The organism is Lactobacillus kimbladii (assembly GCF_000970755.1).
In the GTDB taxonomy this organism is placed as follows: Bacteria; Bacillota; Bacilli; order Lactobacillales; family Lactobacillaceae; genus Lactobacillus; species Lactobacillus kimbladii.
This window is the reverse complement of the sequence record NZ_KQ034006.1, coordinates 39,174-96,844: the sequence shown is the minus strand read 5'-3', so window position 1 is coordinate 96,844 and position 57,671 is coordinate 39,174. Positions and strand designations below refer to the sequence as shown.

Sequence of the window (57,671 nt, the reverse complement as noted above, 5' to 3'; positions counted from 1 at the left end):
ATTCGTAAAGATGAAGAACCTTATGTTCATGAATGGAAAGAGGCTCACAAGGATGTTGATGTTGATTTCACTGATCAACTTCTCACCCCTGAAACGGCTGAATTAGCTAAAGGTGCTGATGGTGTTGTAACTTACCAGCAACTGGATTACAAGGCTGATACTATTGAAGCCTTAGACAAATTAGGCATTCACAACTGGTCCATTCGTAACGTCGGTATTGACAATATTGACTTAAAAAAGGCTAAGGAATTAGGCTTTAAGATCACTAATGTTCCGGTATATTCACCAGATGCCATTGCCGAGCACGCTGCTATCCAAGCTGCTAGAGTTTTGCGTCAAGACAAGGTTATGGACGAAAAAGTTGCTAAGCATGATCTGCGCTGGGCACCTACAATTGGCCGTGAAGTGCGTGACCAAACTGTTGGTGTTGTAGGTACTGGCCATATTGGTCAAGTATTCATGAGAATCATGGAAGGCTTTGGCGCTAAGGTTATTGCCTATGATATCTTCAAGAACCCAGAATTAGAAAAGAAGGGTTACTACGTTGATGACTTAGATGAACTTTACGCTAAGTCTGACGTTATTTCACTTCATGTTCCTGATACTCCAGAAAATGTTCATATGATTAACGATGATTCGATCAAGAAGATGAAGGATGGCGTCGTTATTGTCAACGTTTCCCGTGGACCACTAGTTGACACGGATGCAGTTGTTCGTGGTCTTGACTCAGGTAAAGTCTTTGGCTTCGTAATGGACACATATGAAAATGAAGTTGGTATTTTCAACAGTGACTTCAGTAATAAGGACTTTCCTGACAAGCGTTTAGCTGACTTGATTGCACGGCCAAATGTTTTGGTAACCCCACACACAGCCTTTTATACTACCCATGCTGTGCGTAACATGGTTATCAAGGCTTTTGACAACAACTTGAAGCTAATTAAGGGTGAAAAAGCTGATACTCCAGTTGATTTGGACAAAGAGTTTTAATCTCTAAACTTATTTTTCCCTTCTTAAATACACTTTATTGTCAAAAAAGACATCAGATAAAATTATCTGGTGTCTTTTTAATTGATTATTTTAATTAGCAGAAGCGTTTACTGCCTGAATCAGCGCGTTCCTAAACCCTTCTTCTTCAAGTTTTGTTACGCCTCTAATTGTCGAACCGCCCGGTGTTGTAACTTCATCTTTTAGCTCCTCGGGCAATTTTTTACTAGCGAGTGCCAACTTACTGGTGCCTAAAAGCATCTGGTTAATTATCTGGTATGATTCAGCCCGGTTAACTCCATTCTGTACTGCGGCATCACTGAGAGCTTCAACCATTAAATCAACGTAAGCAGGCGTGCAACCAGCTACAGTACCATAAATGCCTAGTAGTTTTTCAGGCACAACGTAAACTGCCCCCATTTGGGTAAAAATGTTTTTCACAGTAGTAATTACTGCCGGCTTTTCATCAGGTATAAAGCTGGCAACTGTAATACCCGCACCAATTTGCACCGGTGTATTGGGCACTATTTTGGCAAAAGAAGTTTCTGCTGGCAGCTTTTGATTAATTTGAGTCAGATCACCGCCGCCAGTTGACAGGATAATGCCGTGATATTTTTGCCCTAAATTTTTGATGATTGTTTCAGTGGCAGATCCGCCTACCGCTACTATAACTGCTTGACAAGCATTAAAGTCCTCATAATTATTAATCAAGCTTAAGTGACGTTCAGCTGCCATTTTTTGCGCAGTGTGATGGCGTCCACCGTCAAAAACATAAATGTCTTCACTAGGATTTTGGGCATTCAACAAACCCTCAATAATTGCAGAGCCAATTTTACCAGCTCCAATAAAGCCAATTTTCATCAACAAGCACCTTTTAAAAATCTGTTTGGTCTGGATCATTTGCTACTTGGGCTGCTCCATGCAAACCATCAAGTTTTGCCATATCAGCCGCAGTAATAGTAAAGTCAAAGACCTGCAAATTAGCTTCAAGGCGCTCGCGATGAACTGATTTTGGTAGTGGAACAAAACCATGTTGCAATGACCAGCGTAATAAAACTTGTGCCGGACTTTTATCATAATGTTGCGCAATAGAAACTACCGTATCATTGGCAAACAAACCACCTCTACCTAGTGGCGAATATGCCTCGCTTAGAATACCAAGTTCTTTATTATAAGCCGTTACGTCTTCTTCCATATCACTAGGGTTGAGATAAATTTGATTAACAGCAGGACGGATCTTAGCGGTTTTTAGAAGCTCATCCAGGTGTTTACGTCTAAAGTTGGAAACGCCAATTGCGCGAATTTTTCCTGCTTGAACTGCCTCTTCCATTGCCTGCCAGCTTTCCGCATTCAATTCAGCCCAGTGATCACGCACCGGAGCCGGATTAGGCCAATGGATTAAGTACAAATCAAGATAATCTAAATCCAGTTTAGTTAAACTTTCATCAATTGCTGCTTTAGTTTTCTGGTAACCGTGATGATCATTCCACAACTTAGTCGTCACAAATAAGTCACGCCTGTTAACTCCACTTCGTTTAATGCCCCGGCCAATGCTTTCCTCATTGCCGTAGGCAGCAGCAGTATCAATTAAGCGATAACCGAGACTCAGCGCATCCTCAACGGTTTTTTGAGCAACTTCACCATCAGGAGTTTGCCAAGTTCCCAGTCCGATAACTGGGATTTTGACGCCATTATTTAATTCATAAGTGTCATTTAAAGATTGAATTTTGCTAGTCATAATTTTTCACCTCTCACCACTATTATACCGAACTGAGCTATACTTCTACAGCAAAAAATAGCAATTATTGCGGCTGTTTTTGAAAGTCACTTTTTAGTAAAGTTACAAATTGCGGATAAGTAGTTACTTCATACAGCGGATGCAGATTCATCTTATTCTTGCGCCTGCGATGGTTATACCAAATACTGTCAAAACCATAGTTTTCTGCTCCTAATATGTCTGACTGCAGTCCGTCACCAAAAAAGACAGTATCTGCTGGACCAATATTAGTATGAGCAAAAAAGTAATCAAAAATCCGGGTATCAGGCTTAGAAAAACCAGCTTCTTCAGATGTCACAATTAAGGAAAAATAATCCTTAATCCCCGCTAATTCCAAGCGATGCCTTTGCATGAAGGTCTCACCGTTGCTTAAAACCGTTAAGCAATAATTTTGTTTACGGGCATACCGCAAAGTATCCATAACTCCCGGCAGCAACTTGTACGACTCACCAAAATAAGAACGATATTCATTCATTATTGCTAAGCCATCAACTGCAATACCCAAATTTTCTTTAATAAAATTGGTAAAAGCCATTCTACTCAGCTGATCATAATTGATCTTGCCTTGTTCCAGCTTACGCCACAGTCCTTGATTATATGCATGGTAATCACGTTGCATCTCATCAGTTAACTGCCAATGATGTGCTTTAAAGAGACTATGCAAAGCAAAGCTTTCCGTGGTAGCAAAGTCAATCAAAGTATCATCAACATCAAAAATTATTTGTTTATAACGCAAGCAATTTCTTCCTCTCCAAATATTCCTAAGAATATAATGCGTATTCACTAAAAATAGTGTGGAGATTCATTATAACAATATTTCACTGATAAAGGACATAATTAACTATTTTTAAATTTTGCTTACATTGCTACTGCTATTTCACAAAATAAGATATAATATCCTTTAATTTAAGCAAAAGGGGTGATTGGGCATGTTTACATTATTAGTGATTTTGTTTCTCATTTGGCTTTTGGTCAAAATGGGAATTGGGATTGTCAAAATCCTATTTTTCCTTTTAGCTTGTGCTCTTGCTTTCTTTTTCTTAATTCACTTATTCATTCCTGCAATTATTTTTCTAGGGTTAATCTTACTTTTCTTCGTAGCAGTCAGGCATTAGTTTTACTTTAAAAAAATAAAGATATATTCAAGCATAATAAGTATTAGATTCAACTTATTGTGCTTTTTTCTTGCTTTGAATTCTATATATTTTTTTATTAGTCCCAATAACCTACTCGGACATCAAGTTAAGACTTTTGTTCGTGTTTGGATGCAATCTTTGCTCTAGAAAATACAAGATATTGTGGTATAGTTCTAATTGTAGCCATAGATGATGTGTCTGTGGAACAATTTATCAATTTTAAGGAGTAACTTTGAACATGAAAAATACGAGCATAACCTTAGATCAGGGTTACATTGATCAAGTGAAACAAAATGTCACTCCCCATTGGGGAGAGCTTGGCTGGGTTACTTATAAAAGGACCTATGCCAGATGGCTTCCTGAAAAAAATCGTTCCGAAAATTGGGACGAAACGGTTAAACGCGTAATCGAGGGCAACATTAATTTGGATCCCCGTCTCAAAGATTCTCCTGCAACAGAAGTAGTTGATGAACTAACAAATGAGGCTAAGGATTTATTTAAACTGGTTTACGGTTTAGGTGCAACACCTTCTGGAAGAAACCTGTGGGTTTCTGGTACAGACTACCAAAAGCGCAACGGTGACTCTTTGAACAATTGCTGGTTTATAGCTATTCGGCCACAGAAATATGGTGACAGCCATATCGTTCCCGATTATTTAGGCCAAAAGCAAAAAGCAGTTTCAATGCCCTTTTCATTTCTTTTTGACCAATTAATGAAAGGCGGCGGCGTTGGCTTTTCTGTTGTGCAAGACAATATTAAAAAGATTCCTGCAGTCGATAACAAAATTGACTTAACGATTGTAATTGACAAAAAGAGTGCTTCATACGCAGATTCAGTTAAGTTGGGCGCGACTGACAAAGCTGAATGGGCTAAGCAAAACGAAGGTAAGTCAGATTATATTTATTACAACTTGCCTGATACCCGCGAGGGCTGGGTTTTAGCAAACGCTCGTCTAATTGATATGCACTTTAATCAAACCAATTCTGAAAATAAGACTAAATTGGTACTCGATATCAGCAGAATTCGTCCTTACGGAGCTAAAATTCACGGTTTTGGCGGCACGGCTTCTGGACCAATGCCATTGGTGGAAATGCTTTTTGATATTAACAACATCATTAATAACCGTGTTAACAGCAACTTAACCTCTGTTGATTGTACTGATATCTGCAATTTGATTGGTAAAACTGTTGTTGCCGGCAATGTCAGAAGGTCAGCAGAGCTCGCTTTAGGTACGAATACTGACCAAGACTTTATCACGATGAAACAAGATAAAGATAAACTCTACCACCACCGCTGGGCCTCAAATAACAGTGTAGCTATTGACTCTAACTTTAATGAATACGAACCAATCGCAAACGGTATCAGGGAAAACGGTGAACCCGGAATAGTTAACCTTGACTTATCTCGTAATTATGGCCGGATTATTGACGGCTATCAAAAAGATATTGATGGTGACGTTGAAGGTACTAACCCTTGCGGAGAAATTTCCTTGGGTAATGGTGAACCATGCAACCTGTTTGAAGTATTTCCATATATTGCAGAACAAGAAAATTGGGATCTGAAAGACGTTTTCAGATTAGCAACTCGTTTCGCTAAGCGGGTAACCTTCAGTGACTATGACTGGGAAATTTCCCGTAACATCATTTATAAGAACCGGAGAATTGGTGTTTCCATGTCAGGTATCCAAGACTGGCTGTTAAACGATTTGGGTCACCGCGTTGTTACCGGCTTTGAAGACAGTATTGATGAAGAAACTGGTGCAAAAATCAAGAAACCAATTTACGATCCTCAAGGAATTAAAATGGTTACTGAAGCTTACCAAGCCGTCATCGATGCTGATAAAGAATACAGTAAGACTTTGAATTGTAATGAATCAATCAAGCACACAACTGTTAAGCCTTCAGGTACTGTTGCCAAACTGGCTGGAGCTTCTGAGGGAATGCACTTCCACTATGCCGGTTACCTCATTCAAAGAATCAGATTCCAAGCTTCTGATCCGCTGCTCAAAGCACTTGACGCTTGCGGTTACTATTCAGAACCAGATATATACTCACCAAACACGACTTGTGTTGAATTTCCATTACGTGCTGCTCACGCTGATAGTAAAAACTTCGCTTCAGCTGGCACAGTTTCAATTGAAGAACAGTTTGCAACGCAAGCATTCCTGCAAACTTACTGGTCAGATAATGCAGTTAGTTGTACTGTTACTTTCCAAAGCGATGAAGGTGACAAGATTACTTCACTCTTTAAGCAATACCGTCATGTAATTAAGTCAACTTCACTGTTGCCATACTATGGCGGCTCACTCAAGCAAGCGCCAAAAGAGCCGATCGATAAAGAAAAATACGAAGAAAGAAAAGCCCAGATTACCGGTGATGTCGCTCAAGTCTTTGCTGAGCAAAATGATGATCAAAAAGACTTGGAGTTAGTTGACCAAACTGACTGTGAATCCGGTGCATGTCCTGTTAAATAATTTAAGTAGGCGAAATTATAATTATGAAAAAAAACAAGCTACCAATAATTGCTAGTGTTGCAACCATTTTTGCCTTTACTTTATCCGGTTGCCAGAACAATCAGACCCAGCAAAAGCCTAAAGCAAATAATAATATTTCTGTTAGCTATGTTTTAGCTACGAAAAAAGATACAGAAAAAAAGACAGTTAAAGTACCTAAAAAGTCTACTGTTATGACTGGTCTAAAAAAGGCCTGGAAAGTAGACAGCAATAAAGGGTTCATTACTGCAATTGATGGTAAAAAGCAAAACGCCAAAAAGAAAATATACTGGACTTACACCGTTAACGGAAAATACGCTACCAAAGGTGCTAACCAGCAAAAAGTCGCAAGTAACGATAAAGTAAAATTCACTTTAGCAAAAATGAAATAAAAAAGTCCGTGCAAGCGACTAAGTACGAAATATTTTAGTGCTTGCACAAAAAATTTATAGATTGGGAGTTTTTATATGAAAAAAAGCAAATTATCTGTTTTAACCGGAATTGCCACTATTTTTACCTTTACGTTTGCAGGTCTTGAAACAACCCAAAACGTCCAACAGGTTGATGCCAGCAGCAAGATCAAGGTCACTTATACTCTGAAAGTACACAACAAGACTTATAAAAAGAAGACAGTTAAATTGCCTAAGCACTCAACAGTAATGCGCGGTTTAAGAAAGTGCTGGAAAGTAAAGAGTACGAATGGTTTTATTACTTCTATTGCTGGTAAGAGCCAAAAACCAAGTAAAAAAATCTATTGGACCTACAGAATTAATGGTAAGTTCGCCCAAAAAGGCGCAGCAATCCAAAAATTGGCAAACAAAGACAGGGTTAAATTTACTTTAGCAAAAACTGGCTTCTAAAGTTTGCTATGGTACGTAATTCAACCAAGAAGTTAGCATTACTAGCGATTTTAACCGCCATGTGCGTGGCACTAAGAATTTTTAAGATTATACCTGTACCTAATGTCCAACCAGTGACTGATATCTTAATGATTGTAACTTTAAATATTGGTTTTGGTTTTGGCTTTGCCTTAGCTCTTTTAACCATGGTCGTCTCCAACATTTACTTAGGCTTTGGCATCTGGACTGTATCACAGGTTTTAGCTTACGGCGGTTGCGTTTTAACCGTTGCTTTGCTAGGTAAATTTACACCGCTTAAGAAACACTTTACTTTACAATTAATTCTCGCCGTTTTTCTTGGCTGGGAATATGGCTGCTTTGTCGACTTCGGTATGTCTATTTTTGGTGGTTTTAACGCTTTTTTAGCATATTGGGCCGGCAGTCTAGTCTTTGACACTTATCATGCAGTCGGTGATTTAGTATTTTATCCCATTTTATACAAGCCACTGAACATTGCACTTGATCATTATAAACGGAGGCTTTTATGACAATTAAAATCTATACTAAGGTGGGCGATCAAGGTTTCACTAAACAGGTTACCGGTAAAATGGTTCCTAAATATGATTTGCAAATTGTCGCCGTTGGTGATATTGATGAGCTTGATTCATATCTCGGAGTTGTAATTGCCAACTTGTCTGCCAAATGTCAAAAATTGCATGATCCTTTACAGAATCTGCAACGTGACCTATATGAGCTTGAAAGTGATATTGTTGTCAAAAGGCATGAAGAAATTACGACAGAAAAAGTGGAGAATTTAGAAAAAGAAATCGACAACCTCAATGAACAAATTCCTAAAACAACCCATTTCATTCTACCTGGCGGTTCGGTTACTGCCACACATCTGCATTATGCACGTACAGTGGCCAGACGAGCAGAACGTTCAATGGCTAAGTTGAACGCTGAGGAGCAAAAACTTGCTCCTGCTTGTTTAAAATATATCAATCGCCTGTCAGATTATCTTTTTATCTTAGCGCGCTACGCCAACGTCTTAGATGGTGTGCCAGAGGTCAAAAGTAAAATCAAATAATCTTACTCATATTAAAAAAGCGGAGTAGTTTCAATTAAGAAACTACTCCGTTTTTAGTTTATTCAAAATTAATACTTTACTGCCACCATAGTTTGATCAATCCCTGTGTACCCAGGTCGCCTAAATGCTTTTCATCAACCAAAGTCTCATATAACTTTTTAGCTTCTTCAGTGGCAGGCAATTCAATTTTCATTTCTTTAGCTGTCTCCAAAGCAATACGTAAGTCTTTCAAAAAATGTTTACTGAAAAATCCTGGGGTATAGTCACCCTTTAAAACTCTCGGACCGTAATTACTTAGACTCCAGTTAGCAGCGCTACCCGCACCGACGGTTTTGAGAACTGCTGTGAGATCAAGGCCGGCCTTTTTAGCATAAACCAGCATTTCTGTCATGCCAGTCATCGTACCTGCAATCATAATCTGGTTTGCCATTTTGGTATTCTGACCCGCACCAGCTGGTCCAAAAAAGTGAACTTGCTTGCCGAAATCCTTAAAAACAGGTTCCAAGTTTTGATAAGCAGATTCATCTCCACCAACCATGATGGTCAAGGTACCATTTTTAGCGCCCAGGTCACCACCAGAAACAGGAGCATCCAGTACTTTAGCACCCTGCTTTTCACCTGCAACAAATATTTTTTGGGCTAAAGCCGGTTTTGAAGTTGTCATATCAACCAGGTTTTTGCCTTTGACATCCGCCTGCAAAATGCCATTATCGCCAAAATAAACTTGTTCAACATCTTTCGGAAAGCCCACAATTGTAAAAATCGTGTCTGCATGTTCAACAACTGCTTTAGGATTCTCACACCAAGTGGCACCCTGAGCAACTAAATTATCCGTCTTGCTTTTTGTCCGGTTATAAACCCATAACTGATGATCAGCCTTTAACAAATTAAGACAAATTGCATTGCCCATTACGCCAGTGCCAATAAAACCTATTTTCATCATCAACATCTCCCTTATAAAAGCGTTCTCTCGACAACTTAATCATACCACTAACTTATCTTTAATAAGCAAGTTTTTTATTTATTTAGGTTTTGGTTAACAAAAAGTTCTGCCTGCTCACCATATTCCGGCATCCCCAGCAATGTAAAATTTTTAACTGCCCATTTGCACTTAGATAAATATTCTGACTTATGCTCAACTAGTACATTTTTAAATAAAAAATTTTAGTTTGCTATTTGACTTAACCTTAACATTAAGTACTACAATTTTGATAATTATAAAATTTTATGTTACAGGTGAGAGCAATTCACACAATTGCTAGCTCACTCTTACAGGAAAGTATTTTATAATTATTAATAAAGATTGAATAAATTAGTGCAGGAGGCACTTGATAATGAACAAACATGAAGATTTTTTACTAAACCAGATTGCCGGACCCAAAGATCTTAAAAAATTAAGTATCTCTGAAATGGAAAAATTAGCCCAGGAAATCAGAACTTTAATCTTAGAAAAAGATGCAGTTGAAGGAGGGCATCTAGGTCCCGACTTAGGAATTGTGGAGGCCACAATTGCCTACCATTATGTCTTTAATGCACCCGAAGACAAAATTATTTGGGACGTTTCGCACCAAACATATCCCCATAAAATGTTAACAGGACGGGCACAGGCCTGGCTTGATCCCGATCACTATGAAGACGTTACTCCATATTCTAATCCGGACGAAAGTCCTTATGATTATTACTCAATCGGTCACACTTCAACTTCTATTGCGCTAGCAACAGGTATGGCTAAGGCCCGCGATTTAATGGACAAGCATGAAAATATCATGGCTTTAATTGGTGATGGTTCGATGACTGGCGGACTGGCCTTTGAAGGCTTAAACAATGCCGCAATTGAAAAACATAACTTGGTAGTTGTAGTTAATGATAATCAATGGTCAATTGATGAAAATGTTGGCGGCTTAGTGACAGCTCTAAAGAAATTACGTGATTCAAACGGCCAGACTGTCGAAAATCCGTTTACAGCTATGGGCTTTGATTACCGCTATGTCGCAGACGGCAATAACCTGACTGATATGATTGCTGCTTTTAAAGCAGTCAAAGATGTTGATCATCCCATTTTATTACACATTAATACACTGAAGGGCAAGGGCTATGAGCCCGCAGTTTCTGATGAAGAGGCTCACCACTGGGTATCACCCTTTAATTTACAAAATGATCAACCACTTGCTCCAGAAAGTCAGGAACCTACCCCTAATTCAGTGGCGCTTGACGTGATTAAAGATGAGATTAAAGCAGGAAAGAATGTCATGGCGATAGATGCAGCCATTCCGGGTGTCTTTGACCTAGAAGAGTTCAAAAAAGAATTTCCTGATCATTACACGGACGTGGGCATTGCTGAACAAGAGTCTGTTGCTTTTGCCACGGGGTTTGCCAAAGAAGGTGGGATTCCAGTTCTAATGGAAAATTCTACTTTCTTACAGCGTGCTTTTGACCAACTTTCTCACGATACGGCTGCCAACGACCTGCCTGTTGTAATGCTAGTAGCTGGCGGACAAATTTCTAACCAATCAAAAACGCACTTGGGAATCTTTGACCAAGTAATGATTTCTAACTTACCTAACTGGATTTATCTTGCTCCTACTACACTAGAAGAAGAAAAAGCAATGATTAAGTGGGCCATTAAACAAAGAAAACACCCAGTTGCTATTAAAATGCCGGCCAATGTGCCAGATGCTGACAAACAAATTGTAGCAACTGATTACTCAGAAATTAAATATCGGGTTAAACCAGGCAAAGATGTGGCTGTCTTAGCATTAGGTGACTTTTATCAATTAGGTAAAGATGTAGCACATAAGTTAGGAGCTACCCTAGTCAATCCACTCTCTGCCAATATTTTAGATAAACGAGCCCTAGACGAATTAGCAGCCAATCATCAAGTAATTGTTACGCTTGAGGATAACTCTCTAGATGGCGGCTTCGGGCAAAAAGTGGCTTCTTATCTGGGCAAAGAAAAAGTTAAGGTACTCAATTACGGCCAAAAGCGCGTTTATACCGATCAAACTCCAGTTAAAGAAATTTACCAGCAAAATCATTTAACTACTGCTCAAATTGTGGCGGATGTACAGCAGCTTTTATAATTGCAAACTATGGCTGCAAGGAGTTGATTAATAATGACTAAAAAACATAAAACTATCATAGCAGGCACATTGCTATTAGTGTTATTGCTACTTGCGGTTTACATCTTCAAAAACAACTACCAGAAAGAAAATGGTGCCAGCATTCGCATCGCTACGCCGACACTTTTTGTACACGGCTGGGGCAGCAGTTACCACGCCGAAGAAAGTATGGTGGCTTATGCTCAAAAAAGTCATGCTACTAATTCTGTCATACGCGCTGATGTTAATCCTGCCGGTAAAGTCACTTTACTAGGGACAATTAAAAAACGGGCCAAGAACCCGATAGTTGAAGTTAACCTCCAAAATAATAAAAGCATTTTTGCCGGAATAAATAATCAAACTTCTGCCATGAACAAAAGCAGCAATTATATCAAAGATGTAATCACTGTACTGCAAAAAAGATACCGTTTTAACCGCATTAATTTAGTAGGTCACTCTATGGGTAATTTACAGATTGCCTATTACTTACGTAACAACGCCACTAATGCGCACATGCCCCAACTAAATAAACAGGTTTCGATTGCTGGTCATTATAATGGCTATGTTGGAGAACAAGGGGCACCAAATAAAACTGTCTTAAATCGCGCTGGCAAACCGCAAAAAATGAGTGCAGGCTACCGCGGACTTCTAAGTTTGAGAAAAAAATTTCCTCAAAAAGCTGCAGTTTTAAATATTTACGGTGACACGGGGTCTGGCAGTGATGGTGATGTCACCGTTAACTCTGCCCGTTCTTACCGTTACTTAGTCAGTAAACGCGCCCGTTCATATCAGGAAAAAGAAATCAGAGGTCCTCGCGCCCAACATAGTAAATTACATGAAAACACACAAGTTGACCGTTTGCTAGTTAACTTTCTCTGGTAATTAGCTTACTGTATTTTACCTTGATCGTATAAGCTTATTTTGTTTTTTAACCGCGCAATGGTAACTTGAATATTTTGGTCTTGCTTTTCTAGCCTATGCAATTCTTTGACTAAAATTTGCCGTCTGGGTTTCTTAGTATCACTGCCCTGCTGCATCAATTGAGTATATTCCAGCAAATCATTTACCGGAATTTTCACTTGACGCATGCACTTAATAAAACTAATCCAATTAAGATCTTTTTCTTCGTAGTTTCTGACACCATGTTCCTTCTTTATCGCAGGTATTAAGCCCATCTTTTCATAGTATCTGAGAGTTACAGGAGTCAAATCTACTTTTTCAGCCACTTCCGATATTTTCATTATTGTTCCTCTTTCTGATAGACCTAAACTTAAATCTAAGTTTAAGCATTAGCTAAAAAAATATATTGAGTTAAACACAGCGATTGTTCTTGCTTGTTTTACCTAATATTGATTGAAAAGTAACCTATAGTTAATAGTTATAGGCGCTTTTTATATTTCAATTTTACCGATTAGTTAAAATTTTAGTCATACTACTTTTTTATGTAAAATACTTTTTAAACATGATCTAGTATAACTTGTTTGCATTAAAGGGACTTTTTAGAGGCAAAAACAATTTAGCAAGGAGAAGATAATATGGAACTAAGAGTTTTAAATTACTTTGTAGCCGTGGCCCAAGAAGGCAATATGACCCGTGCTGCCAGAAAGCTGCTTATCTCCCAGCCAGCTTTATCAAGACAAATTGCTGAACTGGAAGCTGAACTTGGCGTTAAATTGTTTAGCCGTAAGTCGCGGCATTTAGCTTTAACTCCAGCAGGTCATTATTTACTTGAACAGGCACAGGAAATTTTAGACTTATCTGCTAAAACCAAAAGAAATCTAACAAAAGCTTCTTTTATTAGTGGCGACTTGACCATCGCTGCGGGAGAAAGCCTCGGGATGCAGCGGGTCATGAATGTGGTCAGCGCAATTATTAAAGAGCACCCTTCTGTTAAAATTCACCTATTAAGTGGAGACTACAGTTATGCCGAACGCAAGCTAGATAACGGGACGGTTGACTTTGCAGTCATTATCGGAAACGTTCCTTTAGCTAATTACGCCTCTTTAACCTTACCCGAAAGAGATACTTGGGGGATTTTAATGCCCGCTAATGATCCTTTAGCGCAAAAAGCAGTGATCAAACCAGTAGATTTACAAGGACGTTCTTTATTAAATTCACAGCAAGCGCAAAAAATGCACCTTTTTCAAAACTGGCTAGGAAATTATTATGATTCAGTCAATTTTATTGGCAGTTATAATTTAAATTTTAACGGTACTTTGATGGTTAAGAATCATGCCGCATTAATGCTTACTTTAGATAAATTAGCTGATACGTCTAAAGATTCGGGCATTACGTTTAGAAAATTACAGCCAGAGTTGCAGCAAGCTATCAGGGTGGTTTGGAAACACGGTGTTAATTTATCACCAGTCGCAGAATTATTTTTAAAATTATTGCGGGAATCAATTTTTGAGTAATAGGATTTAATGCAATAAAAGAAAAAGAGTTTAAGAGACTTAAAAGTGTGTGGGAAAAAAGTGCTCTTTGAAGTTAAATTAAAAAATTTCACAATTTAAAAAGACTGACAAATCAACGTTTTATTGACGTGATTTGTCAGCCTTTTTAGTTAAGTTAGAGTTTTTTCCCAGACTCTTTTAGTGTTAACTGCCGGTACTTTGGTATTTTTGTAAAAATACCCGCCATAACTGATAAATTACGATAAAAAAGAATACACATGCGCCAGGAATTAGCAACAGCCATATCCACTCATGTTCGACTGCAATTTTTTCTTGTGGAATTGAAGCAACCCAGCCGATTGGCAAGATAAAGGTCATAATTAGCCTTAAAGCCGACGAATAGATCGCTAACGGGTATTTACTCATGTCAAAAAAGTCAAATGTTGTTTCTGCCAAGTTGGCTAAACCACTAGAAAGTAGTGCAACGATATTACCTAATACAGCTAGTCCTAAGAAGATGAGCGAAGTAAAAAGTGAAATAAAAATAAACATGACCGTGATATACCATGGATTATGCAACTGCATATCCACAATTATCAACAGCAACAGCGCAACAATTAAATCGCCCCACGCATCTTCATCGACTCGTTCATTAACAAGCTGAAATAAAGGATTGACGGGTTTAATTAAGATTGTATCTAAACGCCCGTCATGAATATAGTCTGAAATATTGAGCGCATTGATAAAAAAGCAACGAAAAATAGCAAAAGCTAGAGTTGCCAAGGCACAAGTTAAAAGCAACTGTGCAAAACTATAACCCTTAATGCGAGGCACAATATTAAAAATAAATCTTAAAGCGAGGATATTAAGCAAGTTTTGAATGATCATCCCTGCTAGCGCAAAATAAAAGTCCAGGTCATAAACAGCAAGTGATTTTAAATTTACTTTTAAATAAGTGGCTAACAATTTTAAATATCTCATTATTACCCTCCTTGAATCACAGTTGAAACAACGGAGCGCTTAAACAAGAATTTAAAAAGTACGTTGAAAAAAATAATGTAGACAAGCTGGATCAAAACTACTTGAATAAATAAACTCCACGATGGCTTTTGCGCCAGCATTCCTACTGCACCAAATGAATATTGAAACGGCAAATAAGCGGCCAACTTTTTGATCACTGCCGGATAAAAATTGGCCGGAAAAATATTGCCAGCTAATACCAATAGTATTGCTTCTTTAAAAGTGGAGATGCCCCAAATACTATAAGTGTAAAAAGAAAATGTCCCTAAAAGCAGTTCCAGTTCAAAATACAATAAATACGCCAAAGTGATTGTTACTAAGACCATTAAAATTGTGCTCACTGCAATTTGAAAATTCAGAATCCATAAACAAACTAATAAATCCACTGTACCAATCACTGCAAATTTGACAACTGAATAGCCAATGCTTTCCCACAGTAGCTGCGTTGCAAATGCTACTGGTTTTAACAGGTCAAGTGCAATATCACCAGAACGAACTTTATCATTCACATCGTAGCTGGTTTTAGGAAAAAGCACGGTCAAAAGCTGCATTAATACCAAATAACTAATTGTTTGTTTAAATTCACCGTTTGGCTTGCCAGTTAGAACAGCTTGCCACAAAAAATACTGTACGGTAAGCGAAATTAAAGATGAAAACAGCCAGAAAATCAAAGCATATTTTGAAGCTAGTCCTTTTTTTATGCCTATTTTAATGAGCATCATTCTATATCTCATTATTGCACCCCCTGTCGAGTGAGGTGCGCCAATAAATATGCCAATTTATTGCTCTTAACTTCAATATTGGCAACTGGGATGCGGGCAGTAATTGTACTTAACACTTCTTTCAGATTTTCTTGCTTAATGCCTGCAATCTGGTATGAACCGTTTTTAAGCTGCATCATGTTGGGCCATTGCTTAATTAAATCAGCACTTAATTTATCTGCACTGGTAAACGTGACCGTTGTGGGCACATCTAATTCTGCTAGTTGTAGACTACTTTGATCTAATACCAACTGACCTTTATTCAAAATTAAAATGCGTGAGCATACTTTGGCTACTTCATCGAGATCGTGCGAAGTGAAAATGATCGTTTTATCAGTTAATTGTTGTAAAAATTGCGTGATGCTATTTTTAGTCAGAACGTCAAGTCCAATTGTGGGTTCATCTAAAATAAGCAGTTCAGGATCGTGAATAAGAGCTGCAATAAATTCAGCTTTCATCCTTTGACCCAAACTAAGGGTGCGCACCGGTTGCGTTAAAAACTCGCTAGCCTGCAGCATCCGCGCTAACTTTGTTACCCGTTTGGTAAAAATATCCTCCGGTACTTGATATATTTCACGGTTGAGTTTGAAGGTGTCTATTGCGGGCAAGTCCCAGCGTAATTGGCTTCTTTGCCCGAATACTACTCCTATTTTAGCCGCATTTTTTTGTCTGTTATTAAGCGGATCTCTACCAAAAGTCTTGATACTGCCGCCATCAGGCTGCAAAATACCTAAAAACATTTTGATCAAAGTTGACTTGCCGGAACCATTTAACCCCACTAAGCCAACATGATCTCCTTGATGAATCTCTAGAGAAACATTTTTTACTGCGTCAAAAATGCGATATTCTTTGTGAAACAGCTTAGCTGCTTTCACCTTACGATACCGTTTCGCCAGGTTCTTGGTTTCAATTATCATTAATTATTCCCCAATACTTAATTCAGAGTGCAGGTTTCATCCCCAAATAAAAACCAACATTTACCTTGAACCGGCGTTTCCAAATCATAGCGCCATTATAGCGCTTAATTCTTATTTTTCCAAACTCCTGCAGTTACTTTGAAAATAAAGCCAAGATAAAAATGGCCACAATTACCAAGATATCTGCGAACTTCATCTTTTCTTTAAGGAAAATATCGCCAAAGATGACGCTGTATAAAGAGGTCATATTTAAAAAGATCCAGGCAATGCTTGAGTTTGGTGAAGACGTTGCCAAAGTATAAGTTACTTGCGCTAAAAGAGTCAAAACCGCCCGGGAACCATAAATTAGATAAACCTTACCTTTGAGATTTTCAGCGCTGATTTTAAGAGTTTTGTTTTTATAAATAAAAGTAATTAAGGTAATTAAGCAGCGCACATAAATTGTCATGATAGTAAAAAAGACCAGATCAATCGGTTTGATAAGGCCTTTAGTTAATAACGGTGAAAGTGCTGCTTGAATAATCAATAAGGGCGCAATTACGGCAAAAGTAGTCAACAGGTTTTTCAAATTTAAATTATTGTGGCGCTGTTCGAAAACAATATAAATAACCACGATCACCGTGGAAATAATCGAAACCAGATATGAAGATTTGCTAAAGTAGCCCATAGTCAGCAAAATGGCCCAAGGAATAAAAAGATCGGTTACCTTGCTCAAAAGCACAGACTGCATAATTGAAACTTTTTTGAACACATAACTGTAGCCATAAGCGACGACCTGAGCCAAAAAAGCATATAAAAGGACTTTAATAAGATAGTTGTTGGTTATTCTGGGACTAGGAAAACTGTGCAGGACGTAAATTAGAAAGAAAGTCACTAAAACCGAGCTGCAAATATTATTTAAAAAGTTCACATCAATTGAGCTTTGCTTCCGATACCCCATTTGATAACGGTCAATAACTGATATTATTCCCCTGGAAAATGATGAAATGGTGGCAAAAATAATCAACCAAATATTACTGATAATCATGCTTCCTCCATATGAAAAACATAGTCTAAAACTATTACTAATATTTTGGTCTTTGCAGCCACAATTAAAAAGTCAGAGAAATATTTATTATCAGTAACTATGAGTTGTTCAGTTACTAAAATCCAGCCATTGGACATACAAAGCTTAAATGTATTCAAATGAAATCCACTTAAGACTAATCATAAAAATACAGTATTTGGTTTGAATAGTACTTTATTATACATCAAGTTTAACATTCAAAAAAGTAGCTGTGAATCCTAATTAAGGTTTATAAATGCCAGCTACATTTTGTTTAAACATTAAAAGCAATATGCTAAAAAAGACTAGGATTTTTTCACCCCAGTCTTTTTATATTATTTACGCTTTACTATATGCCAGTCCTCGTTTTAGTCTCTTCCAAAAACTGGTATCTTCTGTTTGTAAAATTACGCCTTGATAAATTTTACTAATGTATACTGTTAAAGCAACAATACTTACTATTAAAATTACCAACGACAAAATAACTTCCATATTACCAACGTGGCCATTAATTATACGAATCGGCATCATGAATGAGGAAAAGAATGGTACATAGGATAATACTTGCGGCAGAATTTGTTCTGGGTTAGTAATAAGCGCAAACGACAGGAAAAATGCAATCAGGGAAAGCATTGTAGTACCTTGAGCAGCTTTTGAAGAATCTTCCGGCTTAGCTACTAAAGCTCCTGAAAAGGCTGCTAATATCGTATAAATAATTACACCAAGAATCAGAAAAATGAGATTGACATTTAACAAATTGCCCAAAATTTTATTTATTACTACTTGATTGTTATGCATAAAAGAAGCCGTAATTTTTGCATGCAATGCCCAACGGTAAGTTGCCCAGCCGCCAACAATATAAATGATGAGCTGAGTAAAAATTACGCCGAAAATACCCAAAATTTTGCCTAAAAAATATTTCGCAGCAGTTGTACTGGAAAAAATGATTTCCATAATCTTCGTGCCCTTTTCAGAGGCTATTTCTTGAGCTGTAATACTACTGTAGGACATCAAAACCATGTAAACGACCATAATCACAATAATTAAAGACACCATTTTAACCAATTTATCTCCCTGATGATTTTTCTGGAGTACTTCGCGATATTTTGGCTGCTGCTGTAAGGCTTTAAGCTGATGTGGTGCTAATTGCGCCTTTTGCAAATTCAGTTGACTCTGCAAGACTTGTAAATAGCTTTTTACTTTGGGCTTTAGTTCATCATCAATAGATGATATTCCATGATAAATGGCCTTAACCTGCTTTTTTTGCGTTTCAAATACCAAGTAGCCATCAATCTTTTCTTTTTTGACAGCCTTTTTAGCAGATTCAGCGGTTTTAATTTTAGCATCAACATATTTATCATTATTTTTAATAAAGTTTTGGCGAACTTGCTCATTGGAACTGATAACTGCAATCTGACTGTCTGAATCAGAACTAGCACCGATAGCTCCTCCTAAGGCACTACAGCCAATTATGAAAAACGGTCCCAAAATCAAAAGCAGAAAAGACCAAGACTTAACTTGATGACAATAAGTTTGTAGCGTTACGGTCCATAGTTTATTCATGTTGTTCACCAGCTTCCATTCTAAATATTTCGTCAAGCGTTGGTGGTTGTTGCCGGAACTCTTCAACATATTCGCCATTTGTCAATGCGTCAAAGACTTCCGAACCACTATTTTCATTGTCAATTCGCAAAAGATATTGGCCATGCGCTTTCTTTTCTACTTTTTTAACGTGAGGGAGCTGCAGCAATTCTGCAAGCGACTTAGTAGTTTTGCAGTAAATTTCTGTTTTACCAAATGAGTCACGAACAGCGTCAACTGTACCACTTAAAACAACTTGTCCCTTTTTCAACATGATTAAACTATCGCAAATTTCTTCGACATTTGACATATCGTGACTGGAAAAGATAATTGCTGCATTATTCTTTTTAGCATCTAAAACTGCGTTTTTAAGCAAATCTGCATTTACCGGATCCAAACCACTAAAGGGCTCATCCAAAATAATTAACTGGGGCTGATGAATTAAAGTACAAATTAACTGCACTTTCTGCTGATTACCCTTCGAAAGTGTTTTTATTTTGTCACTTTTCTTACCCTGCACATCAAAGCGTTTCAGCCAGTCATCAATTTGCGGTTTTATCTCTTTTGCAGGGCGGCTTTTTAGTTGCGCCAAATAAACAATTTGCTGCTCAATAGTCATTTTGGGCAGTAAACTACGTTCTTCTGGTAAGTAGCCGATAGTATCAAAAGTTTTTTCAGTAATGGGCTGATCTTCCCAGGAAATTTTTCCGTCGTAATGAAGAAAATTTAAAATACTGTGAAAAGTGGTGGTTTTCCCTGCACCATTTTGACCAATCAAACCCATGATTTCACCAGGCTGAATGGTAAAGTTAACGTCTTTAAGAGCCCGAAAATCACCAAAGCGCTTACTTAAATGCTCTACTTTTAGCATAGCTCCCTCCTTTATTCTAATAACAATATAAGCAGATTTTACTATATGCACTAATATAAGCGCAATACTTTTTTTAAGCAGACTTAAGGCAATAATATTTACACTACTACTTTCATTCATTTTTTATTGGGTTTTAGTCCAAAGTAAAAGACTAATAAATTATGTTAACGAAGCATTAATTTATTAGCCTTTTAAAGTTTATGATCAAATATTTTTAGTGGAAGTTTGTAATTGCCTGTGCAATAGGTACTGAGCCATTGGCAATATCAAATTCCTTTTGGTGTAATTTTCCCGTTAAAATAATATCAGCAATCGTTTGGGCCACATCTTGACGAGTAATTGTCATATCTGCAATAGAATCAGTAAAATGATTTGCCACTTTGATCTTTCCCGTTCCCTTTTGATTAGTCAGTGCCACTGGCCGTAAAATCGTATAGTCGAGTGAACTGTGCAATAACCACTGATCAGCATAATATTTTGCCGCATAGTAATAATTTTGCGGTCCTGCTGCTGGTGTATTATCCGACCAAAAGCTGCGATCGTCAGATTTAATTGCACTAATCATGATAAAACGGTGAACGCCAGTTTCTTTTGCCGCATTAATTGCTTTGACCGCTCCATCAAGGTCAATCATCATCGTTGCATCAGCACCGGTTTTGCCACCTGAACCCGCCGCAAATACAACTACATCAACCGTTTGCATTACTTTTACCAATTGCCCTTGCGGTCCTGCTAGATCAACAAATGCAGTAGTAATTCCCTTTTCTTGATATGCTTTTTCCTGCTCATGGGAGCGCAAACCTGCAATGACTTGCAAGTCTTACTTTCTTGTAGAATTTTTACCAATAATTGCCCAATCTGTCCGTGAGCACCAATTATCAGAACTTTCAATTTGTAATCACTCCAACTTTGATAGTCTCTTTATATATTTTAGCTAGATAAATTATTAAAACATAAAAACTGATACAACTTTAAAAAATCGTATCAGTCATGCTTTTATTATTTATCTTCCTTAAACAAAAATGTACCACGAGTATCAATTACTTTACGATACCAGTAAAAAGAATCTTTAGGAATTAATTGTCCTGAACCATTGCCATAGTCATCGTAATCTACAAATATAAATCCATATCGCTTGCTCATTTCTGCTGTTCCAGCACTAATAATGTCAAAAGGCGCCCAGGAACAGTAAGCAAATATTTCTGCACCATCATTAATTGCTTTCAACAATGCAATTAAATGTTCATTAGTATAATCTATTCGATAAGAATCATGCACTTTTTTATCTTTAGTCAAAACGTCATTATAACCAAAGCCATTTTCACCGATCATCATTGGCAAATGATATCTGTCCCAATAAGCTGAAATATGTTCATATAATCCATTAGGGTTAATACCCCATCCCCATTCGTTGGCTTTAATATAGGGATTCTTTTCAACTTCTGCAGGTTCCATTGAGTCTTTAGTTGCATCAACTGTATTTGTATAATAGTAACTAACACAGAGAAAGTCAGCAGTATTCTCTTTAATTACTTCTAGATCTCCTTCTTTTATTTGGAGATCAATATTATTATCTTTAAAATAGTTCAGAATAAACTGCGGATATTCACCTCGAATTGGCACATCACCAAAGTAATACTGCAAGCGATTTCTCTTAAACGCCAATAAACTGTCTTGTGGTGAAGGAGTCATTGGATCAACCAATGAATCTGCTAACATTACACCCATTTTTAAACTACTATCAAGTTCATGTGCATATTTAGTTGCCATAGCCGAAGCTACAAATTCGTGATGAATCGCTTGATATTTAGCTTCTTGATAATTATCAACCTTGTCCATCAAAATTCCTAAAGAAGCAAACGCCTCAAAGTGAATCAAATTAATTTGGTTAATGACTATCCAATATTTTACTTGCTTATGATACCTATCAAGTATAACTTTGCTATAATTTACAAACAATTTGATTAATTTACGGTTATACCAGCCTCCATATTTTTGTACTAAATTCAACGGCAATTCATAATGATTAATTGTAACAATTGGCTCAATACCCTTTTTCAGCATGTAATCAAACAAATTATCATAGAATTGAAGCCCTTTTTCGTTTGGACTATCTTCATCCCCATTAGGGAAGATTCTTGTCCATGCAATCGAAAGGCGTAAAGTCTGACAATGCATTTTGGCTAGTTCATCAATATATTCTTGATAGCGTTCATAAAAATGAACTCCTTGCCGTTTAGGATAATAGTAATCACCCTCAATATATTTCTTTAAGGTTTCTGAATCCATATCATTAAAATGTAAGTCTGTTTTTGGGACATTCGGTAAATAAGGCTGTATGTCAGCGGTACTCAGTCCCTTACCATCCTGTTCAAAAGCTCCTTCCGCTTGATTAGCAGCTATTGCCCCGCCAAACATAAATGAATCTGGAAAAATTTTATTCATTACTATCTTCCTTTCTTGATAAAAATATTTTCAATAATTCAATTAACTTTTCATCGCAATTAATCTCGCTAGAAATAGTCATTAAAGTGTCTTGTGCATGTGCAAATAATGGGGAGTATTTATAAGTCACACCGTTTGCTTCACTTTGAATTATATGTGTTTGTGAATTATGCGCCTCCGTTATTTCCTTATGTGCCAATTCCATTTTTTTACTTGCTTCTGTAAAATCAGCCTTTTTCGCACATTCAAAGGCTTCATCTGCATAATTTCTGGCATTACCAGCAGACATAATTATTTTCATCGATACTGAAATCAATTCTTTAGATTTATCTTCCATTCTTCCACCTAACTTTCTTGATGGCTTTCTTCCTCTACTAATTGGTGATCATAAACTTTAAAAAATGGATACCAGGTTGCTAAATAAACTATAAATAAAACAACATACCAAATTACAGCTCTTAAATCTTCTGTAATCATTACCGAAGAAAATGGAGCAGGAATTTGTCCAATTTGAATCATTTTTGAAGGAATATTTAGCCAGTGCAGTCTCATTACAATCCAAACAATTAATGGCCCAGTAATAGCATTAATCCATGTAGGTATCATTAATATTGGTGTCATAACAACAGGAGTCGAAAACATAATCGGTTCATTGATGTTAAAAATTGATGGAATAATACAGATTCTGCCAATGGCTTTTAAACGAGTAGACTTAGCAAATAGCATTAATATATTTAAAGTTAAAGTTGCTCCCATTCCTCCCATAGTAATTAGGGCAGTGGTGAACATTACTTCACTAGTAGAAATATTGGTTGCGGGTCTACCTGCAGCAACAGCCGCAATATTGGCAGTGATACCAGCCATAAATATTGGCGTTGAAACGGCATTAAACGACCATGAAGAAATTCCCAAAGTATATAGGAAAGTCGGTATCAAGCTTAATAGTAAGAATCCCGGTAGGGTCTGACCAAAACTTTGTAATGGACTGAAGACCAAATTGATTAACTTAAACGGATCAAGTTTATTCATAAAAACGATAATGCTGAATAAGGCAACATTCAGCAAAATAGGAATGATAGTATTAATCCATCCCACAACGAAATCTGGTATACTTGAACTTTCTAAAAGGTGTAGTTTGCCCCATAAATTAAAAATGATTGCTACCACTAAGCCTGTTAACATTCCTACTAGCAAACCGGTTGCCCCAAAGCGACTAAATTCAGCAGTAAAAATACCTTTAGCATCAATTCTAGGGTTAATTGCAATCAGGAAAGTGGCAACAGCTGTTAACCCAGCTGTTTGTAAGTATTGTGGATGATTTAGCTTTTCCATCGCCTCACTAGCAATTAGATATGAAATTAATATGCCGAGCATACCAAAAGTAAAATTAGAAATATTACTTAAATCTGGTAGTGCAGGAATATAAGAACGAAAAACGTTATAAAGAAAAATCAAAGATCCCGCTAAGATAAAAGGAATAATTTTTTGCATTGAATCTGCAATGGTTGCAACCCAAGGTCTATCTACAAATTTTTTCATTGAGGGTGCAACTTTATTAGACAGCCAATCAATGACACTATGCATAATTGTTTCCTCCTATTCTTTAAATAAAGAGTTTTGAATAAATTCAATTAACCCTTTTCCATCAATCATTCCATAAATTTTATCTGGAATGACTTCTACGGGAACATGATATGGTTGCGCTTGTTTCCGAAATGAGTCTAATTTTTGAGAATAATGCGGTCCAATCAGCAATCCATCAATAGAAGATAAAAATGATGAAACTTCTGTTTCACTTCGTGCTTCTATCTGATAATTCTTGCCAAGTTTTTTTGCTGCTTTGCGTGCACTAGTAGCTAAAAAACCACTGGACATTCCCATACCACAGACTAATAAAATCTTTTTCGTCTCAGACATGTTGAACCTCCTAAATCTTTCAAACTTGTTTGATCAACTTTATTATCCTAAGCTTCCGAAATTTATTCATCCTAAGCTTTTCCACTGTAGCGGAAATACTTTATTTCCTACACTGATGAAAAAGTAGAGTTGATGCCTATTTTCTTTAGCATAAAAATAACTAATATTGGGAGTCAGATTTACAGGGGGAGATTCATTATGCATGATAAACTAAGCGATCTAATAAGAATACTGTTAAAGTCAGAAAGCACCATAGTCAGCAAAGATTTAGCTAATCAGCTAAAAGTATCAGCAAGAACCATAAGAAATTATGTTCATGAAATTAATGGTTTAAGTGACAGTCAAATTATTTCTGCAAATAATACTGGATATTACATTACTGACAGACTTGCTGCCACAGAACTACTCCGAATAAAACAAGAAGTTGGATCACATATACCACAAAATAGCGAGGAAAGATTTACTTACATCATCCAAAAGCTTCTGCGAAACAGTTCTTTGGATTCATTCAGTTTAGCTAATGAACTTTATATTTCATATACGACATTAAAAAGAGCAATTAATTTTATTAATAAAAGGTTGAATCAGTGGCATTTAAAAATTGTATCCTCTCATGATCAATTATCTTTATCAGGGAAAGAATACAATAAGAGACAATTATTTAGTTACTCAATTTATCGCGAAAATACTGGCAATCTATTAAATAGTGCTTATTTAGAAAAGTCATTTGGCAAGGAAACAACTGATAAACTACAAACTATGATAGATCAAATTATCAAAAAATATGATCTGCAACTGAATGAGTTTTCTTATAACAATCTTTTGTTACATCTATTAATCCTTGTGTCTAGGCTATCTATTGGAAAGACAATTAATCAATCTTCTTCACCTGATCGAAGCAAAGTAGGAAAGTATACAATAGATTTGGCTAAATCAATCAAAAAAACATTTTCCGCCAATATATCTGCATCAGAAATTCAAGAAATAGATATTTTATTTAAATCAAATGCAAACTTATATTCAGAGATTTCTAATCAAAAATATTTTGATAAAGCATTTACTAAAAATATTCAATTGATTATTAGTAAAGTTTCTAATATGTATTTAGTAGACCTTAGTTCCGTTAAGTTTATCCAGCCTTTTTCTATCCATCTTTATAATCTTCTTTTTCGTCTAAAGCATCATCAAACCCTTCGTAATCCAATTAAAATTAATATAAGTAATAATTTCCCCCTAATCTATGACATTGCTACATATGTTGCATTCCAAATTAACAAAATTTGGCAAGTTAAAGTTTCTGAAGATGAAATTGCATTCATAGCACTTCATATTGGCGCAGAAATTGAAAGGCAGAAACACAATCCTGAAAAACTGAAAGCAGAGCTGATTGTTCCTACTTATTTAAATATCAGAGAACAAGTACACGATTTTTTTAGACGCAATTTCACTAAAGATATCACGATTGTAAAAGAAACTGATGAAACTGATAATAATAGTGACTTTAATTCTTACGACCTTATTTTTATAATTATGCTTCAAAATGAAAAGAGCCAGACAAATCAAAAATACATACAATTAAGTCCATTTAGCTTAAATAAACAAAAAGCAAAAATTCAAGCCGCAATAGATGAAGCATCTTTACAGAAAAAGAAAAACTTATTTAAAAAAAGGTCTCTGCCATTTTTTTCAAATGACTTATTTTGGAATATTGATACTAAAACCACGAAAGAAAAAATAACCAAAAAAATTTATTTGAAGATGAAGTCCTTAGGGATTGTTAATACAAGCTTTTATAGTGAAATTTTACAAAGAGAATCTATGGGATCAACTGCTTTTAATAAAATTGCTATCATTCACCCTATGAATTATAATTCTCCTCAAACAAAAGTTGCTGTTTTACTATCTCAACAAGGAATTGAATGGGATGACAAATTAGTTAACATGGTATTTATAATTTCAATTTCTGAAGAATATAAAGACGTATTTCGAAATATGTATGAAAACTTAATGGAGTTTCTTTCAGATGAAAAAACATTTGCCAAAGTTCTTAATGCCCAAAGTATTGATGAGTTTTACAAAGATCTATTATTATAAAATATAAAATCAATCAAAAAAGCGCTCCTGATAATTAGATTATATGTCTAACTATTTAGGAGCACTTTAATTATGGAAATTTAGTTACTTTTAAAGTCTTTAATTATAAATCAGCTAAATTCTTCTTCTTGGGTGCATCTTTAGGACTATCAGCGTCGTTTTCCTTATAACCAAAGAAGTAGGTCAAAGCAAAAGCAGCGACAATTGTCACAATGGAAGCGATCCAGAAGTTCAGCAGGTTATTAGGATTGCCTTGTCCAGCTTTAGGAACAAAGGATGGAAAACCAATCAAGCTACCAGTAAAACCATACATATCAACTTTAAGCAGACCGTTGACCAGGCCACCAATGGCAGCACCGAGGCTGGAAGTCATAAATACACGACCATACTTTAAGTTAACACCGTACATTGCCGGCTCAGTAATACCGACAGCAGCGGAAATAGCAGCACTTAAAGATAAGCCCTTTAGGTCAGGATTGTGCTTAGTCTTAAACCAAACTGCAAGGGCGCCAGCACCTTGTGCAATCATCGTTACTGAAACAATACCGTTTAAAATACTATGTCCCGTTGCAGCAATATCATTCGCAATAATTGGAACTACAGCCCAGTGCAGTCCGAAGATAACCAGTATCTGGTAAAGACCACCGATAATGAGACCGGAAAGTGCAGTGTTGACAGTTAAGAGCCATTGCAATACTTTGGCAATTCCCGTAGAAATAAATGAAATTACGGGACCAACAATAATTAAGACGGTCATCCCTACTAAAAAGATTTCTACTAGAGGAGTGAAAATTTGTCTTAATGTGACTGGCATCCACTTCTTAATCCACGGTTCAATCTTAGCAGCCATCCAAGCCGCAAAAATCATTGGGAAAATCGAATAAGTATATTGCGGAATATGAATTGGAATACCAAAGAAGTTGGCATTAATACCTACACCGGCTAGAAAATAACTGAATTTACCGCTGGCATATATTTTTACTAAATCAGGGTAAATCAGAAAGCCGCCAATAATAGAAACAACTACCGGATTAGAGCCTAATCTTTGAGCAGCAGTAAATCCAACAATTAAAGGCAAGAAGTAAAACGATGCATCCCCCATCGCATTAATAATAGTGTAAGTTGGAGAAGCCGTAGACATGTGGCAAAAGTTAGTCAAGATGTTAAGAATACCTTTTAACATACCACTGGCTGCCAGCAAACCAATTACAGGCATCATAGAACCGGTAATTACGCCTATTAACTGGAAGAAGCCATTTTTAATCTTGCCACCAAGAGATTGGTTAGCTGCTGGGGCTGGAGCAGCAGGTGCAGGCTCACCTTGTCCAGCATATTCAGGCCCGAGTAGCTTAATTAGTTCATCGTAAACATCTTCTACCGTTTGCCCAATAACTATTTGATATTGGTTATTAGCACGGGTAACATCTATTACACCTTTAATATTATTAACCTCGTCATCCTGCGGAATACTATCATCATTTAAGGTAAAGCGCAGACGGGTAAAGCAGTGCATAACGCTTTTAACATTATCAGCGCCACCAACCGCCTTAACAATTTCACGTGCCGTAGTTTGGTATTTATTTTCATTTTTGTTAGCTGCAGCTGGTGCTGCTTTAGCTTGTTTCAACGTGATAGTGGCTGCAATTTCACCAGCAGCTTTAGTGCCCAGAGCAAGATCGATACCAGCTAAAACATCAGCGGTATTAGTAATTGCCAAAATCACTGTATCATCTTTTTGGGCATCTTTAATCGCTTGCAGATCCATTGTCCCCAGTTGCTGGCCAGCTTTTACTTCAGAGCCAGCTGCCACTTGCAAATCAAACGGTTTGCCATCAAGTTCAACGGTATCTATACCTAGGTGAATCATCACTTCCACACCATCCGCAGTTTGCAAACCAAGTGCGTGCTTTGTTTCGGCAACCATTACCACCTTCCCAGTTACAGGCGAAACTATTTCTCCTGCGCTGGGTTTAACGGCAAATCCTTCACCTAGCTTCTTCTGAGAAAAAACCGGATCATTAACATCCTCCAGGTTAATGACCTCACCGGCAACAGGTGCCAGTATTTTAATCGTACTACTCATATTTTAGCCTCCAGAAAATTACAACATAAAAGGTCAGTCACATATACTGATAACGCTTTCCTTAAAATTATAGTTCTTGTATAGACAGGTGTCAATAAATTGCTTATTATGTTGTTGTAACAAAAATTTTTTTATTTTTTATTGGTCTAGACAGGTAAAAAATAAACGTAAGGTGGTATGATTAGTGTTAAAAGGTGGATAACTAATAATGAGAGCTAAATATTTACAAATAGCAGCGGATCTAACAAATAAAATAAAGCACAAACAATATGTTGTCGGTGATTTTTTACCGAGTGAGCCTGCTCTGTCAGAACTTTATAATGTTTCACGTGAAACAATTAGAAAAGCTTTAAACGAACTCTTAGATGCTGGCATAATTCAAAAAATAAAAGGAAAGGGCTCAGTAGTTATTAATGCAGCAAGGATTGCCTTCCCTATTTCTGATATTGAATCTTTTGACGAACTGAACAAGCAAAAGCAAATGCATGCTGCAACGAAAATATTGGCCTTAGAAGATGCCCAGATGCCTTTTATAATCCGTAAACATTTATCCTTAACAGAAACTGCCGCAACCTATGTAGCCCGTTTACGGTTAATTAATCAGGAGCCAATAGTAGTTGACGAAGATTATATTTTAAAAAAATATGTACCTGACATATCAGCTAGCCAGGCAAAAAGTTCTTTATACCACTATTTTGAACATGATTTAGGACTTGAAATTGATTATGCCACTAAAACTATTACTGTAGAACCGGCAAGTAAAAATGTAATGGCGCAGTTGCACCTTACCGATACTAACTTAGTGGTGGTAGTGCGTAGTTTAACTTATTTGAAAGATACATCTTTTTTTCAGTACACTATTTCGCAACACCGGCCTGATAAATTTAAATTTGTAGACTTCGCCCATAGAAAAGCTAAAAATGGAGGACTTATATTATGAGTTTAGCTGACAAAGTGATTTACCAAATATATCCCAAATCATTTTATGACAGCAATGGTGACGGGATCGGTGACTTAAGGGGAATTATCGCAAAAATCCCCTACTTAAAAAAACTAAATATCGATATGATTTGGTTTAATCCCTTTTTTGTGTCTCCTCAAAACGATAATGGCTATGACATCGCAAATTATTACGAAATTGATCCATTATTTGGCACAATGGCCGATTTCGAAGAATTAGTCGCAAAGCTAGCTCAAAACCATATTGGTGTGATGCTCGACATGGTTTTAAATCATTGTTCCACCGATCACATTTGGTTTAAAAAGGCGTTGGCTGGAGACGAATATTATCAAAAATTTTTCTACATTAGAAAGCCTAAAGCAGATGGCAGCTTACCTAACAATTGGACATCTAAGTTTGGTGGGCCAGCCTGGGCCCCATTTGGCAAAACCGGCAAGTATTACCTTCATTTATATGACAAAACTCAAGCTGACCTCGACTGGCATAATCCTGCAGTTAGGAAAGAACTATTTAAGGTCGTTAATTTTTGGCGTGACAAAGGGGTCAAAGGCTTTCGTTTTGACGTGATTAATGTTATTGGCAAAGATGAAAAACTCACTGATGCGCCTAAAAACACTGCTAGCAAGTTAATGTATACAGACCAGCCGATAGTGCACCAATACCTAAAAGAATTAAATCAAAAAACGTTTGGTCAGGAGCCAGATGCTATTACTGTGGGAGAAATGTCCTCAACAACTGTTGCCAATTCCGTTGCTTACACTAGAAAAGATAATCATGAATTATCAATGGTTTTCACATTTCATCATCTAAAAGTTGATTATCAAAATGGTCAGAAATGGACCAAAATACCTTTTGACTTTTCCGCTTTAAAAAATGCTCTTAATAACTGGCAGATTGGAATGAGTCAAGGTGGTGGCTGGAATGCCCTGTTTTGGAATAATCATGACCAGCCCTGGGCACTGAGCCGTTTTGGTGATCCTATTCATTTTCGGGAAAAATCCGCTGAAATGTTGGCTACCGTAATGCACCTATTACGCGGGACCCCTTATATTTATCAGGGCGAAGAAATTGGCATGATCAATCCCAATTACCAAAAGATTACGGACTATGTGGATGTCGAAACACTCAATGCCTATGATGAGCTTAAAAAGCAAGGCTTAAGTGACTCCAAAGCGCTGGCAATTATTCAGGCAAAGTCGCGCGATAATAGCAGAACGCCAATGCATTGGGATAACACCGTCAACGTCGGCTTTACTACTGGAACCCCTTGGCTAAAGCCAAAAGATCAAGAGCAAATTAACGTGGCGGCTGAACTTGATCATGGTGAAATTTTCCCATATTATCAAAAGCTGATTTACTTAAGAAAACATTACCCCATTATTGCTAAGGGAAGCTATGAACCCATTGACTTGGAACACCCACAAGTTTTTGCTTATTGCAGGCTTTACCGAGGACAAACCTTACTTGTAATTAACAACTTTTATGGGCAAAAAGCAACTTACGGTTTACCCGCTTCTTATCAAGGGCAAAAAGCACAAACTTTAATTAGCAACTACGATAAAAATTTTCAAGAAGTGCCTAAAACTTTAGCTTTACAGCCCTATGAATCACTGGCTTTATTAATATAGCTTAATGCAAAAAGAAAGACTGACCTGTCAGCCTTTCTTTTTATATTTTCTGTACTAGTTAAAGTCAAATTCGAATTCTTGAATGAACTTGATAAACTGATAAACAATTCTTTTTTTATTATCTTTCTGCGTAATGGCTACTAAATCAACTTGCGGCTCCCAATCAAGCGGAACATAAACAGAATTTTCATTCAAATGAGGATAGAGGCAGTACAGTCCAAAAGCAATGCCCTGTTCAGCTTTAATTAAAATGTTAAGAGCAGATAGATCATTAACATATGTAATATGCATTTGATTATTTATATGCATTACTTTATTTTGTAAATTAATTAGATCTTCTGCTGCCCAATTATTATCAAGAAAAAGCATTTTTTCATTTTGGAAGTCCTCTAATTCAAGTTTATTCTTCTGACATAAAGGATTCTTTTCAGGAACAATTGCCTTAAATGCCTCAGTCTCAATATGATAACTTTTTATATTATTTAAATCTGCTGCATCTCGTCTCGTAGTGATAACCACATCTATTTCTCCCGATAAGACTTGTTGCTTCAATTCGTTGTGATTCAAACTAATAATTGAAAACTTAGCTTTGGGATAAATTTGCTGAAAATTTTTAATCCAGATTGGAATGTACAAGTCGTTAAAAGGCGTATATGAATAGCCTATTATTATTTTATAATTATCAGCCAAATCTTTCTTTTGAATATCTTGTACAGCTGAATAATAGTTATTAATTATAGGTCTGATTTTTTTGTAAAAGGCTTTGCCATCTTGGGTAACATTTACATATCGTTTATTACGATTAAATAGTTTCACACCAATTTCATTTTCAATTGCCTTAATATCATGGGAAACCGTCGGTTGAGTCACATGAAGTGCTTTTGCTGTTCTAGTATAATTTCGAGTTTCAACTAAATTAATAAAAGTCTCTAATTTTTTTATATCCATTTTTCTTATAAATAATTTCTATTATTAATAACTGATATTGATTTCACTTATAAGTATAAATAAAATATACTAATTTCGAAAGCGATAACAATAAAATTAAAATTTTAGAGGTAAAACTATGAGTCAATATAGTGCAGAAGAAAAAGGTTTTCACGGCATAATTAAAGCTGTGATTGACGTTGATGAAAATAAAAACAAAATTAAGCAGATTTGGGCTGAAAATGTTACGCCCAATACAGTAGGAGCAGCAGGAATTGCAACTTGGCTGAAAAAAGCCAATGAAGAAAATTCTGCTGAAGTTGACGCAATTTCAGGCGCTTCAATTTCAACTGGTGCTTTAAGAAAGGCTGCTATCAAGGCTGCTAATGAAGCAGGAATAAAGACGAAAGCCAACGTAGATGCAGTTTCAGGTGCTTCGCAGCCTAATTCTCACACAAAAGAAAATGGTATTCCCGAGCTTGCAAATTATCCGTTACTTAAAGAAACAGTTACCGATTATGATGTAGACGAATATGACGGTGAATATGATTTAATTGTCGTAGGCTCCGGTGGTGCCGGTCTAGCCGCTGCTGCTACAGCCACAGAAAATCACGCTTCTGTGATGGTAATTGAAAAACAAGGCATCGCTGGTGGTACAACTAACTATTCCGGAGGTGTCATTCAAGCAGCGGGTACGGAATTACAAAAAGAATCTACTAAATATCAAAACGATACCCCTGAAAATCATGAGCAGGAATATTTAAAAGCAGGTGAAGGTCGTGTTTACCAAGATTTAGTACATGATTTTACTCAAAATTCTCCAAAAAATATTGAGTGGCTGGCCAATATGGGTATTAAATGGACGAATGTCTACGGACACACTGAGATTCCTTATGCTAAAGATCATTTTGCGGATCGGATTCATGTTTATGAAAATGGCGGTGCCAGTGGAAACGGTATTATTTTAACCCAACATCTCCTCAAATATGCCTTAAAACAAGGAGCAGAAATCACATATAACACTGCTGTGATAGGATTAATTACAGCTGGAGACGGCACTGAGCGCAAGGTTATTGGTGTTGTTAGTGAAGGAAAAGACCATCAGCTTAAATATCTAAAAGCAAGACGCGGCGTCATTTTAGCAACAGCCTCGATTGACCAAAATGTAGCATTAGCTAAAGACTTGAGTCCACAACATTATGATGATGTTAAAGCTCATCATTGTTGGTCTGTCTTAACAGATCAAGGTGACGGCATCGTGATGGGCATGGCAATTGGTGCAGCTGTTACCGGCTTTGGCGGAACAATTGACTTTGATGCCAGAACCGGCAATGGTACTGATGATCGCGTTCCTACAATTCCCTCAATTTTTGTTAATGGCAATGGCTTAAGATTTGTTAATGAAGATGCAACTTATGCTTATGAATTCCGGGCAATTTTTAACCAGGAAAAGCAACTAGACAAACCAACTTATCAGATTTTTGGTGCAGATTCTATTAATGAAAAAACTAGTCCATGGAACCCAGAATCATTAGAGAGCGATGTCAAAAGCGGTTTAGTAGTCAAAGCCGATTCACTCGAAGAATTAGCAGACAAAATTAATGTTCCTAAAGCAAACCTGGTTAACAGCGTTAATACTTGGAATAAAAATACCGCTAATGGCGCAGATCCCGAATACAACAGAACAAATGGTGTAAGACCATTTTCCGGACCTTACTACGCATACCGCAACACGCCAGGCAATTTAGGCGCTTTAGGTGGACTAAAGATTAATAAGAAATGCAACGTACTTGATGTTTATAATCAACCTATTACGGGTTTGTACGCAGCAGGACTCAATGCTGGCGGCTGGCTTGGTTCATACTACCCTGGTTCTGGGACAGCCATCGGTGGCATCGTTCATCAAGGCCGGCGTGCAGCAAGGTCAGTTTTAGGGTTAGAATAAAGGATTTTAAAAAATGCTAACAACACAAATTAACAATTTTAATTGGCAGGCTGATTTCGATGTTATAGTTATTGGTTTTGGAGGAGCAGGCGCTACTGCCGCAAGGTTTGCTGCTGACAACAATTGCAAAGTGCTTTTAACAGATGTTGCACCCGTTGGCCACGAAGGTGGTAATACTCGTTATTGTGGACAAATGATTGCAGGTACTAAAAGCAAATTTTCTTATCAAAAATACTATTCCAAAATGACGGCACCCTTTGATCTTAATCAAAAAATCATAGATACTTTTGTTGATGGCGTAGCTGATATGCCTAATTACTTAAAAAAATACCTTCATGTTGAACCTTTCAGCTTTTTAGCACATCCAGACAGACCAGCAGTTCAATCGGTCAAAGGAGATTTCCCTGATTATCCTGACTATCCGGGAGCTTCCGACTATGACTTATACACTGTACATGATGGGCAGCAAATTGAAGACGGAGCTTTGTGGAAAGTACTCAGAAATGAGGTCATGAAACGCCTTGATCATATTACCGTTTGGTATGAATCTCCGGCTATTCACTTAGTGCAAGACTCAACCGGCAAAGTCGTAGGAGCAGTAATCAATAGACATGGACAAGAAGTATATGTCCACGCCAAAAAAGGAGTTGTTCTCACAGCCGGCGGCTTTGAAAACGATCCTGAACGAATTCAGGATTACCTAGGCGTTCCTAAGATGGTACCAATGGGTACCTTATATAATAAGGGAGATTCTATCAATTTAAGTATTGAAGTTGGTGCTGATCAATGGCATACCAGTGTTTACAATGGCGGTGGTTTATATCATGGGTTGACTTATGCAGTTGCAAATGGCCAGCGCGGCATTTTATCATACACTTGGCCAGAACTATACACAGGCAGCATTTTCGTTGTAGGTAATGATGGCACACGTTACTTTGCAGAAGACCAGCATTCTAAAGCCGGCTATCTGTTTATTCATGGCTTTGGCAGACACCCATATCTGACTACACAATCTTGGATTATTTTTGACCAAAAGCAAAAAGCCAAATTGGAACAAATACAGGATAGTGCATTACAATCTGCTTTAAATAAAGCAATTGCAGCCTCCTCTGCTAGTGAACTTGCCGCAAAACTTAATTTTGATTCAACCATTTTTACTAACACAGTTAAGGACTTTAACGAACTTGCTAAATTAGGCAAGGATTATTCATTTAGCAGAAATGGCCAAACAATGACCCCACTTGCTGATGGACAAATATACGCAATTAAGTTGCAACCTGCAGCTTTAAACACTCAGGGTGGTCCACGCAGAAACGAAAAGGCTGAAGTTTTAAAGCCAGATGGTTCGGCAATCAAGGGCTTATATAGTGCTGGCGAAGCCGGTAGTATAACCACTAATCAATATCAAGCTGGTCAAGATGTTGCAGAGTTGTTGATATTTGGTAAAATTGCTGGAGAAAATGTCGCCCAAGAACCAGTAGAAAAAGCGGATAGTGTTGCTCCACTCGACCCTAAAATTCTAGCTAGTGATGAACAAACAGAAAATTACCAACTTGGTGCCAATCAGTTTCTGGGTAAAAGTGATCAAGGCATGGGAAATGAATTCGTAGTCAAAGTAACCATGGATAAAAATAACCAAAATATCCAAGATATCAATGTAATCAAACAAAGTGAAACTAAGGAAATTGGTCAAAAAATCATTAAACCTTTGCTTCACAACATTATTGAATCTAATTCAACCAATGTTGATGCGGTTTCTGGGGCTTCGCTGACTTCGAAAGCTGTTAAAAGCGCTGTAGATGATGCATTAGCAAAAATCAAATAATATAATTTCTTTATAAATTCTAAATATCAAAATAACCACTTTTACTTCAATTAAAAGTAAAGTGGTTATTTTGATATTAACTAGCAAGCATAAGCACTTTACAACTACGACCATTACCTTCTCAAAATGATTATATGAAGTTTATTCATCTAGTAATTTAAATAGTCTGCTTCTAAGCTTACTTGTTTGGACTGATCATGAATAATGTCTTTAATATTTTTCTCTGCATAATCAAAGCGTGAATGATCGAAAAATTCATAGCCGTTTTTTTGAAAATTACCAGGGTGATATTTACCTGCCAAATCGTATATACCGTTAAATTTAATTTTGCTTATTTTTCATTACACCATTGTCATATAGTGTATCTTTAATCCAGTCACTCATCGCTGCCCTACCAAATTTCCATAATTTCTTTAACTTCCTCTGGGTCTGGGTTAAGAACTCCATCTGATACGCTTTCAACATCTTTTTTAATTGGGCCCTAACCTTCTAGATGACTAGCCACAATAACTCCTCTTAGCTCAAAATACATAGCTTTATCAGACACATAAACGCCCTGAATAGTTTGTTTTTCATCGTTAATATCAAGTTTATATTCTTTGGACTGTAACATATTTAATAGATCGCCTGCTCTTTCATTTAAACCAGATGCAAAGGCATTAAGCACTCTTACCGACCAAGTTTCAATTGGTTTAGCTACATTAATATCCCAAAATTTATCCTTCAATTACTGACATACATTATTTGTTTTTTAATTTTCTTCATTTAGCCAGTAAAATCTACCGTCATCCGTTCTCTTTAAAAGATGATTTTCAATTAAATCTCGCCTTCTAGTAACATAATCAGCCACATAACGCATTAAAATTAAATTTACTTCCTGCTCAGAATATTTTTTTGCTGGTTCAAATTTAGTTGCCAAATATTGTAAAATCAACATCCGGTTTTTAGCCTTACCAGGCCAAACTTTAACAACTCCATCATCAATATAGCGCATTAATACTTCTTTATTCTTCATTTTCTCCATTTAAATTAATTATCCGATCAAATAATGATTTTTCAGCAGCAGAAATTTTATGAGCCACTTCAATTACTGCCAAATTAGGCTTTTTTAATAACGTTTTATGAATTGCAAGTGACAGTTCCGGATCAAGTGCACTAGTAGCTTCATCAGCGAGCAATACTGGCCGTTCAGAGAGAAAAGCACGCGCAATTTCAATTCTTTGTATTTGTCCCCCAGATAAGTTTGCTCCTTTTTCACCAACCTGATAATCCCAGCCTTTTTCATCCACGAGTTCAGTTAGTCCTGCCGAATCGACTGCTTTAGCCAAATTTGCTGGGGAAACTTTCCGCCCCAGTAAAATATTAAATTTGATTGTATCATCAAAGATAAATGGCTTTTGGTTAACGTAACTGAAATTATCGTGGGCTTCGGCCCAATTACCCGTGACATCTTCACCATCAATATAAACATGACCTTCACTAGGTTTAATTTTACCTAATATTAAATTTAACAACGTAGTCTTTCCCCAACCACTTGGTGCCATGAGCAAGATTTTTTCATTAGGTGCTACGGTAAGATTAAGATGAGTGAAAATCTCTCTGCCACCTTGACTGTATGTTGCATCTTCAACTTTCAAACCAGTAAATTGACCAGTTTTCGCACTTTTAGTACTGTCAGCTGAAAAAGACAGAGCCTGTTCTACTTTATCCCACATCGGCTTAGTAGACTTGATTGCATTCAATTGTTCAAAAATATTAACTATCGGGTTAATAAATTCATTAGATAGTTGCACTATCATAATTAAAGTACCAACACCGATTTGACCTTGCAGCATTAAGATGGCACCTACTAGAAAGGGTAAAATAAAGCTAAAAATATCTGCAAAAGCCATAATGACTTCTCCCGCTGCAGCTTGTGTGAAATTTAAGTTCTTTAATGCTTCTTCCATTCTTTTGGCACTATTAACCACTTTACTAATAGTCGAACTTTGGGCATCGTATAAGCCGACAGTCTGCGCTCCGTTTAACCCGTCATTCACACTCTGAGTGTATGCGATGTTATTTGTCTCCCAAACTTTTGCTTTTGCTTGAATTGTTTTGGTAAAAGCCCTTTGCACTAGTCCAGGAATTAAAGTAGTTACCATAAAAATTAAAGTTAAAATCCAGGAATTGATTAAACCAACTACTACTGATAGCAAAAAAGAAACTAATTCTGCAATGATCATTAATTCATTTGTAGTCTTAGACGTCTCAATCTGTTTAAGATCGTTGGTCATCAGACTTAAACCATCCTTTTGTGAATCACTGCGCTGTTCAATCAGATAGCTCATCGTTTTGTCTTTAAGATAAACATTGACATCTTGAATAATAGCGCACTTGATATAACGGTACACAAAATTAGACAACATAATAATTAAGATTGTTGCAGCACCAATGCTGGCAATTCTAATTAAATTGCCACTATCGCCTTGACGATATTGCGCTGCATTTAACATGATCTTAGTGACATATGCAATTACCACATTGCCAAATGCCATTACTATTGCTAAAAGTGTGTAGGCAACGAGTTTCCATTTAGGTGCAAATTTTAATGAAGATTGCATTTTTCTACTCCTTCTTTATTATTAAAACGGTTAAGATATTTTTTTGATTAAACATATTAAAGCATGAATTATTTTTCTCGCTTTTTTATTTCTCATATATGAGAAAAAAGTGCATAATATCTTAAAAAGGACGAAATAACATGCATTCAGGAATTGAATTTAAACAATTAAGGAAAAAACAGCATATTACGCTTAAAGAAGCAGCTAAAGGCATTTGTTCCATTCAAATGCTTTCCCGCTGGGAAAATAATCAAGGCCATATGGATTTTAACCGGGTATTAAAACTGTGCGAAAGAATTAGTTTATCGGCAACTGAATATATTGCGCTTGCTAAACTCGACCCGCAGGATCATATTGCGCTTATTTTAGAAGAATCTTGGAGTAACCACGACAAAAACTATTTGAAAAAACTGGCTCAAGCGGCATTAAATAAATACGAGTCAAGTCAAGATCCTTTTGACCTCGATTATGCAGCAATCGCCTGTAGTTTGTATTATAAAACTTCACAGCATAATATTTTTCCTATAGCCCAGCAAAATGAATTAAACCACCAATTAAGTAAGATAACTGTTTGGGGCCATGAATTTCTTTCACTGTTTGCCAATGTTATACCTATTATTAGTCCTAGAATTATTTACCAAATCTCTGTTCAGGTTATCAGCAATATTTCTTTTATTAAAAAGGCAGGAGAAGGTACATTTCATTTTAGTATAGCAGCATTATTTGAAGCTGTAATTGGCTTAATTACAAATAGTCAGTTTAAATTTGCAGATAAACTGCTAACACGAATAAACCAGATTGACTTACCAGATAATGAAATGTTGTTAATTGTTGGGCGCAAATTTTTAAATGCAATTCTTACATTCCACAATACTGCCAATGATGAAGCAGCTGTCTCAATCATTCATTTTTTAACTAATATGGACATGCAAACTACGGCTGCTTATTTTCTGCAAATATTAAATCAGGTTAAAGCTTTAAACTAATCATAAAATTTATTAAATAAGTCTTCGATATCAATTCTTTCAACTGCGTATTGAATATCGGCTTGCACTAGGTTTACTAGCAGCTGAGTCAGCTTATCCGGGGTAATTTCTGCCAAAGGAACCAGTAGCAAATTATTTGGCAGAGTCTCGTAATGATAATCAGATAGTAGCGTAGTCGTTTCAGGGGTAGACTGCATCTTTAAATACCGTTTATTTTGCTTTTTATTGTCTAGATCTTCAATAATGTGTCCTTTACCCATAAACAAGACCCTGTCAGCATACTGCTGCAAGTTAGACAAAAGGTGTGAAGCCATAATGATCAACTTGTTTTCATCCTTTAGTTTAAGAAGCATCTGTGAAATTAAAGCTACGTTCTGTGGATCAAGTCCATTCATTACTTCATCTAACAACATTACAGGAGAATCAGCTGCTACTACCATTGCAAAACAAAGTCGCTGTTTCATCCCCAAAGAATAAGTCTGCACCTTCTTATCCACGTAATTTCCCATTTGCAAGTCACTAATTATTTGCTCAACGGGCTTTTCAGAATTGTGCCAAAGATCAGCGTATAAATTAAGATGATCTCGTCCAGTCATAAAGGGAAACAGGTCGCTTTGTTCAGGAAACGAGCAAATTTCCTGGTGTAATTTAATCGTGTCTTTTTGTGTTTGATAACGTGTATTTTCATATTCAACAAACCCTTTTTGCGGCGTCAGATTATGCAAAATAACGTTGATCAAGGTCGACTTACCAGTACCATTAGGCGCTACGAGACCAACGATCTCGCCCTGCTTAAATTCCAAGTTAACATCGTCTAAAACAACGTTCTTAGCAAATGCCAATGTGACATCTTTTATTTTTAACATTTTAATCACCTCGTCTAACTAAAGGGATGCTTTTAATTTGCGTGAACAAAAACAGTAAAATTTCAATGACAAGTGCCAGACAAATGAGTGGCCCTAAGCCAGCAGTAAAGCCCCATCCGGGTGCATCCATCAAATAAGCCAAGTTGCCGGTAATACTGTCACCGATAGAAAAATAAGTCATAGGCCATTTTTCCAAAAACGGGTAAACAAAACCCATGCCCAATGAGAAGTAAAGCATTTTCGCACTGATAGCAAACAAACTGCTAAGCATGCCGGCAACATATTCGTTACGCAAAACGATTGATAGCAGAATTGTCAACCTGATAAAGATAAACGAAATAATGATTGCAAAAATGATAAACTGCAAATAATACATACCTAGTGTTTCAGTCCTAAAGGTTGCTTTGAAGTTTATTTTGCCTAAATAATCAACAGTATTTAGGCTTAATGATCCCAAACCATATCTAGGTGCTATACAAAGAAGAGCAATTATCCCAGCTACTACAAAGTCAAGCAAAACCCCTACTTCAACAACTCCAGTTTTCAACCATAAAATGGTACGTTTACTTAAAGGAATATTTTCCAAGACCGTGTAATATTTCCTGTCATTAGTCACAATGTCCGCAGCAAAGAAACAAACTATCACTACCATTATTAAGACTGCCCAGCCAGAAAGGGAGTTTTGAATTACTTGTAATGCTGTGCGCTCTTCCAAAATGTTTTTATTCAGCTCTGTTTGCTTATCCTTTTTACCGGCTAAAAGTGCGTTATACAAGTGATACGTCCGTTGATAGCCAAAATGACCATCCTGCTTAAAATTATCATTTTGATTGTACGCAGCTGGATACAAAAAGTTTTGGTTACCTTCCACAAAGATTAACTCGTCAATATATTGATAACGAGCACTGGCGTATTTAGCATAAGCATCCCAGTCTTTTTTCTTTATAGCAAGCAATATTTTTTTATCATAAGATAAGACCTGTGAGTAAGTACTGACAGCGTCCACTGCCCCTTTGCTAGGAATAGAATAATAACCTGGCTTCTTGGAATAAGCAATCTCTTGCATAGCCACTTTTAAAAAGGCCGTGTCATCAATATATTCCTTTCTGATAGGTTTGGCATCGGCCTGTTCAATTACCTGGCGGTTAGGCACACTGACCAGACTAAAATATAAAGACATAATCACAGTAGCAATAAACAGTCCAATATTTTTGGGATTAATCAAAAAAGCCTTCAACTGAAAGATGAAATAACGCCATTTCATCGTGCAATACCTCCTTTATTAACCAGGTGTCTGAACCAGATGATCAAAATAAATGACCAAACTAATAGGATACAGCCGCTGGTGACAAGGCTTAGCCCTGCAAATCCAGTTTTACTTGCCACAGTGCCATTAAGCACATCATTAACATTTAAATATGCAGATGGCAGCCAAACAATAAATTTAAGCATTTTGGCAGGCAAATACGTTAATACATATAGAGCAATACCAATAAAGGTAGTGAGATATACATTTTTAGTCAACTGGTTAAGAAGTAAAGTTAAACTGGTCACAAATACTACCAATACTGCGGTATAAAATAAAAAGAGCAAACAATCCAGCCAGACAGGGATTGCTATTATTTTATTAAAGTAAAAAACGTTAGGATAATTTAAACTGCGAAAGCCATTTCGTAAGCCGGCAAAAAGATATGCACCAACTAGTCCAATAAGTAAAGGACCCAAGGCTAAAGCCAAATTGATCATGGTTTTGCCTTTAACCTCATCTTCTACACGATAAGGGATATTGCGTAAAACCGTATCATGATCCAACTTAACCATCCACACATCATTAGAAATAAGCAAAATATAAAAGAAAATAAAAATAGCCACAAAATTGAGAATATAGATTAAATAAGTTGCTGATGCCTTTGAATTCATAACTGCAGGTATATGATGACGATAAAGATATTTATACGTAACTAATCTTTGATGCAATTGATATTTGGGCGGAACGTTCAATGTACTGGCTCCCAGATAATTATTTCGGTAGCCATCTAACATGGTTTGAAATAACGTGATCGACCCGTCTAGATAAGTTTGTGGATCACTTAAAACTTCCCCATTTTGCAAACTGAAAATACAACCTTCCTGGGCATTTAAATTGTCATAAGTCTCTTTATATTCTTGTTTGCGTAATAAACTGCTGTCAAAATAACTGATATTAACCTCAAGAGAATCATAGTATGAGCGCCACTGACGGTAGTTATCTCCCAAGTTTTGAGCTTCAACCACTAGTACAAAGAGAACCATGAATAAAACCAAAGCGCCCATTAACAGAATATTTTTCTTTGATTTGCGTGCAATAGTAAAATTTGCCTTGAAATAAGTTCCTTTCATGAAAATGCCTGCCCGATTTACTAAAAATGAAAAGTAATTAACAATGATTTTATCATATTTTAATTAGCTTTATTATAGCTAAAAGCAATAACTGCATTACTTTGCAAATATATTTTCAATTGTATAGTTTGTTTATTTTTAAAATAAAGCTAATTTATTGTACGCTATTTATAATAACAAATTTATAAGCACTATAATATTTGCAATGAACTCAGCACAATTGCATCAACGATAATTGGAATTAAGAAAACAGGTGAATTTAGCCTTTAATTTTTATCATAAATAAAAAAACCGATAAATCATCGTTTAAAGCGTAATTTATTGGTTTTTGTCTTTTTACAACTATTTATTTAAGCGTCAGCAAATAATTATACCCATCATCAAAAGCTATATTGTTCGCCAGGCGGTTTCCCGTATTACTGTAACCAGTAAATTTAAAGGCTAAATATTTTGCCTGACTGACTAAGGTTTTATCTATTTGCCATTTGATTGGTAAAATTTGCAAAGACTGCAAATGAGCAATATCAGTTACGTCCTTAGCAGCCACTACATTTTTAGATTCATCCAGTAATACCAGTTCTGCGTTATTAATTAAAACTGGAGCAGCCAGGCCATAATTAGTTAGATTAACTTGATAGTCAATATTCTGCCCATCTGCTTGATAGCTAATATCTTTAACTGCTAAGCGGTAACCCAGATAATCCCTAATATATTCATACCAAGAACGACTTATTTCATTATCATTAGTATCTTTAAACCATGATTTTTGATATGGTAATTTATATTGGTCTAAAAGTGCAGGCGTTACTAGTTGCCGTTTCCAAGCACTCAAAGAATAGTCTTTGCCATCTTCTTTGTAATTATGAGCTATACTCAATGAAGTAAAATGATGAACTGCAAGACGGTGAGCAATCAGTGGTGCAGAAATTAACTGACCGTTATTGTCTGATGCATTGGCAGAACCCCAAATCATTTCACCGTCAACCGGTACAGTCTGAGATTGTTCTGCCATCGCCTTCCATTCAGCAGAATTAGGGTCTGCACCTGCAGTATTCCACACATGAGGGCGACCAATCAAGTAATCATCATGAAATCCAACTCTTTGCCAGTCAGAACTCTGGGGATCAACATTTCGTGACTTGATATTGTAATATCTGACTTGGATAAATAAATCTTTAGGAGTATTGGCTAATAATGCCTGCAGAATTGCTTTTTCATTCATACGGCTACGGGCTCCGCTGTCCCATTCTCCCCAAGCTCCAATAAATCCAGCTTGTAAATTAGCTATTTGATCACGATGCTGAGCAATCCAGGGAGCTAGTTGCTTAATATGTGCAACCACTTGCTCAGTTGTAGGTTCCTGAGATTTGGGATGAGCATCATCCCAAATATAGGCAAAACGTAATACAGCCTGTAAATGGTTTTGCTTCAACTTTTGGAAATATTGATCCATATTATTAAAGGCAGTTTGATCTAGTGGCTTATCTTTATAATCAGTCAGATAAAAGTATACTTGTGCAAGTCGCGGATTATCATCAGCAAATGTAGCTATCGCATTTTGCATTTGCGCTATTCCTGTTTTATCCGCATTACCCCATAGTCCCATGCCGGTTTTAACATTTAAATTTAACTCTAAGCGAAAGCCACGATCGCTATTGTTAGCCATTTCTTGATTTTGCTGCTCTGTTAGAGGCTTTTCGTCATATTCAGAAATAGTTGCAGCCTTAACTGAACACAAATTTTGCTGATTTGAAATAAAAGTAACCCTAAAAATGCAGTTATTAAAGTTAGCTTTTTAAATATTTTTTTCATGAGTTATTCCCCAGTTACAATTTAAACCAATTAATACCATCTGCCCACTGACAAACATTGGCAAGACGTGCTGTGCTGTTATTAGTAGCCTGCAGCCTAACTCCAACTTTATCAGGTTGATTATGTTTTATTAACGGGATAACCGTATTTATTTCTCGGTTAGTTTGTAAAGCACCTTTTTCAACGAAAGCCTTACCAATAATATTCTGCTGTTGATCTACAGCAAATAACTCTATTTGTTTCAAAGCCAGAGGAGCGGCGAAGCCGGTATTCTTCAGTGTGAGATAAACGGCAGCATTTAAAGTGGAGTTATAACTAATTTGTTTAACTTCTAAACGGTAGCCTAAATAATCTCGCAAATATTCAAAATAATTACGCTCAATTGTCTGATTCTTTTGATCCAAAAACCATGATTTTTGATACGGCCAATGCTTTTTATCTAATAAATCAGGCGTAACAGGAACATGCTTCCAATATTCAAATGAGCCCATTTGAGGAAATTTAAGCCCCTCTGGTTTGCCAGTTCTTTTTAATTCATTTTCTAAGGTCACATTATAATATGAATTAGTTTTTATCTCATGGTAATTATGCGCAATACTTAAGGTAGTAAAATGATTTTCAACCATTCTTTGTGTGGTCAATTCAGGATCTACGTATTTTGTTTTTAAATACATAGGATTGGCAAATAACCAGATACTTTCGCCATCAACGATTGTCGTTTTTGAATCTCTTATTAATTGTTGATACTCATTCGAATCATGATTTTTACCCGCTGTATTCCACTCATGTCCAATACCAATTAAAAAGTCATCGTGAAAACCAATTCGTTGTTCATTCTCTTTTTCAGCAACACCTATATTACGATTTTTTATATTTAAATAACGTACTTGTACAGTTAGATCTTGAGGAGAATTTAACAGCAAACTATGTAAAATTGCTGATTCATCAGTTGTCTCACGAGCATGGGCAGACCATTCTCCCCAAGGTCCAATAATGCCTGCCTGTAAGGCATGAATTTGCTTGCGATGTTCGTAGAGCCAGCCAGATAACTGTTCCAAGTGCTGCTCTACTCTCTGCACACTAGGAGCCTGTCTATAAGGCCTTTTATCTTCAGAAATATAAGCAAAACGAAGCAATGCTTTTAAATTTAATTTAGCCAGCTCCTCAAAAAATGCACTCATATGGTTAAAAGCTTGTGCATCCAGTGGATCATGCTGGTAACCTGTTAAGTAAAAATAGACTTGTACTATTTGTGGGTGATCGTCTGTATACAGTGATGCTTCTCTTTTTAACGCAGCAATAGCATCTTCATCCGCATATTCATATATGCTCTTACCCGTTTTTACATCCAAATAAACTTCAAAGCGAAAACCGCGATCAGGGTTTGTGAGTAAAATCTTCGTTTGATCTCCACTTAACTGCTTAGGATAATAATTTTCCATTTTTTCCTCCCAAACTAATTACCAGTACTTTCTCGCAAAATTAGTTTAACTTCCAGTAGCGTAGTAGTAGCACGCGCCTTATTTTCTAATATATCTTCTCTAATTAAATGGACAGCAGTTGTACCTAGGTCCTTTTCTGGAACTGAAACTGATGATAGTCTTGGAATGTAATATTTAGACATCTGAATATTATCGAATCCAATAATATGATAATCTGTTGGAGCACGAAAACCTTTTGTGTACAATTCTCTCATTATTCCAATTGCTATTTGGTCATTTCCAGCCAAAATTCCCTTAGGAAAAATAGGTAATTGGACAATTTGTTTACCTGCTTGAACGCCATCTTCAATACTCCAACCAGAAGTACTGATTGAGCATTCATCCTGATCATGCAGCTTCATCCACTCTCGGTAACAATTTAAGCGAACTTCACCTTTTGCCAGAGTCTTTTCTCCTTGCAAGTTAGTCATATAACGCGGACCGCCAACATATACGATATTAGTTTGGGCAAACTTTTCAAGTTGTGCTAAAGCTTCTTTTACCCCGGCAGTTAAATTAGCATTGACTAGTTTTACGGAATTATTTTTATATCTTGCCTCAATAATTACAATATTAGAGTTCAATTTTTTTAATTCAGTAATGGCTGATTCGGACAGACTACCGATAACAATCACGCCGTCCCAATAATATAGTCCGTCCCAAAATGAATTATCCAAAGATTTATTCAAATAGTAGATCGAACTTAACGTCATTTTCTCTTTTTTAAGTTCTTCAATAATCCCCTGCTTTACTTGCTGATAATACGTATATTCTGCTACTTGGTCTAAATTCATAGTTGTCAGCACGCCAATGATGGGACTCTTTTTACTTTTATTTTTTGTATGATAATTTAACTTTTTAGTAGCTGCCAAAACTTTTAAACGCGTTTGATCAGTTACACTTAGGGAAGTGTCATTATTTAAGATTCGTGAAACTGTACCAGCCGAAACACCTGCTAACTGAGCTACCTGTCTGATATTAGCCATTTTATTTTCTCATCTTTCATATTTGGTTATTATAACAGGTGCTATTAAAATTCGTTTTAAAAATATAAACTTTAGAACCTGATAATCTAAACACAATCTGCTATTACAGCATTTTTGCAATTATGCTATCAAATATTTTTTGTAAATCAAAGAAAATACGGTTGTATCATTATTGTCAATACATCCGCGTTTTCTCAATTTACCCGCTTAATTTTGCAACAGGCTTTTTTCAGCAGATAATCTGATTATATTTAAATTTCTATGTTTTATGCAACAACTTTTAAATTGAATAAAATAATAGCCAGTATTAGAACAAACCAAGTTGCTCTAGTAGAGTTCATATGTTTACGATCAAGCAGCCAATAAATAAAGGCAACTAGTAAAACAGGCAGAAGCGATGGCATAATCTGATTAAAGATATCCTGCAATTTCATCGAAACTTTTCCAGCTCTAAAGATAAACGGAATCTTTAACGTAATAACAGTTGGAATCAAAGCTCCTACAACCGTTACCCCCAGCAAAGTTGCTGAGTCAGTCAGTGCATTAAGCTTAGAACTCATTGAAGTAACTAAGTTGACACCTTGCTTGTAGGCAAATGGCATCCAAGTATAAGCCCAAATGTAGAGAACGCCTAATGCAACCATCCATAAAATAGCACCAAACGGGTTGCCTTTAAGAGCCATGTATGATGCAATCGCACCAAAAATAGTGGATTGAACGGTACCTAATAAGGTGTCACCTACAGCAGCAAATGGTCCCATAAGTCCAGTTTTAATACCTCTTACACCATCAACTGAATCAATTCCCTCTTTTTCTTCCAGAGCAATGTCGACACCTTGGATAATGGAGCCCATATGCGGACTGGTATTAAAGTACTCAGACTGCACACGCATCATTTTCTTCATATCTTCAGGCTTATCACCATATAACTTACGTAAAATTGGCATTTGTGAACCAACATAGCCTGGAGCCATCATAGTTTCGTAGTTCCAGCTTAGTGCGGAGGTAAAAATCCAGCGTAAGTTAGCGCTACGAATATCTTTTTTAGTTAACTTATGACTCTGTGTTGTCGTAGTTTTTTCAGTAGTATTATTCTTCATCACCGGTAATTACTCCTTTATCATCAACACCCATTTCAGCAGCTTTTTCTGTATCTAAGCCATTGCTACCGCTACCAGACTGGTTTTTGTCATGAATGATAGAATTATAATGATTAATGGCAAAGCCGACTCCGACAAGTGCAACACCAAGCATCGGTACGTTTAAATAAGCAGCGGCTACAAAGCCAAAAATCATGTATGCACCAAATTTCTTAATAGGCAAGTAATGCATTAAGATAGCAATACCAACTGCTGGTAACATAGTTCCGGCAGATTTTAATCCACCCATTAGCCACTGTGGCATATAGTTCAGTACATTTTTGACAAATGCTTCACCAAAAATCAACACTAACAGTACAGGAACCGATCTTGAAAGCCCCCACGGAATAGCCCCATAAAGACTATTTCGTACAACAGCTTTATCATCGTTACGATCGATTGCCTTATCTATTCTGTGTGCAAAATAGGTATTAGCAAAACGAGCCAAAATATCAAGTTGCACCATCAATAGACCCACTGGAATAGCAACACCAATACCATAGTTAATGCCTTTTCCTGAAATATGCGCAATTGCAGTACCTATGATTGCTCCGGTGGCATAATCAGGAATCGAAGCACCACCAAAAGTACCGACACCTAATATCATTAACTGCAATGTTGCTCCTACGGCCAAACCTAATTTCATATCACCAACAATTAGTCCTGCAATTAATCCAGCGTTAACTGGGTTACCAAAACCAATACCAACTGTGATAATTTCATTGATTTGGAAGAAAGCAAACAAAGACAGCAAAATTATTTGAACTACACTCAATGAATTCATTATTATTTCTCCATCCGTTTATTTAATTCAGACATAAAGTCTTCTCTAGGATCGTTTGGCACCATCTGGTGATAAAGCTTTACTCCCCGAGCATCAAGTTCTTTAAAAGCCTTTATTTCTTCGTCATTAACTCCCACGCTCTTGAACAATTGCAGTCTGCCTTCACCACTTGGCAAGTTACCAACATTAACTTCTTTAATTGGTACACCTGCATCGACCATCTTAACCAGAGCCTCTGGTTCACGAGTAATAATAAATATTTTTTGGTCAGCATAGCGTCCTTGAACAATATTGTTACTTGCACGATCTGGTGGCAAAATACTTAAAGCTGCTTGAGTGGGACGAGCTAATTTTAAAGCTGTTTTTTCCAAGTCATCCTTAGATACTTTATCGCCAACGACCATTAAGCGTTCTGCACCTAATTGCCCAGTCCATACACGAGCCACTTGACCATGAATCAAACGGCTATCAACTCTCACATTAACTAACTGCACAATTCATTACCTCCTTCTTGTTATCGCTTACATTTACTTACACCAAAATTATAGTTTATATATTTTGTTTTGTAAACATAATTTTTTTTAGTAAACAAGATTGACATTAACCTGTTTTATTAATAAGCTAATCTTAAACATCTATTATTAAAGAAAGTGTAACGGTATGATTACAGTTCAACGATCAAAAAGTAATATTTCAATGGGCAAACCCACAACTGTAATAGTTAACGGTTTAAGAGTAGGAGGTATTGCGGCTGGCTATGCTTTAAAATTAAATTTAAAAAAAGGGGACACGCTGCAACTAACTCAAGGCCTACTAAATCGCTCAGCCAAAATGATTATTAATAATACTGACGCTCATTATAAAGTTATTCCGAATCCAAAATCAGCAGGCTTAATAGCTGTTATGATTGCTGCTTTATTATTAATTCCGCCTATGATTAAAAGCTATGTCCCTTTTTCACAAAATGTTTCAGCAATTATTATCTTTTTAATCTTTTTGTTTATTGAATTAATTTTTAATTTCCGGAGTGGTTTACTTATCGAAGAAATTTAATTAAGTGTCAGCAAATGTTGCAGTTTTAACTTTTATATGCAAAAAAGCTTATTTTCTTTTTCAGAAAGTAAGCTTTTTGTTAACTATGACTCTTTTCGAAATATAAATTCTAGATATAATTATTGAAATCAATTACAGCATCATAACGCTTTAACTCAGCCGACTCATAATGGTGAATAACCTCAATGAAAGTGAAGTCTGAATCAAACAAGTAATCATGAATTGCTTGAGAAGTTGCCTTATCTAATGAGGCATTGACTTCGTCCAGTAATAAAATTGGTCGTTTGGCTAAGATAGCCCTTGCCAGTTCAATTCGTGCTAATTGTCCACCGGATAATTGATCCGCATTATCACCTAACTGGTAGTCAAACCCTTTTTCTTTAACCAGCTGTCCCAGTTCTAAATGATCACAAACTTCCGTGACTTCTTCTAAGGGGAGGTCAGCACCCAAAGTAAGATTAAACCACAATGAGTCGGCAAAGATGACCGCGCTTTGGCTTGAATATGCAAACAAATTAGTAAAAGTACCGGGTTTAACGGCCTTTTGATTAAGCAACTCTTCTTGTGCCTGACCATAATCGCCATACATTAAATATTGGAGCATGGTGGATTTACCAGAGCCGGATGGTCCAATGACCGCAACTTTTTGTCCTTTTGCAACTGCAAAATTAATTTGACTAGCTAATTCTTTATCCTGCCGTTTTAAAGTCAGATTTTTCACTTCTAATTGCTTAAAGTCATCAGTAGCAACACCGTTTTGCGGTTTTTGCTCACCTTTAGCAATAAACTGATTGATCTTGTTAACGATACCCTTAGTGGTAGATAAATTGTTTCGTTCATTTAAAATTTGCAGGATAGGATTAACAAAAGAATTAGAAAGCTGAGTGATGGCAAATAATGCTCCTAATGTTATTTGACCATTGACTACCAATAATGTCCCAAAAGCAAATGGTAGTAAGAATGCACTGGCAATCGCGATAATATTAAGGTAGGTATTAGTATTATTATTCAGCACATTCATTTTGGCCAGTTTTTCTTCCAGACGTTCAACGGCACGCTTATTTTGCTTAACAGCATTGTCTTGCTTGCCGTATAAATTAAAAGTTCCAGTACCAGCTAAAATATTTTTGGTTTGGCTGACATACTTGTCGTTAGCCTTAGTCCAATCACCTGAAGCCTTTTGAATTGGTTTTTGAAAAAAGTTGGACACGATTGTAGGGATTGCTGAGCCCACGAAATAAATCAAGGTAACAAACCAATTTAAATATAAAGCATAACCCAGAGCCAAAATAACGGTATAAGTATAGATCAGAATTTCAATTTCAGCTTCATAACGATTAGTTTCTAATAACTTAAAGTCGTTAGTTAAAAAACCTAAATTAGCACTATCTTCTTCTTTATTTAGTAGCATTCCCTTTAACACTTTAGTTCTTAGCTTAGTGTTAATCTGCTTAACTGCATCGGTTTTTAAGTAATTAAATAGTAAGCCTGAAATTAAGATTAAAGTCAGCGCTACTATGATCTGCATCACTAAAGAAGGTAAGACTGAAAATTGTCTCTTAGTTGCCATATTGATCAAATTGCTAAGCATATAAGCAGCAAAGATATTTAAAGTACTGTATATCAAACCGAAAACATTGAGCCAAAAGAATTTTAAATGTGAATAGTTATGGTAAATCATTATTTTTCTCCCTCAGTTTTGTTAATAATTTTTTCATTCATTAAAGATGATAAATTAATTAAACTTGAGAAGAGCCGTGATTACAATACTATTTAACTAAGAGGTCACTATCAGGAAAGCAAGTGGAAAAAATTTTGTACTAAAATGCAGAACTAGTTTTATATCCTCATAAATATTTAGGCCTTACTAATTTCTAAGTTCATTGGTAATACCTATAATCATTTCAATTAGTAATAATAAGTTCCATAAGACGCTTAAAGTAGCGGCAATGGTTGTCAATATTATGACCAGTGTCGTAAAGCCTTGAGCTTCATACATGAACGCTGCGCTAGTTATAAAGACCAGGCTGAGAATATAAATTAACCAGTTAGCTATTTTATACATTTGGTGATCGGTTTTCACTGCAATAAACTCATCACGCTCGTCTTCATCATCTTTATCTGTGCCCACAGTTTTGGCTTTATAATAAAGATAAAAAGCAAAACTAATAGCAAAAACTGCATAAATAATATTTTTCGGTATATCGGTTTGCCTGCGGTGCTGCAGAACCTCTAAACAGATCAACACCAACTCAAGAAGTGCTAACAATATAAAAAAACACGCTGAGAAATAATATTTGAGCTTTCTTTTCTTATTCTTTTTCATTTTCTAAGTACTCCTCTAAACAAAACAGGGTTGCAATATCAGTTCTAAAAATTCGTGCTAGTTTATACGCCAAGATGAGTGAGGGTTTGTATTTACCCTTTTCTACTGAGATAATCGTTCGTTCAGTGACACCCACTTTGATAGCAAGTTCACGCTGCGTTAAGTGCAGCTTTTTTCTATTTTCCTTAACTAAATTTTTGATAATCTCACCTTCTTAGCAATGTGAAGTATGCTTCATGTAGTTAGCTTCATATTATACTGCAGTAAAAGAAAAAAACCAAGCAAAAACTTGGTTTTTTATTCATGATTATTTTTACTAATTAAAAATTATTTATTAACTTGGTTTAATGGCTTATGATCCCTTAAATAGGAAATAAGATTTTGTGAAGCTTCAGCAGCAATATTCGTGCGGGCAGACAGTGTTCCTGAACCTGCATGAGGTGACAAAATTACATTATCTAGTTCGCATAAAGCTTGTGGTACTTCAGGTTCAGTTTCATATACGTCTAAACCAGCTCCGGCAATGTCACCGTTCTGTAATGCAGCAATTAAATCATTTTGTTTAATCAGCTTACCTCGAGCAACATTGATAATATATGCTGTCTTTTTCATCTGCTTAAATACTTGAGCATCGAAAACGCCAGTCGTAGAAGGAGTTGCCGGGGCGTGCAGGGTAATCACATCTGCTGTTTTAACAAGAGTAGCAAAATCGACATAATGAACATTCTTTTTTGCTTCTTCTTGAGAACTTAGCTGATGTCTGTTATGGTAGATGACTTTCATGCCAAAGACTTGGGCGTACTTGGCTACTTCAGAACCAATGCGACCCATACCGTAGATACCAAGTGTTTTTCCCTGGAGTCCCGTTCCCATATTTTCCGGTTTAGAAACATCAACCCATTTTTCAGTGCGAATAGTTTTATCATAAAAATGCAAACGTCTCATAGTTGCTAGAATTAGGGCAAATGTCATTTCAGCGGTAGGAATAAGAACGCTTTTAGGACAATTGGCAACAACAATTCCTTTTTGCTTTGCATAGTCAATGTCAATTTTGTCATAGCCAACGCCACTAGCAGAAATAATTTTCAAGTTAGTGCCGGCATCAATTAATTCACGGTCAGCCTGTGTCCCCATGAGTATCAGACCTTCATACTCAGATAGGTGTGCTAAAACCCAGGCTCTACCTTCTTTTTCTGGTTTACGGGTCACAGCAAAGTTTTTTCTTAACTCCGTTAAACCAGCTTCTGGCATTCTTCCTGTTACCAAAACTTTTATGTTACTCATATTCTAACCCTCCTTTGGTTTGTAAGCTTTTTTCTCTAGACTGATCATTATCTAAAAAGCTTTAAATTGAATTTTCACGTTAATGTTAATTATACTTTAGTATTTGTCTTTCATCAAAAAAGCCTGACAATATTTAAATCTTGTCAGGTATTTTCTCTTGTATATTTTCTGTTAGATTTATTAATTGCAGTGGCACTTTTTTAGAAATGTGTGCAAGATTTTTAAAAAGACTATTAGTAACTATATATATAATTTGACCTTATTTAATGATGCCATAATCTTTTTTAATTTTATTTATCTTGCGTTAACTTAAGAATTGCACTGACGGCTGATGCTGCAATAGCTGCTACAATCAACCAGCCAAGGGCATCTCGCGGTCTGTTATAGGTAATAATCGGTCCCATACTCCACAACTGATTTTTAGCGATGGCTACTGCAAAAATGCCAATCACGACAAGCCACAAAACAATTGCTAACACCATAGTTAGTCTTTGAATATTTTTCATTATTATTTTCTCCTGCATAAAAAATTATTTTGACTATTTTTCTAGCATCACGTACTGGACTTATATCTGTTTTAGCACAAAGCAGGAGTTAATTTTCTTAAAAAATACTTAATTTATAGTATATAAATTTTTGCTTGTTTGCCTAAATCTATATTCAACTTACTAACAGAATGATCCATTGCGCACATAAATGAGCTGGTCAAAGCTAAAAATATCAGTACTATTTTTTATTATTAATGGGCAGTATATAATGGACAGTAGTAGTAATAATTGGGAGGTAAAAATGAAATTTAAGAAAAAAATCATTACATTATTAGCACTAATTAGCGTGGTTGCCGGTTTTGGCATTGCGCATAGTTCTGTAAGTTCTGTACAAGCAAAAACCAATATAACCACTTTTCCCAAAAAGATGCGTGGAACCTGGTACGCTTATTTCAATAAGAAGAAAATCTTGAAAAAGACTTTTACTAAAAATAAGGAAATCACTTACGATACAAAGGGCAAACACATACGCTACTTACACAAACAACCTAAGGTTTTTCCTGAATCTAGTAAAAAGAATAAAGATTGGATTTATATTTCTAATATCAAAAAGGTAACTGGACATACTTGGTACTGTATAAATGACTATTCACCTGTTTTAAGTGGTGAATATTATGGTGTAGCTAAGTTAAAGGGTAACTGGGTTTTAGGTTCAGCCCTTGAACATAATAATACTTTTGAGAGTGATGACATTCATTGGTATCGTAGCCGTAAATTAGCTAAAAAGTTTAAGAAGCGCCACTACAAGGGTTTTGACTTTGCAATCAGTTACAATGATTTAGAATAGTAATTTAAATTATCACTTAAAAAGCCAAATATAAAACACTGATGAGCTATAAAGCATGTCAGTGTTTTTGATTAGTCATTGGGTGTATAAGGTATTTCAATTCTGAAATCAACCTGATCTGAATCAAAATAAGATTGAGTGTATTCAACTAGGCAGTCTGGTCTAGTGTATCCTAAATATTCAACATCTAAAATCAACTTATTCGAATCCATATTAAAGTTATTCAATAACGGATCACTGTCCTGAGTACAGGTCTTGATTTTTTGATGGAAAAGATCAGGCCTTAAATTTTTAAATCCCATATAGTCATATAATGAAATTTTACTAAAATCATAACGATGTGCGTCCTCAAACAGTCTAAAGGGAAAGTAAGATTTCTGAATTGAAAAGGGAATATCATCAAACTTTCTAATCCTGATCAACTCATAGAATTCAGTATATTTAGGAAAAATATCTGTCAATAAAGGAATATCATAAACCAGTTTGAAGGATTTAGTTTCACTGCTAGGGATGCCGCCTTTTATTTTTATTGTTTGACTCAAAGACCATGGTGAGTCATCCCCAGTATCGATTCTCCCTGTGTATTTTTCATGAAGCAAATATGTACCATCTCCAGGGCGCCGAGTTAAGACATGATCCTCCACTAAACTATTCAAAGCCCTTTTAATAGTCATTCGCGAAAAACCAAGTTGCCTAGACAAAGTTCTTTCAGATGGCAACCGTTGATTTAACTTTATTTTATTGTTTTCAATTAACGAGATAATTTTTTCTTTAGCAGCGACATACAAAAAATTCCCCATTGTTAATCCTCATATTCAATTTTGTCTGGAATTATAACTTCTTCTTCGTACCTAATAATCTGATTTTCATGTAAAATGTAATTTTTTTCAACGAAAACTTGAGTTTTTTGTTTTAATACCAACATTTGACTCTCTTCAGATGTTGGCCAAGTTAAAAGAATATTTTTCTTGATTCTATTAGCACTTTTTTTCTTATCTATTTTTAATTCCAAATTTAAATTACTCTTATTACTATTACAAAATTTTTCTTTATTCTCATTAATTAGTATTGCAGGTATAAATGATTTAATTATAGAAAATGGTTTATTTTGATATTTTAGCAAAAATATTCTTTGCCATACTGATCCTACTTGATCCATAAATAAATCGTCCAAAAAGTCACCTGGTTGTAATTTGACTGAAGTAACCAAACTGAGCAACCAATTTTTATTTATTTCTCTTTCCTGTGGGGTTAAGTAATTTTTCAATTTCTCAATAATCATATTTTTCACCGTTTTTAATAATATTCTAGAATTTTAAAAAGATGTCTGCATCTTATTAAAGAGTTTTTATAACATTTTATTGTCCTTAAATATTATTTATCCTATTTATTATTATACTAGTTTGTTAATTTATATAAAAAGCAAAGTTCAAATATCGGTTCTAAAATTGGTTCTAATTTTTGGAGTATTTTCAAATCTTCGCTACTTTCAATTGATTGCCCTAAAAGTCAAAGCTAGAATTAAATTAATTAGGAAATATGCTTCTATCAGCGACTTATTACTTCTATCATTTTTTCACCAACATATTTCTTAATTCATAACAATACATAAGAGGTTTAAAAATGAAAATTATTGATAATATTTACGACCAGCCTAATCGCTTACAAAAAATTCTGAATACACATGCTACTATTGCAAATGATTTAACTGAATTAGTAACTAAAAATCAAATAAAAAAAGTATATTTAACTGGATCCGGAACCAGTTACCATGCAGCTACTTTAATTGCTATGTACTTTAATAAATTTACTAATTTAGATGCACAGGCAATAATTCCAGGTAACTTTACTAATTATCTGCAACCTTCACCATATTTTAAGGCACAAGAAACTTTGCTGATTGGAATTTCTCAATCCGGAACTTCAACTTCAACTTTAGAAACTATTCGCAAAGCAAAAAAACTTAATTTCAATACAGTGGCTATCTCGGAGGAGACAAAAAGCAAAATTGCACAAGAATCTGATTTAGTAATCTATCTAAATACGGGTGATGAAGTCATACCTGTTGAGACTCGAGGCTATACATCAACCATTATGTTGGGCCTCCTGCTAGCTTTACATCTGGGTCTAGCTCAAAAGGTTATTACTGAAGAAAATTACAAAAAGTTTTTAACGCAAACTGAACAAGAACTAAAGAAATTACCTACTACATTATCTAATACAGAAGAGTTCTATTTACAACACAAAAATGAACTGGTCACAATGAAAAAGGGGGCAATTGCGGGATATGGCTACAACTATGCAACAGCTCTAGAAGCATATCTGAAAATGTATGAAACTTTTCACGCTCCATTAACTGTACACGAATTTGGTGAGCTTCTTCATGGTTATGAAATGGCCTTTGATTCTGAACAATATATTTTTCTAATTATTGCAAATGGTCCAGAAAAAGAATTGGCTAATAAGTATCTTGATTTTCTGAAACAAGTTACTAAACATTTATTTGTAATCACTGATCAAAATCTTGAGTTCATTCCCGAAGCTAAAGTCTTAAAAGTTCCGTCATTAACTTATGATGAATTATCACCTTTCAACCTTATCATTCCGTTTCAAATCATAGCTTCTCGTAATTGTGAAGCAATTGGCTATGACACTGCTAAATACCCGTTGAAAATTGAAAGCTTTGCTCATTTTTAAACAGAAAAGCTAGTATTTAATTAAGGCTAAATCCCGAAGTGAACTCGGAATTTAGCCTTTTATTACGATTTAAATTTCTACTCAAAGTAAAACCCTCAAGATTAAATTTAAAAAT

The 57,671-nt window shown here is 36.0% G+C and carries 57 protein-coding genes (1 of these 57 only partly in view); 18 read left to right on the top strand and 39 right to left on the bottom strand.

Features of this window, described 5'->3' with window-relative positions; all coding sequences use genetic code 11:
* Positions 1-987: the 3' portion of a D-2-hydroxyacid dehydrogenase gene (locus tag JF75_RS00460; protein ID WP_046331393.1), read on the top strand. Its footprint begins 24 nt before the window's first position; only the last 987 of its 1,011 coding nucleotides appear in the window; the start codon falls outside the window, past its left edge; the stop codon is at positions 985-987.
* A gap of 90 nt (positions 988-1,077) precedes the next feature.
* Here JF75_RS00460 and proC read toward each other — a convergent pair whose 3' ends face one another.
* The 3 genes from proC to JF75_RS00445 all read right to left on the bottom strand — a co-directional run bounded on the left by proC (position 1,078) and on the right by JF75_RS00445 (position 3,497).
* On the bottom strand, positions 1,078-1,845 hold the full coding sequence (gene proC / locus JF75_RS00455; protein WP_046331392.1) for a pyrroline-5-carboxylate reductase: 768 nt from the start codon (positions 1,843-1,845) through the stop codon (positions 1,078-1,080).
* 13 nt (positions 1,846-1,858) lie between these two features.
* Positions 1,859-2,722: an aldo/keto reductase gene (locus JF75_RS00450; protein ID WP_046331391.1), complete on the bottom strand. Its 864-nt coding sequence runs from the start codon at positions 2,720-2,722 to the stop codon at positions 1,859-1,861.
* A 64-nt stretch (positions 2,723-2,786) separates the two neighbouring features.
* Positions 2,787-3,497 (bottom strand): YjjG family noncanonical pyrimidine nucleotidase, encoded by a 711-nt coding sequence (locus JF75_RS00445; protein ID WP_046331390.1) that lies wholly within the window; start codon positions 3,495-3,497, stop codon positions 2,787-2,789.
* A 638-nt stretch (positions 3,498-4,135) separates the two neighbouring features.
* Between JF75_RS00445 and nrdJ the strand changes: the two genes are divergently transcribed.
* The 5 genes from nrdJ (at position 4,136) to JF75_RS00415 (ending at position 8,314) form a co-directional block, all read left to right on the top strand.
* Positions 4,136-6,370: a ribonucleoside-triphosphate reductase, adenosylcobalamin-dependent gene (nrdJ, locus tag JF75_RS00435; RefSeq protein WP_046331388.1), complete on the top strand. Its 2,235-nt coding sequence runs from the start codon at positions 4,136-4,138 to the stop codon at positions 6,368-6,370.
* 23 nt (positions 6,371-6,393) lie between these two features.
* Positions 6,394-6,780 (top strand): DUF4430 domain-containing protein, encoded by a 387-nt coding sequence (locus tag JF75_RS00430; protein WP_046331387.1) that lies wholly within the window; start codon positions 6,394-6,396, stop codon positions 6,778-6,780.
* Between the two features lie 75 nt (positions 6,781-6,855).
* Positions 6,856-7,248 carry a DUF4430 domain-containing protein gene (locus JF75_RS00425; protein WP_046331386.1) on the top strand — a complete coding sequence of 131 codons (393 nt, stop codon included), beginning with the start codon at positions 6,856-6,858 and terminating at the stop codon, positions 7,246-7,248.
* 8 nt (positions 7,249-7,256) lie between these two features.
* Positions 7,257-7,775 carry an ECF transporter S component gene (locus tag JF75_RS00420; protein ID WP_046331385.1) on the top strand — a complete coding sequence of 173 codons (519 nt, stop codon included), beginning with the start codon at positions 7,257-7,259 and terminating at the stop codon, positions 7,773-7,775.
* Entirely contained in the window at positions 7,772-8,314 is a 543-nt protein-coding gene (locus JF75_RS00415; RefSeq protein ID WP_046331384.1) for a cob(I)yrinic acid a,c-diamide adenosyltransferase, read from the top strand. The genes JF75_RS00420 and JF75_RS00415 overlap by 4 nt, the downstream gene beginning before the upstream one ends.
* A gap of 76 nt (positions 8,315-8,390) precedes the next feature.
* Here the strand turns inward: JF75_RS00415 and JF75_RS00410 are convergent, their stop codons facing one another.
* A complete protein-coding gene (locus tag JF75_RS00410; RefSeq protein WP_046331383.1) occupies positions 8,391-9,254 on the bottom strand; it encodes an NAD(P)-dependent oxidoreductase in 864 nt (287 codons plus the stop codon).
* A gap of 394 nt (positions 9,255-9,648) precedes the next feature.
* Between JF75_RS00410 and JF75_RS00405 the strand changes: the two genes are divergently transcribed.
* Both JF75_RS00405 and JF75_RS00400 read left to right on the top strand, forming a co-directional pair.
* Positions 9,649-11,394 carry a 1-deoxy-D-xylulose-5-phosphate synthase gene (locus JF75_RS00405; RefSeq protein WP_046331382.1) on the top strand — a complete coding sequence of 582 codons (1,746 nt, stop codon included), beginning with the start codon at positions 9,649-9,651 and terminating at the stop codon, positions 11,392-11,394.
* 33 nt (positions 11,395-11,427) lie between these two features.
* On the top strand, positions 11,428-12,294 hold the full coding sequence (locus JF75_RS00400; RefSeq protein WP_071196434.1) for an alpha/beta hydrolase: 867 nt from the start codon (positions 11,428-11,430) through the stop codon (positions 12,292-12,294).
* Between the two features lie 5 nt (positions 12,295-12,299).
* Here JF75_RS00400 and JF75_RS00395 read toward each other — a convergent pair whose 3' ends face one another.
* Positions 12,300-12,653 (bottom strand): MerR family transcriptional regulator, encoded by a 354-nt coding sequence (locus JF75_RS00395; RefSeq protein WP_038520624.1) that lies wholly within the window; start codon positions 12,651-12,653, stop codon positions 12,300-12,302.
* Positions 12,654-12,947: 294 nt separating this feature from the next.
* On the opposite strand from JF75_RS00395, the gene JF75_RS00390 reads away from it, so the two are divergent.
* Positions 12,948-13,826: a LysR family transcriptional regulator gene (locus tag JF75_RS00390; RefSeq protein ID WP_046331381.1), complete on the top strand. Its 879-nt coding sequence runs from the start codon at positions 12,948-12,950 to the stop codon at positions 13,824-13,826.
* A gap of 183 nt (positions 13,827-14,009) precedes the next feature.
* On the opposite strand, the gene JF75_RS00385 is transcribed toward JF75_RS00390, so the two are convergent.
* The 12 genes from JF75_RS00385 to JF75_RS00335 form a co-directional block, all read right to left on the bottom strand.
* Positions 14,010-14,789, bottom strand: coding sequence for an ABC-2 family transporter protein (locus JF75_RS00385; protein ID WP_046331380.1), 780 nt, complete (start codon positions 14,787-14,789; stop codon positions 14,010-14,012).
* Positions 14,789-15,559: an ABC transporter permease gene (locus tag JF75_RS00380; RefSeq protein ID WP_046331379.1), complete on the bottom strand. Its 771-nt coding sequence runs from the start codon at positions 15,557-15,559 to the stop codon at positions 14,789-14,791. Before JF75_RS00380 ends, JF75_RS00385 begins: the two co-directional genes overlap by 1 nt.
* A complete protein-coding gene (locus JF75_RS00375; protein WP_046331378.1) occupies positions 15,559-16,503 on the bottom strand; it encodes an ABC transporter ATP-binding protein in 945 nt (314 codons plus the stop codon). Before JF75_RS00375 ends, JF75_RS00380 begins: the two co-directional genes overlap by 1 nt.
* A 133-nt stretch (positions 16,504-16,636) precedes the next feature.
* A complete protein-coding gene (locus JF75_RS00370) occupies positions 16,637-17,530 on the bottom strand; it encodes an EamA family transporter (protein WP_046331377.1) in 894 nt (297 codons plus the stop codon).
* Entirely contained in the window at positions 17,527-17,688 is a 162-nt protein-coding gene (locus JF75_RS10555; protein WP_167334198.1) for a hypothetical protein, read from the bottom strand. Before JF75_RS10555 ends, JF75_RS00370 begins: the two co-directional genes overlap by 4 nt.
* A 199-nt stretch (positions 17,689-17,887) precedes the next feature.
* The gene (locus JF75_RS00365; RefSeq protein ID WP_046331376.1) at positions 17,888-19,111 is read right to left on the bottom strand and encodes an ABC transporter permease; all 1,224 of its coding nucleotides are present in this window, start codon (positions 19,109-19,111) and stop codon (positions 17,888-17,890) included.
* Entirely contained in the window at positions 19,104-20,000 is an 897-nt protein-coding gene (locus tag JF75_RS00360) for an ABC transporter ATP-binding protein (RefSeq protein ID WP_046331375.1), read from the bottom strand. Before JF75_RS00360 ends, JF75_RS00365 begins: the two co-directional genes overlap by 8 nt.
* Before the next feature lie 214 nt (positions 20,001-20,214).
* Positions 20,215-20,817 (bottom strand): NAD(P)H-binding protein, encoded by a 603-nt coding sequence (locus tag JF75_RS00355; RefSeq protein WP_052726832.1) that lies wholly within the window; start codon positions 20,815-20,817, stop codon positions 20,215-20,217.
* Between the two features lie 182 nt (positions 20,818-20,999).
* Complete coding sequence (locus JF75_RS00350) at positions 21,000-22,445, bottom strand: glycoside hydrolase family 1 protein (RefSeq protein WP_046331374.1); 1,446 nt, start codon at positions 22,443-22,445, stop codon at positions 21,000-21,002.
* Positions 22,438-22,782 (bottom strand): PTS sugar transporter subunit IIA, encoded by a 345-nt coding sequence (locus JF75_RS00345; protein ID WP_046331373.1) that lies wholly within the window; start codon positions 22,780-22,782, stop codon positions 22,438-22,440. Before JF75_RS00345 ends, JF75_RS00350 begins: the two co-directional genes overlap by 8 nt.
* An 8-nt stretch (positions 22,783-22,790) precedes the next feature.
* Positions 22,791-24,029, bottom strand: a complete 1,239-nt coding sequence (locus JF75_RS00340; RefSeq protein WP_046331372.1) for a PTS sugar transporter subunit IIC — start codon at positions 24,027-24,029, stop codon at positions 22,791-22,793.
* A 12-nt stretch (positions 24,030-24,041) separates the two neighbouring features.
* Positions 24,042-24,362: a PTS sugar transporter subunit IIB gene (locus tag JF75_RS00335; RefSeq protein WP_046331371.1), complete on the bottom strand. Its 321-nt coding sequence runs from the start codon at positions 24,360-24,362 to the stop codon at positions 24,042-24,044.
* A 198-nt stretch (positions 24,363-24,560) separates the two neighbouring features.
* On the opposite strand from JF75_RS00335, the gene JF75_RS00330 reads away from it, so the two are divergent.
* Complete coding sequence (locus JF75_RS00330) at positions 24,561-26,456, top strand: BglG family transcription antiterminator (RefSeq protein ID WP_046331370.1); 1,896 nt, start codon at positions 24,561-24,563, stop codon at positions 26,454-26,456.
* A gap of 103 nt (positions 26,457-26,559) precedes the next feature.
* On the opposite strand, the gene JF75_RS00325 is transcribed toward JF75_RS00330, so the two are convergent.
* Complete coding sequence (locus tag JF75_RS00325; protein WP_046331369.1) at positions 26,560-28,539, bottom strand: PTS sugar transporter subunit IIABC; 1,980 nt, start codon at positions 28,537-28,539, stop codon at positions 26,560-26,562.
* A 208-nt stretch (positions 28,540-28,747) separates the two neighbouring features.
* On the opposite strand from JF75_RS00325, the gene treR reads away from it, so the two are divergent.
* Positions 28,748-29,479 carry a trehalose operon repressor gene (gene treR, locus JF75_RS00320; protein ID WP_046331368.1) on the top strand — a complete coding sequence of 244 codons (732 nt, stop codon included), beginning with the start codon at positions 28,748-28,750 and terminating at the stop codon, positions 29,477-29,479.
* Entirely contained in the window at positions 29,476-31,128 is a 1,653-nt protein-coding gene (gene treC / locus JF75_RS00315; protein ID WP_046331367.1) for an alpha,alpha-phosphotrehalase, read from the top strand. The genes treR and treC overlap by 4 nt, the downstream gene beginning before the upstream one ends.
* Positions 31,129-31,182: 54 nt before the next feature.
* Here treC and JF75_RS00310 read toward each other — a convergent pair whose 3' ends face one another.
* A complete protein-coding gene (locus JF75_RS00310) occupies positions 31,183-32,076 on the bottom strand; it encodes a LysR family transcriptional regulator (protein ID WP_046331366.1) in 894 nt (297 codons plus the stop codon).
* A gap of 118 nt (positions 32,077-32,194) precedes the next feature.
* Here JF75_RS00310 and JF75_RS00305 point away from each other — a divergent pair, with 118 nt between their 5' ends.
* Both JF75_RS00305 and JF75_RS00300 read left to right on the top strand, forming a co-directional pair.
* Positions 32,195-34,000: an FAD-dependent oxidoreductase gene (locus tag JF75_RS00305; RefSeq protein ID WP_046331365.1), complete on the top strand. Its 1,806-nt coding sequence runs from the start codon at positions 32,195-32,197 to the stop codon at positions 33,998-34,000.
* Positions 34,001-34,013: 13 nt separating this feature from the next.
* On the top strand, positions 34,014-35,825 hold the full coding sequence (locus JF75_RS00300) for an FAD-binding protein (RefSeq protein ID WP_046331364.1): 1,812 nt from the start codon (positions 34,014-34,016) through the stop codon (positions 35,823-35,825).
* A gap of 321 nt (positions 35,826-36,146) precedes the next feature.
* Here JF75_RS00300 and JF75_RS10550 read toward each other — a convergent pair whose 3' ends face one another.
* Genes JF75_RS10550 through JF75_RS00285 form a run of 4 tightly spaced genes read right to left on the bottom strand, consistent with a single transcriptional unit; the run spans position 36,147 to position 38,428 of the window.
* Positions 36,147-36,290, bottom strand: a complete 144-nt coding sequence (locus tag JF75_RS10550; protein ID WP_167334197.1) for a hypothetical protein — start codon at positions 36,288-36,290, stop codon at positions 36,147-36,149.
* 16 nt (positions 36,291-36,306) lie between these two features.
* Positions 36,307-36,552, bottom strand: a complete 246-nt coding sequence (locus JF75_RS00295) for a hypothetical protein (protein WP_052726831.1) — start codon at positions 36,550-36,552, stop codon at positions 36,307-36,309.
* A gap of 24 nt (positions 36,553-36,576) precedes the next feature.
* On the bottom strand, positions 36,577-36,840 hold the full coding sequence (locus JF75_RS00290; protein WP_046331363.1) for a DUF2087 domain-containing protein: 264 nt from the start codon (positions 36,838-36,840) through the stop codon (positions 36,577-36,579).
* Positions 36,830-38,428, bottom strand: coding sequence for an ABC transporter ATP-binding protein (locus JF75_RS00285; RefSeq protein ID WP_046331362.1), 1,599 nt, complete (start codon positions 38,426-38,428; stop codon positions 36,830-36,832). The genes JF75_RS00290 and JF75_RS00285 overlap by 11 nt, the downstream gene beginning before the upstream one ends.
* Before the next feature lie 140 nt (positions 38,429-38,568).
* Here JF75_RS00285 and JF75_RS00280 point away from each other — a divergent pair, with 140 nt between their 5' ends.
* Positions 38,569-39,414, top strand: coding sequence for an Rgg/GadR/MutR family transcriptional regulator (locus JF75_RS00280; RefSeq protein WP_046331361.1), 846 nt, complete (start codon positions 38,569-38,571; stop codon positions 39,412-39,414).
* Here the strand turns inward: JF75_RS00280 and JF75_RS00275 are convergent.
* From JF75_RS00275 to JF75_RS00235, 9 genes are all read right to left on the bottom strand, one after another.
* Positions 39,411-40,280 (bottom strand): ABC transporter ATP-binding protein, encoded by an 870-nt coding sequence (locus tag JF75_RS00275; RefSeq protein WP_046331360.1) that lies wholly within the window; start codon positions 40,278-40,280, stop codon positions 39,411-39,413. The two genes, JF75_RS00280 and JF75_RS00275, sit on opposite strands and share 4 nt — an antisense overlap.
* 1 nt (position 40,281) lies before the next feature.
* Positions 40,282-41,544 carry a tellurium resistance protein TerC gene (locus JF75_RS00270; RefSeq protein WP_046331359.1) on the bottom strand — a complete coding sequence of 421 codons (1,263 nt, stop codon included), beginning with the start codon at positions 41,542-41,544 and terminating at the stop codon, positions 40,282-40,284.
* Positions 41,541-42,659: a hypothetical protein gene (locus JF75_RS00265; protein WP_046331358.1), complete on the bottom strand. Its 1,119-nt coding sequence runs from the start codon at positions 42,657-42,659 to the stop codon at positions 41,541-41,543. The genes JF75_RS00270 and JF75_RS00265 overlap by 4 nt, the downstream gene beginning before the upstream one ends.
* 346 nt (positions 42,660-43,005) lie before the next feature.
* Positions 43,006-44,397, bottom strand: a complete 1,392-nt coding sequence (locus tag JF75_RS00260; protein ID WP_052726830.1) for a DUF4874 domain-containing protein — start codon at positions 44,395-44,397, stop codon at positions 43,006-43,008.
* Positions 44,398-44,485: 88 nt separating this feature from the next.
* Entirely contained in the window at positions 44,486-45,913 is a 1,428-nt protein-coding gene (locus tag JF75_RS00255) for a DUF4874 domain-containing protein (RefSeq protein ID WP_052726829.1), read from the bottom strand.
* A 14-nt stretch (positions 45,914-45,927) separates the two neighbouring features.
* Positions 45,928-46,938, bottom strand: a complete 1,011-nt coding sequence (locus JF75_RS00250; RefSeq protein WP_046331357.1) for a LacI family DNA-binding transcriptional regulator — start codon at positions 46,936-46,938, stop codon at positions 45,928-45,930.
* Positions 46,939-47,204: 266 nt separating this feature from the next.
* Positions 47,205-48,038, bottom strand: coding sequence for a PTS system mannose/fructose/sorbose family transporter subunit IID (locus JF75_RS00245; RefSeq protein WP_046331356.1), 834 nt, complete (start codon positions 48,036-48,038; stop codon positions 47,205-47,207).
* Positions 48,028-48,861 carry a PTS mannose/fructose/sorbose/N-acetylgalactosamine transporter subunit IIC gene (locus JF75_RS00240; protein ID WP_045927285.1) on the bottom strand — a complete coding sequence of 278 codons (834 nt, stop codon included), beginning with the start codon at positions 48,859-48,861 and terminating at the stop codon, positions 48,028-48,030. Before JF75_RS00240 ends, JF75_RS00245 begins: the two co-directional genes overlap by 11 nt.
* Positions 48,862-48,863: 2 nt before the next feature.
* Positions 48,864-49,355 (bottom strand): PTS sugar transporter subunit IIB, encoded by a 492-nt coding sequence (locus tag JF75_RS00235; RefSeq protein ID WP_045927284.1) that lies wholly within the window; start codon positions 49,353-49,355, stop codon positions 48,864-48,866.
* A gap of 166 nt (positions 49,356-49,521) precedes the next feature.
* Here JF75_RS00235 and JF75_RS00230 point away from each other — a divergent pair, with 166 nt between their 5' ends.
* Entirely contained in the window at positions 49,522-49,914 is a 393-nt protein-coding gene (locus JF75_RS00230) for a hypothetical protein (RefSeq protein WP_046331355.1), read from the top strand.
* A gap of 109 nt (positions 49,915-50,023) precedes the next feature.
* Here the strand turns inward: JF75_RS00230 and JF75_RS00225 are convergent, their stop codons facing one another.
* The 5 genes from JF75_RS00225 to JF75_RS00205 all read right to left on the bottom strand — a co-directional run bounded on the left by JF75_RS00225 (position 50,024) and on the right by JF75_RS00205 (position 54,030).
* On the bottom strand, positions 50,024-51,595 hold the full coding sequence (locus tag JF75_RS00225) for an ATP-binding cassette domain-containing protein (RefSeq protein ID WP_046331354.1): 1,572 nt from the start codon (positions 51,593-51,595) through the stop codon (positions 50,024-50,026).
* Positions 51,596-51,781: 186 nt separating this feature from the next.
* The gene (locus JF75_RS00220) at positions 51,782-52,240 is read right to left on the bottom strand and encodes a hypothetical protein (protein ID WP_046331353.1); all 459 of its coding nucleotides are present in this window, start codon (positions 52,238-52,240) and stop codon (positions 51,782-51,784) included.
* Positions 52,227-52,442, bottom strand: coding sequence for a helix-turn-helix transcriptional regulator (locus JF75_RS10290; protein WP_046331352.1), 216 nt, complete (start codon positions 52,440-52,442; stop codon positions 52,227-52,229). The genes JF75_RS00220 and JF75_RS10290 overlap by 14 nt, the downstream gene beginning before the upstream one ends.
* A 125-nt stretch (positions 52,443-52,567) precedes the next feature.
* Positions 52,568-53,524, bottom strand: coding sequence for an NAD(P)-dependent oxidoreductase (locus tag JF75_RS00210; protein WP_046331351.1), 957 nt, complete (start codon positions 53,522-53,524; stop codon positions 52,568-52,570).
* Between the two features lie 290 nt (positions 53,525-53,814).
* Positions 53,815-54,030, bottom strand: coding sequence for a hypothetical protein (locus JF75_RS00205; RefSeq protein WP_046331350.1), 216 nt, complete (start codon positions 54,028-54,030; stop codon positions 53,815-53,817).
* Between the two features lie 283 nt (positions 54,031-54,313).
* On the opposite strand from JF75_RS00205, the gene JF75_RS00200 reads away from it, so the two are divergent.
* Positions 54,314-54,859, top strand: coding sequence for a hypothetical protein (locus tag JF75_RS00200; protein ID WP_046331349.1), 546 nt, complete (start codon positions 54,314-54,316; stop codon positions 54,857-54,859).
* A gap of 71 nt (positions 54,860-54,930) precedes the next feature.
* Here the strand turns inward: JF75_RS00200 and JF75_RS00195 are convergent, their stop codons facing one another.
* Positions 54,931-55,659: a GntR family transcriptional regulator gene (locus tag JF75_RS00195; RefSeq protein WP_046331348.1), complete on the bottom strand. Its 729-nt coding sequence runs from the start codon at positions 55,657-55,659 to the stop codon at positions 54,931-54,933.
* A gap of 2 nt (positions 55,660-55,661) precedes the next feature.
* Positions 55,662-56,141, bottom strand: coding sequence for a hypothetical protein (locus JF75_RS00190; protein WP_046331347.1), 480 nt, complete (start codon positions 56,139-56,141; stop codon positions 55,662-55,664).
* A gap of 341 nt (positions 56,142-56,482) precedes the next feature.
* On the opposite strand from JF75_RS00190, the gene JF75_RS00185 reads away from it, so the two are divergent.
* Entirely contained in the window at positions 56,483-57,556 is a 1,074-nt protein-coding gene (locus JF75_RS00185) for an SIS domain-containing protein (RefSeq protein ID WP_046331346.1), read from the top strand.
* The last annotated feature ends 115 nt before the right edge of the window (positions 57,557-57,671 follow it).

Bases quoted from the DNA above. Each gene is read 5' to 3' on its own strand.
- proC (WP_046331392.1), bottom strand. From the start codon at position 1,845: ATGAAAATTGGCTTTATTGGAGCTGGTAAAATTGGCTCTGCAATTATT.
- JF75_RS00450 (WP_046331391.1), bottom strand. From the start codon at position 2,722: ATGACTAGCAAAATTCAATCTTTAAATGACACTTATGAATTAAATAAT.
- nrdJ (WP_046331388.1), top strand. From the start codon at position 4,136: ATGAAAAATACGAGCATAACCTTAGATCAGGGTTACATTGATCAAGTG.
- JF75_RS00430 (WP_046331387.1), top strand. From the start codon at position 6,394: ATGAAAAAAAACAAGCTACCAATAATTGCTAGTGTTGCAACCATTTTT.
- JF75_RS00425 (WP_046331386.1), top strand. From the start codon at position 6,856: ATGAAAAAAAGCAAATTATCTGTTTTAACCGGAATTGCCACTATTTTT.
- JF75_RS00420 (WP_046331385.1), top strand. From the start codon at position 7,257: ATGGTACGTAATTCAACCAAGAAGTTAGCATTACTAGCGATTTTAACC.
- JF75_RS00415 (WP_046331384.1), top strand. From the start codon at position 7,772: ATGACAATTAAAATCTATACTAAGGTGGGCGATCAAGGTTTCACTAAA.
- JF75_RS00410 (WP_046331383.1), bottom strand. From the start codon at position 9,254: ATGAAAATAGGTTTTATTGGCACTGGCGTAATGGGCAATGCAATTTGT.
- JF75_RS00405 (WP_046331382.1), top strand. From the start codon at position 9,649: ATGAACAAACATGAAGATTTTTTACTAAACCAGATTGCCGGACCCAAA.
- JF75_RS00400 (WP_071196434.1), top strand. From the start codon at position 11,428: ATGACTAAAAAACATAAAACTATCATAGCAGGCACATTGCTATTAGTG.
- JF75_RS00395 (WP_038520624.1), bottom strand. From the start codon at position 12,653: ATGAAAATATCGGAAGTGGCTGAAAAAGTAGATTTGACTCCTGTAACT.
- JF75_RS00390 (WP_046331381.1), top strand. From the start codon at position 12,948: ATGGAACTAAGAGTTTTAAATTACTTTGTAGCCGTGGCCCAAGAAGGC.
- JF75_RS00380 (WP_046331379.1), bottom strand. From the start codon at position 15,559: ATGAGATATAGAATGATGCTCATTAAAATAGGCATAAAAAAAGGACTA.
- JF75_RS00375 (WP_046331378.1), bottom strand. From the start codon at position 16,503: ATGATAATTGAAACCAAGAACCTGGCGAAACGGTATCGTAAGGTGAAA.
- JF75_RS00370 (WP_046331377.1), bottom strand. From the start codon at position 17,530: ATGATTATCAGTAATATTTGGTTGATTATTTTTGCCACCATTTCATCA.
- JF75_RS00365 (WP_046331376.1), bottom strand. From the start codon at position 19,111: ATGAATAAACTATGGACCGTAACGCTACAAACTTATTGTCATCAAGTT.
- JF75_RS00360 (WP_046331375.1), bottom strand. From the start codon at position 20,000: ATGCTAAAAGTAGAGCATTTAAGTAAGCGCTTTGGTGATTTTCGGGCT.
- JF75_RS00350 (WP_046331374.1), bottom strand. From the start codon at position 22,445: ATGAATAAAATTTTTCCAGATTCATTTATGTTTGGCGGGGCAATAGCT.
- JF75_RS00345 (WP_046331373.1), bottom strand. From the start codon at position 22,782: ATGGAAGATAAATCTAAAGAATTGATTTCAGTATCGATGAAAATAATT.
- JF75_RS00340 (WP_046331372.1), bottom strand. From the start codon at position 24,029: ATGCATAGTGTCATTGATTGGCTGTCTAATAAAGTTGCACCCTCAATG.
- JF75_RS00335 (WP_046331371.1), bottom strand. From the start codon at position 24,362: ATGTCTGAGACGAAAAAGATTTTATTAGTCTGTGGTATGGGAATGTCC.
- JF75_RS00330 (WP_046331370.1), top strand. From the start codon at position 24,561: ATGCATGATAAACTAAGCGATCTAATAAGAATACTGTTAAAGTCAGAA.
- JF75_RS00325 (WP_046331369.1), bottom strand. From the start codon at position 28,539: ATGAGTAGTACGATTAAAATACTGGCACCTGTTGCCGGTGAGGTCATT.
- treR (WP_046331368.1), top strand. From the start codon at position 28,748: ATGAGAGCTAAATATTTACAAATAGCAGCGGATCTAACAAATAAAATA.
- treC (WP_046331367.1), top strand. From the start codon at position 29,476: ATGAGTTTAGCTGACAAAGTGATTTACCAAATATATCCCAAATCATTT.
- JF75_RS00310 (WP_046331366.1), bottom strand. From the start codon at position 32,076: ATGGATATAAAAAAATTAGAGACTTTTATTAATTTAGTTGAAACTCGA.
- JF75_RS00305 (WP_046331365.1), top strand. From the start codon at position 32,195: ATGAGTCAATATAGTGCAGAAGAAAAAGGTTTTCACGGCATAATTAAA.
- JF75_RS00300 (WP_046331364.1), top strand. From the start codon at position 34,014: ATGCTAACAACACAAATTAACAATTTTAATTGGCAGGCTGATTTCGAT.
- JF75_RS10550 (WP_167334197.1), bottom strand. From the start codon at position 36,290: ATGTTGAAAGCGTATCAGATGGAGTTCTTAACCCAGACCCAGAGGAAG.
- JF75_RS00290 (WP_046331363.1), bottom strand. From the start codon at position 36,840: ATGAAGAATAAAGAAGTATTAATGCGCTATATTGATGATGGAGTTGTT.
- JF75_RS00285 (WP_046331362.1), bottom strand. From the start codon at position 38,428: ATGCAATCTTCATTAAAATTTGCACCTAAATGGAAACTCGTTGCCTAC.
- JF75_RS00280 (WP_046331361.1), top strand. From the start codon at position 38,569: ATGCATTCAGGAATTGAATTTAAACAATTAAGGAAAAAACAGCATATT.
- JF75_RS00275 (WP_046331360.1), bottom strand. From the start codon at position 40,280: ATGTTAAAAATAAAAGATGTCACATTGGCATTTGCTAAGAACGTTGTT.
- JF75_RS00270 (WP_046331359.1), bottom strand. From the start codon at position 41,544: ATGAAATGGCGTTATTTCATCTTTCAGTTGAAGGCTTTTTTGATTAAT.
- JF75_RS00265 (WP_046331358.1), bottom strand. From the start codon at position 42,659: ATGAAAGGAACTTATTTCAAGGCAAATTTTACTATTGCACGCAAATCA.
- JF75_RS00255 (WP_052726829.1), bottom strand. From the start codon at position 45,913: ATGGAAAATTATTATCCTAAGCAGTTAAGTGGAGATCAAACGAAGATT.
- JF75_RS00250 (WP_046331357.1), bottom strand. From the start codon at position 46,938: ATGGCTAATATCAGACAGGTAGCTCAGTTAGCAGGTGTTTCGGCTGGT.
- JF75_RS00245 (WP_046331356.1), bottom strand. From the start codon at position 48,038: ATGAAGAATAATACTACTGAAAAAACTACGACAACACAGAGTCATAAG.
- JF75_RS00240 (WP_045927285.1), bottom strand. From the start codon at position 48,861: ATGAATTCATTGAGTGTAGTTCAAATAATTTTGCTGTCTTTGTTTGCT.
- JF75_RS00230 (WP_046331355.1), top strand. From the start codon at position 49,522: ATGATTACAGTTCAACGATCAAAAAGTAATATTTCAATGGGCAAACCC.
- JF75_RS00225 (WP_046331354.1), bottom strand. From the start codon at position 51,595: ATGATTTACCATAACTATTCACATTTAAAATTCTTTTGGCTCAATGTT.
- JF75_RS00220 (WP_046331353.1), bottom strand. From the start codon at position 52,240: ATGAAAAAGAATAAGAAAAGAAAGCTCAAATATTATTTCTCAGCGTGT.
- JF75_RS00210 (WP_046331351.1), bottom strand. From the start codon at position 53,524: ATGAGTAACATAAAAGTTTTGGTAACAGGAAGAATGCCAGAAGCTGGT.
- JF75_RS00205 (WP_046331350.1), bottom strand. From the start codon at position 54,030: ATGAAAAATATTCAAAGACTAACTATGGTGTTAGCAATTGTTTTGTGG.
- JF75_RS00200 (WP_046331349.1), top strand. From the start codon at position 54,314: ATGAAATTTAAGAAAAAAATCATTACATTATTAGCACTAATTAGCGTG.
- JF75_RS00195 (WP_046331348.1), bottom strand. From the start codon at position 55,659: ATGGGGAATTTTTTGTATGTCGCTGCTAAAGAAAAAATTATCTCGTTA.
- JF75_RS00190 (WP_046331347.1), bottom strand. From the start codon at position 56,141: ATGATTATTGAGAAATTGAAAAATTACTTAACCCCACAGGAAAGAGAA.
- JF75_RS00185 (WP_046331346.1), top strand. From the start codon at position 56,483: ATGAAAATTATTGATAATATTTACGACCAGCCTAATCGCTTACAAAAA.